This window comes from Pseudoalteromonas rubra (assembly GCF_001482385.1).
Lineage (GTDB): Bacteria > Pseudomonadota > Gammaproteobacteria > Enterobacterales > Alteromonadaceae > Pseudoalteromonas > Pseudoalteromonas ardens.
In genome coordinates, this window is record NZ_CP013611.1 from 1786675 (window position 1) to 1844345 (window position 57671).

Annotated in this window: 45 protein-coding genes (1 of these 45 running past the window's edge); 24 read left to right on the top strand and 21 right to left on the bottom strand. The window is 48.1% G+C overall.

Going from position 1 to position 57671, the window contains the following annotated elements:
- The 4 genes in view from AT705_RS07890 to AT705_RS07905 are tightly spaced (at most 33 nt apart) and all read right to left on the bottom strand, a layout consistent with a single transcriptional unit that may run on beyond the window.
- Nucleotides 1–3979 carry the 5' portion of a calcium-binding protein gene (locus tag AT705_RS07890; protein ID WP_058796166.1) on the bottom strand. Its footprint begins 2783 nt before the window's first position, so the window shows 3979 of its 6762 coding nt (coding positions 1–3979); its start codon is at nucleotides 3977–3979; its stop codon lies beyond the left edge, outside the window.
- 29 nt (nucleotides 3980–4008) lie between these two features.
- Nucleotides 4009–5058, bottom strand: a complete 1050-nt coding sequence (locus AT705_RS07895; RefSeq protein WP_058796167.1) for a lysozyme inhibitor LprI family protein — start codon at nucleotides 5056–5058, stop codon at nucleotides 4009–4011.
- Between the two features lie 33 nt (nucleotides 5059–5091).
- Nucleotides 5092–6405, bottom strand: coding sequence for an HlyD family type I secretion periplasmic adaptor subunit (locus tag AT705_RS07900; RefSeq protein WP_082668941.1), 1314 nt, complete (start codon nucleotides 6403–6405; stop codon nucleotides 5092–5094).
- Nucleotides 6402–8600, bottom strand: coding sequence for a type I secretion system permease/ATPase (locus AT705_RS07905; protein WP_058796168.1), 2199 nt, complete (start codon nucleotides 8598–8600; stop codon nucleotides 6402–6404). The genes AT705_RS07900 and AT705_RS07905 overlap by 4 nt, the downstream gene beginning before the upstream one ends.
- Nucleotides 8601–8871: 271 nt before the next feature.
- On the opposite strand from AT705_RS07905, the gene AT705_RS07910 reads away from it, so the two are divergent.
- From AT705_RS07910 to AT705_RS07920, 3 genes are all read left to right on the top strand, one after another.
- Complete coding sequence (locus AT705_RS07910; RefSeq protein WP_058796169.1) at nucleotides 8872–10464, top strand: ABC-F family ATPase; 1593 nt, start codon at nucleotides 8872–8874, stop codon at nucleotides 10462–10464.
- A gap of 264 nt (nucleotides 10465–10728) precedes the next feature.
- The gene (locus tag AT705_RS07915; protein ID WP_237113798.1) at nucleotides 10729–12387 is read left to right on the top strand and encodes an SUMF1/EgtB/PvdO family nonheme iron enzyme; all 1659 of its coding nucleotides are present in this window, start codon (nucleotides 10729–10731) and stop codon (nucleotides 12385–12387) included.
- Between the two features lie 205 nt (nucleotides 12388–12592).
- Nucleotides 12593–13087, top strand: coding sequence for a hypothetical protein (locus AT705_RS07920; RefSeq protein ID WP_157576704.1), 495 nt, complete (start codon nucleotides 12593–12595; stop codon nucleotides 13085–13087).
- A 95-nt stretch (nucleotides 13088–13182) separates the two neighbouring features.
- Here AT705_RS07920 and AT705_RS07925 read toward each other — a convergent pair whose 3' ends face one another.
- On the bottom strand, nucleotides 13183–14718 hold the full coding sequence (locus tag AT705_RS07925) for a hypothetical protein (RefSeq protein WP_058796171.1): 1536 nt from the start codon (nucleotides 14716–14718) through the stop codon (nucleotides 13183–13185).
- Between the two features lie 385 nt (nucleotides 14719–15103).
- Here AT705_RS07925 and AT705_RS07930 point away from each other — a divergent pair, with 385 nt between their 5' ends.
- On the top strand, nucleotides 15104–16372 hold the full coding sequence (locus tag AT705_RS07930) for a sterol desaturase family protein (protein ID WP_049864432.1): 1269 nt from the start codon (nucleotides 15104–15106) through the stop codon (nucleotides 16370–16372).
- A 44-nt stretch (nucleotides 16373–16416) separates the two neighbouring features.
- Nucleotides 16417–17160 (top strand): DUF1295 domain-containing protein, encoded by a 744-nt coding sequence (locus AT705_RS07935; RefSeq protein ID WP_058796172.1) that lies wholly within the window; start codon nucleotides 16417–16419, stop codon nucleotides 17158–17160.
- A gap of 59 nt (nucleotides 17161–17219) precedes the next feature.
- Here the strand turns inward: AT705_RS07935 and AT705_RS07940 are convergent, their stop codons facing one another.
- The 6 genes from AT705_RS07940 to AT705_RS07970 all read right to left on the bottom strand — a co-directional run bounded on the left by AT705_RS07940 (nucleotide 17220) and on the right by AT705_RS07970 (nucleotide 25723).
- Nucleotides 17220–19064 (bottom strand): winged helix-turn-helix domain-containing protein, encoded by a 1845-nt coding sequence (locus AT705_RS07940; protein ID WP_058796173.1) that lies wholly within the window; start codon nucleotides 19062–19064, stop codon nucleotides 17220–17222.
- 62 nt (nucleotides 19065–19126) lie between these two features.
- Nucleotides 19127–19504 (bottom strand): MmcQ/YjbR family DNA-binding protein, encoded by a 378-nt coding sequence (locus AT705_RS07945; protein WP_058796174.1) that lies wholly within the window; start codon nucleotides 19502–19504, stop codon nucleotides 19127–19129.
- Between the two features lie 62 nt (nucleotides 19505–19566).
- The gene (locus AT705_RS07950; RefSeq protein ID WP_237113799.1) at nucleotides 19567–20214 is read right to left on the bottom strand and encodes a GNAT family N-acetyltransferase; all 648 of its coding nucleotides are present in this window, start codon (nucleotides 20212–20214) and stop codon (nucleotides 19567–19569) included.
- Between the two features lie 482 nt (nucleotides 20215–20696).
- Entirely contained in the window at nucleotides 20697–21152 is a 456-nt protein-coding gene (locus AT705_RS07960) for a GNAT family N-acetyltransferase (RefSeq protein WP_058796177.1), read from the bottom strand.
- Nucleotides 21153–21374: 222 nt separating this feature from the next.
- Nucleotides 21375–24674 carry a VPS10 domain-containing protein gene (locus AT705_RS07965; RefSeq protein WP_058796178.1) on the bottom strand — a complete coding sequence of 1100 codons (3300 nt, stop codon included), beginning with the start codon at nucleotides 24672–24674 and terminating at the stop codon, nucleotides 21375–21377.
- Between the two features lie 407 nt (nucleotides 24675–25081).
- Nucleotides 25082–25723: a LysE family translocator gene (locus tag AT705_RS07970; RefSeq protein WP_058796179.1), complete on the bottom strand. Its 642-nt coding sequence runs from the start codon at nucleotides 25721–25723 to the stop codon at nucleotides 25082–25084.
- Between the two features lie 209 nt (nucleotides 25724–25932).
- On the opposite strand from AT705_RS07970, the gene AT705_RS07975 reads away from it, so the two are divergent.
- Nucleotides 25933–28257, top strand: a complete 2325-nt coding sequence (locus AT705_RS07975) for a TonB-dependent receptor (protein WP_058796180.1) — start codon at nucleotides 25933–25935, stop codon at nucleotides 28255–28257.
- 49 nt (nucleotides 28258–28306) lie between these two features.
- Here AT705_RS07975 and AT705_RS07980 read toward each other — a convergent pair whose 3' ends face one another.
- On the bottom strand, nucleotides 28307–28660 hold the full coding sequence (locus AT705_RS07980; protein WP_058796181.1) for a GFA family protein: 354 nt from the start codon (nucleotides 28658–28660) through the stop codon (nucleotides 28307–28309).
- Nucleotides 28661–28797: 137 nt separating this feature from the next.
- Here AT705_RS07980 and AT705_RS07985 point away from each other — a divergent pair, with 137 nt between their 5' ends.
- From AT705_RS07985 to AT705_RS08005, 5 genes are all read left to right on the top strand, one after another.
- Nucleotides 28798–29415 carry a response regulator gene (locus tag AT705_RS07985; protein WP_058796182.1) on the top strand — a complete coding sequence of 206 codons (618 nt, stop codon included), beginning with the start codon at nucleotides 28798–28800 and terminating at the stop codon, nucleotides 29413–29415.
- A 370-nt stretch (nucleotides 29416–29785) separates the two neighbouring features.
- The gene (locus AT705_RS07990) at nucleotides 29786–31876 is read left to right on the top strand and encodes a dockerin type I domain-containing protein (RefSeq protein WP_058796183.1); all 2091 of its coding nucleotides are present in this window, start codon (nucleotides 29786–29788) and stop codon (nucleotides 31874–31876) included.
- A 60-nt stretch (nucleotides 31877–31936) separates the two neighbouring features.
- Complete coding sequence (locus AT705_RS07995) at nucleotides 31937–32596, top strand: cohesin domain-containing protein (protein WP_058796184.1); 660 nt, start codon at nucleotides 31937–31939, stop codon at nucleotides 32594–32596.
- 281 nt (nucleotides 32597–32877) lie between these two features.
- Entirely contained in the window at nucleotides 32878–34977 is a 2100-nt protein-coding gene (locus AT705_RS08000; protein WP_058796185.1) for a hypothetical protein, read from the top strand.
- A 56-nt stretch (nucleotides 34978–35033) separates the two neighbouring features.
- On the top strand, nucleotides 35034–35678 hold the full coding sequence (locus AT705_RS08005) for a cohesin domain-containing protein (protein ID WP_157576706.1): 645 nt from the start codon (nucleotides 35034–35036) through the stop codon (nucleotides 35676–35678).
- A 28-nt stretch (nucleotides 35679–35706) separates the two neighbouring features.
- On the opposite strand, the gene AT705_RS24850 is transcribed toward AT705_RS08005, so the two are convergent.
- From AT705_RS24850 to ctlX, 3 genes are all read right to left on the bottom strand, one after another.
- Nucleotides 35707–35958, bottom strand: a complete 252-nt coding sequence (locus AT705_RS24850) for a TIGR03643 family protein (RefSeq protein ID WP_082668943.1) — start codon at nucleotides 35956–35958, stop codon at nucleotides 35707–35709.
- Nucleotides 35959–36485: 527 nt separating this feature from the next.
- On the bottom strand, nucleotides 36486–37946 hold the full coding sequence (locus AT705_RS08010; protein WP_058796187.1) for an alanine/glycine:cation symporter family protein: 1461 nt from the start codon (nucleotides 37944–37946) through the stop codon (nucleotides 36486–36488).
- 42 nt (nucleotides 37947–37988) lie between these two features.
- On the bottom strand, nucleotides 37989–38903 hold the full coding sequence (gene ctlX / locus AT705_RS08015; protein WP_058796188.1) for a citrulline utilization hydrolase CtlX: 915 nt from the start codon (nucleotides 38901–38903) through the stop codon (nucleotides 37989–37991).
- Between the two features lie 238 nt (nucleotides 38904–39141).
- On the opposite strand from ctlX, the gene AT705_RS08020 reads away from it, so the two are divergent.
- A complete protein-coding gene (locus AT705_RS08020) occupies nucleotides 39142–40833 on the top strand; it encodes a molecular chaperone HscC (protein WP_058796189.1) in 1692 nt (563 codons plus the stop codon).
- On the top strand, nucleotides 40826–41578 hold the full coding sequence (locus AT705_RS08025; protein WP_058796190.1) for a J domain-containing protein: 753 nt from the start codon (nucleotides 40826–40828) through the stop codon (nucleotides 41576–41578). The genes AT705_RS08020 and AT705_RS08025 overlap by 8 nt, the downstream gene beginning before the upstream one ends.
- Here AT705_RS08025 and AT705_RS08030 read toward each other — a convergent pair.
- On the bottom strand, nucleotides 41575–42531 hold the full coding sequence (locus tag AT705_RS08030) for a bile acid:sodium symporter family protein (RefSeq protein ID WP_058796191.1): 957 nt from the start codon (nucleotides 42529–42531) through the stop codon (nucleotides 41575–41577). The two genes, AT705_RS08025 and AT705_RS08030, sit on opposite strands and share 4 nt — an antisense overlap.
- Before the next feature lie 142 nt (nucleotides 42532–42673).
- On the opposite strand from AT705_RS08030, the gene AT705_RS08035 reads away from it, so the two are divergent.
- The 3 genes from AT705_RS08035 to AT705_RS08045 all read left to right on the top strand — a co-directional run bounded on the left by AT705_RS08035 (nucleotide 42674) and on the right by AT705_RS08045 (nucleotide 46904).
- A complete protein-coding gene (locus tag AT705_RS08035; protein ID WP_058796192.1) occupies nucleotides 42674–43666 on the top strand; it encodes a winged helix-turn-helix domain-containing protein in 993 nt (330 codons plus the stop codon).
- A gap of 118 nt (nucleotides 43667–43784) precedes the next feature.
- Nucleotides 43785–44540, top strand: a complete 756-nt coding sequence (locus AT705_RS08040; protein ID WP_058796193.1) for a DsbC family protein — start codon at nucleotides 43785–43787, stop codon at nucleotides 44538–44540.
- A gap of 132 nt (nucleotides 44541–44672) precedes the next feature.
- Nucleotides 44673–46904, top strand: a complete 2232-nt coding sequence (locus tag AT705_RS08045; RefSeq protein ID WP_058796194.1) for a tetratricopeptide repeat protein — start codon at nucleotides 44673–44675, stop codon at nucleotides 46902–46904.
- Here AT705_RS08045 and AT705_RS08050 read toward each other — a convergent pair.
- Entirely contained in the window at nucleotides 46901–47221 is a 321-nt protein-coding gene (locus AT705_RS08050) for an antibiotic biosynthesis monooxygenase family protein (RefSeq protein WP_058796195.1), read from the bottom strand. The genes AT705_RS08045 and AT705_RS08050 overlap by 4 nt on opposite strands.
- On the bottom strand, nucleotides 47218–47550 hold the full coding sequence (locus tag AT705_RS08055; RefSeq protein ID WP_082668945.1) for an NIPSNAP family protein: 333 nt from the start codon (nucleotides 47548–47550) through the stop codon (nucleotides 47218–47220). The genes AT705_RS08050 and AT705_RS08055 overlap by 4 nt, the downstream gene beginning before the upstream one ends.
- A gap of 80 nt (nucleotides 47551–47630) precedes the next feature.
- Between AT705_RS08055 and AT705_RS08060 the strand changes: the two genes are divergently transcribed.
- On the top strand, nucleotides 47631–48332 hold the full coding sequence (locus AT705_RS08060; RefSeq protein ID WP_058796196.1) for an ArsR/SmtB family transcription factor: 702 nt from the start codon (nucleotides 47631–47633) through the stop codon (nucleotides 48330–48332).
- On the opposite strand, the gene AT705_RS08065 is transcribed toward AT705_RS08060, so the two are convergent.
- Together AT705_RS08065 and AT705_RS08070 are read right to left on the bottom strand one after the other, a co-directional pair.
- On the bottom strand, nucleotides 48310–48684 hold the full coding sequence (locus AT705_RS08065; RefSeq protein WP_058796197.1) for a PH domain-containing protein: 375 nt from the start codon (nucleotides 48682–48684) through the stop codon (nucleotides 48310–48312). The two genes, AT705_RS08060 and AT705_RS08065, sit on opposite strands and share 23 nt — an antisense overlap.
- 80 nt (nucleotides 48685–48764) lie before the next feature.
- The gene (locus AT705_RS08070) at nucleotides 48765–48947 is read right to left on the bottom strand and encodes an alternative ribosome-rescue factor A (protein WP_058796198.1); all 183 of its coding nucleotides are present in this window, start codon (nucleotides 48945–48947) and stop codon (nucleotides 48765–48767) included.
- 200 nt (nucleotides 48948–49147) lie between these two features.
- Between AT705_RS08070 and AT705_RS08075 the strand changes: the two genes are divergently transcribed.
- The 7 genes from AT705_RS08075 to AT705_RS08105 all read left to right on the top strand — a co-directional run bounded on the left by AT705_RS08075 (nucleotide 49148) and on the right by AT705_RS08105 (nucleotide 56729).
- The gene (locus AT705_RS08075) at nucleotides 49148–50134 is read left to right on the top strand and encodes an alpha/beta fold hydrolase (protein ID WP_058796199.1); all 987 of its coding nucleotides are present in this window, start codon (nucleotides 49148–49150) and stop codon (nucleotides 50132–50134) included.
- Nucleotides 50135–50216: 82 nt separating this feature from the next.
- Complete coding sequence (locus AT705_RS08080) at nucleotides 50217–51254, top strand: NAD(P)H-dependent flavin oxidoreductase (RefSeq protein WP_058796200.1); 1038 nt, start codon at nucleotides 50217–50219, stop codon at nucleotides 51252–51254.
- Nucleotides 51255–51380: 126 nt separating this feature from the next.
- On the top strand, nucleotides 51381–52193 hold the full coding sequence (locus AT705_RS08085; protein ID WP_058796201.1) for an ABC transporter permease: 813 nt from the start codon (nucleotides 51381–51383) through the stop codon (nucleotides 52191–52193).
- Between the two features lie 505 nt (nucleotides 52194–52698).
- Nucleotides 52699–52998 carry a DUF3088 family protein gene (locus AT705_RS08090; protein WP_058796202.1) on the top strand — a complete coding sequence of 100 codons (300 nt, stop codon included), beginning with the start codon at nucleotides 52699–52701 and terminating at the stop codon, nucleotides 52996–52998.
- A 120-nt stretch (nucleotides 52999–53118) separates the two neighbouring features.
- Complete coding sequence (locus tag AT705_RS08095; RefSeq protein WP_058796203.1) at nucleotides 53119–53607, top strand: DUF523 domain-containing protein; 489 nt, start codon at nucleotides 53119–53121, stop codon at nucleotides 53605–53607.
- A gap of 296 nt (nucleotides 53608–53903) precedes the next feature.
- The gene (locus tag AT705_RS08100) at nucleotides 53904–54545 is read left to right on the top strand and encodes a dioxygenase family protein (RefSeq protein ID WP_058796204.1); all 642 of its coding nucleotides are present in this window, start codon (nucleotides 53904–53906) and stop codon (nucleotides 54543–54545) included.
- A gap of 375 nt (nucleotides 54546–54920) precedes the next feature.
- Nucleotides 54921–56729, top strand: a complete 1809-nt coding sequence (locus AT705_RS08105; RefSeq protein WP_082668946.1) for a cytochrome c peroxidase — start codon at nucleotides 54921–54923, stop codon at nucleotides 56727–56729.
- 67 nt (nucleotides 56730–56796) lie between these two features.
- Here AT705_RS08105 and AT705_RS08110 read toward each other — a convergent pair whose 3' ends face one another.
- On the bottom strand, nucleotides 56797–57453 hold the full coding sequence (locus AT705_RS08110) for a hypothetical protein (RefSeq protein WP_058796206.1): 657 nt from the start codon (nucleotides 57451–57453) through the stop codon (nucleotides 56797–56799).
- Nucleotides 57454–57671 lie beyond the last annotated feature (218 nt).

A 57671-nucleotide genomic window follows, 5' to 3' on the forward strand; every position in this document is an offset into this window, starting at 1 on the left:
ATGCCGTAGATGCTAATATTTTGGCCTTGAGCTGTTCATAGGAAATCACTTCACCATTGGCAAAATGAAATTCATCAATATGTGCACTGATGCGCATAACACCGAATTCAGTCTCTGACGCAAAGAAACTTTCGACCAGCAGTGAGTCCTGACCATGTTCAATCAACAAGGAGTCATCAACACGCTTAAACACCATGTCGCTGAGCAATATGCCGTAGCCAAATGAAATGACATTGTGTGGATCATAGCGCCAATCAGCATTGATGAGATTGCCATTCTCATCAAGGTAGGTCTCAAAGCTCTCTGATGGTGCAAGTAACTTGTCTTGTCCCCACCCTTGCTCAAAGTAGAAGACATTATCACCCAATGTGTCTTTTAATGTATCGTTACCCGTACCACCCGAGATAAAGTCGTCGCCGCTGCCACCTTCCAGATTGTCATCACCGGCACCACCAAACAAGGCATCATCGCCGGAGCCTCCGTTAAGCGTATCATTACCTTCATCACCAAACAGCTCATCATGACCATGATCACCGTGCAAGATATCCTGGCCAGTCCCACCGTATAAATCGTCATTCCCTGACTTGCCACTAAGCTGATCATCACCTGCATGACCATACAGTATGTCATGCTCATTGTAGTTACCTTCCAGCGTATCGTTCTGCGCATCACCATTTACCGTTAACAACTGCTCCTTTACCTCTGAAGCAGTCATCTCAGTGCCATCGTGAAATTCAAATACATCAATTTGCTGGTGCTGACTGGTAAGGTAGTCGCGAATGGTAATGGTCTCGCCACTGGGCGAGATTGTCAGTACGACGTCCTTATTTTGACGCGAGATATGAATCTGCTCTTTTGTGACACCCGGACCAAACACGATTTTATCGTGTGCATCTGACTTATATTGCGAGTTATCATTGATGATGATGTCATTGCCATCTCCCAGATCCCACAGGTACACATCATTACCTTCGCCCCCAGTCAGAGTATCGTTGCCCTGGCCACCACGCAGTATATCCTCACCGTTATAACCGCTTAACAAGTCATTCCCTGCTTCGCCGTTTAACTCATCGTCCCCAAAGCCTCCATTTAACGTGTCATTACCAATACCACCGAACAAGATATCATTATCGGCACCGCCAAACAGACCGTCATCCCCCGCACCTCCTGTGATAAGGTCTTCTCCGGCGCCACCATATATACGATCATCGTTTTGACCGCCCGACAGATAGTCTTTTTTACTGGTTCCATTTAATATGCTTTGCGATGATGTACGCCTTACAAAACTCAATTCGGCTAACGCTGCACGTTTGGCAGGGTCACGCACAGCAGCGACAATCTCAGCCTGCATGCGAGGATAGAAATGCTCGAAGACTTCTAAGTCCGACTTGCCATTTTCTTGTAACAGAGCAACTTCAGGAAACATTTCTGATTCACTGATCACGCTATCGGTAATGGCCAGCAATTTACCAAAGTCACTGTTTTCCAACTCTGCTCTCTTTTGCGTATCAAGCAATAGAATACGTAGTTCATCTTTAACCAGATGATATATATCAACCAGCATTGAGTGACCAGGCTCAGAATAATGATTCAGTATATCGATATATCTGAACAGATAGTCGCCATGTATTTTGCCATCTTCTATATCTGTAATAAGCTGGCTCACAGATGCTTCTAATTCCACCGTGTCGTCGTCGAGAAAACCAAGATATGGTGCCAGCGTAGAAGTCGATAGCATCTGAAAGTAAATACCTTCCAGCGTTTCGTCAAAGAGTGCTTTTCCTTCCCCCTCCAGAAAACCCAGCCGCCAAAGTGTGATTTCTTCACCCCAGAGCTTTTCGATAAACTGCACATAACCAGAATTAATACCTTGTGTTGGAGAGTCGGCGGGAATACCCGTCCACTGCCAAATTATGCTCGCCATCATGTTACGTTGCACAACCGGATCCGTTTCTTGTGCAAAGGCGCGCACCATATTTTTTAACTCGTCGCCTTCTTCAAGTAACATGGCGTATCGCAGCGACGCCATATTGCCGTAGCCGTCAGCGTCGGGTAACGCCATTATCTCAGCAGGGATTGTCTTGTCTTTACTCTGGTGAATTTCAATAGGAATGGTATTAATCGTATCTCGCTCAAACCATAAGCTCTCCGTTAATCCCTGGCTGCCATCCTCTTTAGTAAAATAGCCAGCACCACGATGGTCTACCCCATTGGGATCCACACCGCTGCCACGCGCAGTCTGTAATGACAACTCTGTTACATTCAGCTCAGCAAGGCTAAATAACTCCCCTTCATCACTGACGCCATCACTGTTTAGATCCTGCCATACTTTTAGCTCGGCAAAACGCTCGTCCTCAGCATTAATGATGCCATCACCATTACTATCAAACTCCGCCAGTGCCTCATAGCCATCTCTTGCAAGTGTACCGTCGGCCAATCGGGTTTCTGTACCAAACAGTTCACCGCCGCCGTTGACTATGCCATCCTGATTTCGATCTAAGAACAAAAAGCCATCGTCAGGTGCCAGCCAACTCACCCTTTCCGCAAAACCGCTATTGTCTAAATCAAAGTGCACGCCATTTTCAAGTGATTTGGTTTCAATGCCATCCCCATCTAAATCCAGTGCCAGTGGATCTTTGTTCACAGGCGGAGGCGGGGGAGGCGGCTTAGGCTTGCGCTTTGGTTTCGGCCTTGGTTTTGGCTTTACCACATTGCCGCTGTCGTCATCATCTCCATTGCCATTACCAGTACCACTATCAGGCTGGTAGGGGACGTAAGGTGTACCATCCGGATGAATCAGTTTACCCGTGATCACATCTCGCAGCACCAACGTCGAATAGTCCACAAACTCACCGGTGTGAGTGTCTATCAGCTCAACACCGGGAGGACGTAAATTGGTAGAGGCGTCTTTGTAACCTCCTTTAGTGATCGAGCCATCGGTATTAACCCAAAGTTGATCACTGGGGTGAATATCCTGCCCCATATAAATAAGGTAAGGTTCTAGTGGAAGGCCAGTACCGATTTTACATTCAAACCCACCGACCGGAAAATCCGCCGAGTCCAGCTCGGTTTTAAGCTGACCAACAAGATCATTAAATTTGGTGAACATGGCTGTTTTACGATCGTCCGCCAGCAGGCTATGCTCACCCTTGTTATTGACATCGACAACATTATTGAGATAGTTATTAATCTTGCCCTTTTGCTCACTGAGTAACGAATACAATTGCTTTTTTTGCGCCAGTGTCATTGATTCCAACACTTTGAACGCTTCCGCAAAACGGCGCTCCTGCAACCCATATGGCCTGCCATCGACCTTGCCATCATCGTTGAAGTCCTTGGACCTATTACTGCCAAACAGCACTTCAAAAAAAGCATTATGAATGTTGCCGCTGACAATCGCAGCTGACAGGTTTTTACCTACCATGGCCTTGGTACCGCCATTAAAGGCCAAAGATAATACTGTGGTACGCTGCGACTCACTCAGCCCATCCCAGTGGGCTTTGGCATCGGCTTGACTTATTTCCTGGCGGCTCGCCAGGGTTTTAATAATTTGCTTTTCATAATCCTGCATGGCCGTGTCGAAAATGGGCTTCATGGCCTCTTTGGCTGCAGTATCATCGCCAAACTCACTAAAACTAAAGGTATCCTTTGCTTTGGCCTTTAATTCGGGAGCGGTAATTTTATCTTTATACTTCTTTAATATGTCGTTTATTTTTTTGGTGTTGGCACTGAGCGTACTTTTGTTCCATTCTGCTTTATCAATGACCTTTTTAATTTCACCTTTAAATAAGCTATAGTTATCTTTTCCTATATTATCATTGCTATAGCCCAGTTTATCCAGCACTTGTATAAGCACATCTTCATTTCTAAGGTTGTAACCAACACCAATTGTTGGTATCCCTTTATGATCAAAGTAGATGTCTTTTTCAACACCTTCATATTTTGATATAAAATCAAAAACATTATTTTCACTAGTCAAAACACACTCCTTTCGCGATTAAATAAAAACTAGTAGTTATACCAAAAACCACACCAACTCTCTTCTGCACGCCCTTTATCAATTGATTTTATATAATCCATTTTAACATATACCTTAGCCCCCAAATCAGCGTGCTTTAATGTGGCTACGATCTCGTTTTTTGTAAAACTAAATACTTTACCTTCAAAAACAGTTAACCTGTTCTTACTTCTTTTTCCAATAGACTTTAATTCTCCATCATCACCAACGGTATAATAATCCCTATGATAACCGTGCTCTAAAGCTTTCTTAAAAACTCCATCCTGGCCTAGCTCACGCCACCTTTTTAATTTATCATCCACATCCTCTTCATAACCAAGTCCCTCACAAAATACATCCGGCCTGGAATATCTTACCAACCTCTCCTTATTTCCATCTCCATCAATATCTAAATAAGTCATTTCCATCTTTATATAACCACTTTGATATTTTTTCAGTTGCTCCTGCCAGTTGGTTTGCTCTTTATGGTTAAGCTGCGCTATTTGCTTATCCAGCTGCTTAAGTAGCTCCCCCTCAACCGATTTAAAGGGCAGCGTTTTAAATCCAGAGTCGTTCAGATTAGGGAGTTTACAGCCGCGAAAATCTTCCCTCGGCGTGCGGTTAAGCACCTTGAGGTAAGCCTGACATTCTTTATCGCCCCAGCCGTAGGTCGTCAGCCTGAAGTTGGGTAGCGGCGTGTCCTGACCATTGATCTGGGCTATCCGAGCCTGATAGGCACGGGTAAAGCAAGTGTCTGTCTTGCACTGTGCCAGCACGGATTTATCCCACTGTCGCTGCTCAGCCAAAAAGTCCTCTTTGGCGGCCATACAATCCCAATCATCTTCACGACGCAGAATTTCAGCATCCTGACAGAGCCAGGCTCGCTGGTTATGAAACGCCACATTCAACGCTTCATTGGCTGCTGTTAAAGTGGTTGACTGACATATTCGTTTATCCAGCTCAGACGTCGGTTGTTTACAATTTGCTCCCACCGCCCAGACATAGTGGGGCAGTAGCAACAAGGTACTGCTGAGTACAGCCAGTTTAGTGAAACTAGACATAATGCTTCCTTATTTTGGATTAAGTGTTGCGCCTTAACGCTCGCGGGCACCTTCGTCCAGGTGCTGTACAACGGGTGATAACAAAAATTCGATGATCCGACGCTGACCAGTTTTTACTTCCGCAGATACACTCATACCTGCGCTTAGCGGCACAACGCGGCTATCAACCAGGATAGTCTGTTGATTGATGGCTACTTTGACAGGAAAATACAGGCCGAGCTGCTCATCTTCTACCGCATCTGTAGACACGTCGAGTACTTCACCTTCGATGATCCCGTAACGGGTAAACGGAAAGCTGTCGATTTTCACCTCAACAATCTGTCCCTGATACGTAAAGCCAATGTCTTTGTTTAATAACCGTGCTTCTACTATCAGTTCATCCTCTGCCGGTACTATGGTCAGTAATTGTTGAGCTGGGGTGACTACTTCACCGAGTGTGCTCAGTGCCAGCGCCTCCACAGTGCCAGACACAGGTGCATACAGCTTATTTTGGTTTAACAAAAACTGAGATTTTGCCAGTTCTTGCTGCGCATTCACTAACTCCTGCTGTAGCTGGTTGAGCTCAGCCTGAGCTATGCGTATTAAAGTCGCTTTTAACGTTTCCTGTTCCTGCCGTGTTGCTTTTATGGTGGCCTGCAAGGTTTCTATGGTTGCCAGCTCAATATGACGCTGTTCACGATTGTGAATCGCCGTTTGTTTGATTTCCAGATACTCTTCTCGCGAAACCAGTTTGTTAACTTGTAGCCGTTCCAGCGCTTGCGCTCGTTCCTCAACCAAAGGTAGCACCTTGTCCAGCTGAGTCAGCTTCGCTCGTGCGCCGGCCAGTTCGGCTTCATACCTAAGCAATTGCGATGACAGCGAGGCCCGCTCACTATGATACTCGGCCAGTTCTGCTTCAAGCAGCGCTTGCTGTGCCGGGTTGAGTACTCCAGTGCTTGGTGGTTTAACCTGATTAAGGCGCGCAATAAGTCGCTGTTTACGGCGGATCTGCTGAGAAAAGTCCTGTGTTGACAACCTGATACGCTGAAAGTTTGACTCGGTAATTGCCGGGTCGAAAGACACCAGTAACTGGCCTTGCTCAACCCGCTGCCCTTCATGCACATGGATCCCCCGCACCACAGCAGTTTCCAGCGACTGGATCACTTTGACCTTTTGTTTGGGGATCAGCTGACCCTGTGCAATTGCCACGATATCTACCCGGCCAACACAGGCCCAGATAATCGCAATGATTAAGCAAACCAGTAAAGTCCAGACAATCGCCCGTGCTCCTTTTGGCGGCGGTGCGGCCTGGATCTCTAAAGCTGGCGCCAAAAATTCATATAACTGAGCGTCCGACTTGCGACTCATGGCGTCACCTCCGGCTCCAAAGAAGCGTACTGCACCTGTCCCTGATGCTGAATATGCGACAAGTGCGCATAGTGGCCCCCCTTTCTGAGCAGCTCAAAGTGGGTGCCCTGCTCCGCAACTTCCCCCTTGTCAATAACCAAAATACGGTCGGCATTTTGCACTGCACTCAGGCGATGGGCGATAATAAACACAGTGCGGTTGTTGGCGATACGTGCCATATTGTTGGCAATGATCTGCTCAGACTCATAGTCCAGTGCACTGGTCGCTTCGTCGAAAATGAGGATAGGCGGGTCGTTCACCAGTGCCCTGGCAATTGCCAGACGCTGTCGCTGACCACCCGAAAGCATGCCGCCTTGTTCACCTATCTGGGTATCATAAGCTTCTGGCAGTTGTAAGATAAACTCTTCAGCGCCAGCCAGCCGGGCCGCTTCGATTACCCGCTCCAATGGCATCGACGGGTCGCTCAGCGCAATATTGTCGCGCACGGAGGCATTAAACAAAAAGTTTTCCTGCAACACAACGCCAATTCGGGTTCTTAACCAGGCCGGTGGTAATAAACTGATATCAATACCGTCGATAAATACACGACCCTGGTGGGGTAAGTACAAGCGCTGGATCAATCGGGTTAATGAGCTTTTTCCAGAACCTGAGCGCCCCACAATCCCAATGACCTCGCCCGCTTTAATGGTCAGGTTTATGTTATTCAAAACAGGCGGCCTGTTCGGTGCATAACGAAACTCAACATCTTCAAATCGCACCTCGCCACGCAGTTTTGGCAGCATCATGTTATTTGAGCCTTGTGTTTCGGTGGGTGTATTCAGTACGTCCCCCAATCGAGCCAAAGATATTTTAGCTTGCTGAAAATCCTGCCATAAATTTGCAAATCGCATGATAGGCGCAGCAACACGCTGTGCAAGAATATTAAATGCAATAAACTGACCTATGGTAAGCACGCCACTGGTAACAGCAATGGCACCAAAATAGAGGATCAATAACCCGGTTACTTTTGTTACATACCCGGACAACTGACCATAAATATTATTAAGCTGAAACGCCTGAAATGAAACCCGGACGTAATTTGCCAGTTTTTCATCCCAGCGCTGCCTGAGCTGAGGTTCAACCGCCAGAGATTTGATGGTTTCGATGCCATTGACAGATTCGACCAAAAACGAATGATTTTCTGCACTACGCTGAAACTTAGCCTCCAGCCGGGTTCTCAGACTTGGTCCCAACAGCACCGCAATCACAAAGTAAAAAGGCAGACTGGCAACCACAATCCATGTCAGGCCCGGCGCGTAATAAAACATGATGGCAAAGAAGACCACAGTAAAAAACATGTCCAGTACCACGGTAAGGGCTGATCCGGTCATAAACTCCCGAATGGTATCCAGCTCTTTTATACGGGCAACGGTATCTCCAACCCGACGTGACTTGAAGTAGGCCAGCGGTAACGCCAACATATGTTGGTAAAGTTCACTACCCAGACTAACATCCACACGGTTGGTGGTATGACTGAACAAATATGAACGTAAACCAGTCAGTATTACTTCAAACGTGATCACAAATAAAAAACCGACGGCCAGTACATCGAGCGTTGTCATGCCTTTGTGTACCATGACTTTATCTATTGCGACCTGGAAAAAAATAGGCGAAGCCAATGCCAGCAATTGAATAAAGAACGAAGCCAGCAGCACGTCTGTAAAATACACTTTATATCTGGCCAGCGCGGGTAAAAACCATTTGAAGCCAAACTGAACCTGGCTTCCACCTTGCCTGGAACGTGGTGTCAGCATCAGCATTCGGGGCTTAAATTCAGCAATAAACTGAGCGTGTGAGAACTCTTTTGGTGGCTGTTGCAGGTCACTGTGCTGCACTAAAACCCCTACAGGGGTGATTTTAGCGATAACAACAAACTGGCCATCCAGGGTTTCAGCCATGGCCGGAAGCAAGTCATCATTAATTTTTTCTAATTTAACAACTTTAAACTTGGCTTTATATCCAACTGAACGCGCCGCCCTCAGGATCTGAATATCAGAAAACTCATCACCAGCACCTTCATTGACCACAAACTCATGACGGATATCGTTTATATTTATGGACTTTCTATGAAATTTACCGATTAATGACAAGCATAGAATGGCATTATCGAAACGCGTTTGCGCCGACCTTCTTTCATTATTATTATTAACTTTCAAAGTTAAATTTCCTTTTCCCAAAAAGGGACGTTCCTTTTTCGCAGACTTTATCAATCAACTTTTTCAACTTCAATAAAAAAGTACCAGATTATGACTTAAACATAAGTTGTTGAAAGAACTTGTATATTAATCATCCCGCAGTGTGACTTTTTCTTCTCACCGAACCTGGTTTGCAGTGCCCATGCAGCAAAGTTTAAAGCTTCAATATCCTTCCCCCTCAAACGCGATTTAATGCTAAAATCGCGGCAATTGAATCTAATGAGCACCCCTTATGCTGTCTTGTAACAACATCACCATGCAGTTTGGCGCTAAGCCGCTGTTTGAAAATATCTCGGTCAAATTTGGCGACGGTAACCGCTATGGTCTGATCGGCGCCAATGGCTGTGGTAAATCAACCTTTATGAAGATCCTCAGCAAAGAGCTTGAAGCCAGCGCAGGTAACGTGTCCTATGATCCTAATGAGCGCATTGCCAAGCTGAACCAGGATCAGTTTGCCTACGAGGAATTCTCGGTAGTCGATACCGTTATCATGGGTCATAAAGAGCTGTGGGAAATAAAACAGGAACGCGACCGCATCTACTCACTACCAGAGATGAGTGAAGAAGACGGCATGAAAGTGGCCGATCTGGAAACTCAGTTTGCTGAAATGGATGGGTATGCGGCTGAAGCCAAAGCGGGTGAGCTACTGTTAGGCGTTGGTATTCCGACTGAGCAACATTACGGACCTATGTCAGAAGTAGCACCGGGCTGGAAGCTGCGAGTGCTGCTGGCACAAGTACTGTTTGCCGAGCCGGACATCATGCTGCTTGACGAACCAACCAACAACCTCGACATTTATACCATCAAGTGGCTGGAAGATGTGCTGAACCAGCGCGACTGCACCATGATCATCATCTCGCACGACCGCCACTTCCTGAATTCGGTGTGTACGCACATGGCCGATATCGACTACGGCGAGCTACGTATTTACCCGGGTAACTACGACGAGTACATGCTTGCGGCCACTCAGGCGCGGGAACGTCTGCTGGCTGACAACGCTAAGAAAAAAGCCCAGATCACTGAACTTCAACAGTTTGTATCACGCTTCTCGGCAAACGCTTCAAAAGCAAAGCAGGCCACGTCTCGTGCCAAACAGATTGATAAGATCCAGCTGGAAGAAGTGAAAGCCTCAAGTCGTCAGAATCCGTTTATTCGCTTCGAACAGTCCAAACAGCTGTTCCGTAATGCACTGGAGCTGGAAACCCTGTCACAAGGCTTTGAAGATGTGCTGTTTAGTGGTCTCAATGGCTTAGTTGAAGTGGGCGAAAAAGTCGCGATCATTGGTGAAAACGGCGTGGGTAAAACCACCCTGCTCAATACCCTGGCTGGCCGTATGGCGCCTAAGTCGGGTGAGTATAAATGGTCGGAGAATGCCAACATTGGGTACTATGCTCAGGATCACGCGGACGAATTCGAAAAAGATCTGGACCTGTTTCAGTGGATGGAGCAATGGCAGCAGGAAGGTGACGACGAGCAGGTGGTTCGCGGTTTCCTCGGCCGTATGCTGTTCTCGCAGAACGACATCAAGAAGTCAGTGAAAGTGATTTCCGGGGGTGAGCAGGGCCGAATGTTGTTTGGCAAACTGATGATGCACAAGCCAAACATTCTGCTGATGGATGAACCAACTAACCACATGGACATGGAATCTATCGAATCACTGAATATGGCACTGGAGCAATACGAAGGAACCTTGTTCTTCGTATCACACGACCGCCAGTTCGTTTCCTCTTTGGCAACTCGTATCTGGGAGATCAAAGGCGGTCAGATCATTGACTTCCAGGGTACATACGACGAATACCTGGCTAAGCAGGCCGCTGAGCAATAAAGGCGATTTTCTGGCCGCGCCCTGCGGCCAGACTCCCCACACAAATCACTTTTCAGTTGCACTCCTGCCATTTCCACCCCACTTTCCATGTCGTTTTTGCCTTGTGTATTAAATAAAAATAAGTATAAAAATCAGAATTTTGAGATTACCCTTACCGCCAAATCGTTCTAGAATATTTCTATTTTCCTCACTTTGTAAAAATTCGCTAGGATTTCTCCCGTTCAGGTTAGGCAAGGTGAAGCCGTCTTTTTTACAGGAAAAATAATGATGAAAGCGACTCTTCCCTACTCTACCTGCATAGTGCTACTGGCCAGTGCACCCGCACTAGCCGGCAAACCCCTTACGCCCATTGAACCCATCATGGTGACTGTCCCGGCGGGCAGCTTTGCCATGGGCAGTACAGAAAGCGAAAACACTCAACCCGTGCGTACTGTTACTCTGCCCGAGTTCAGCCTGGGGAAGTACGAGGTCACCGTCAGAGAGTATCGACACTTTGTAGAGGCCACCGGCTTTGAAGCTCCGCAGGCGTGCTATCACCAGCTGGACAACTGGTTCATCGGCAACACGCCCGGCAGCTGGGATAATAACAGCCTGACTCATAATGAGTTTCAGCCTGCTATCTGCGTAAGCTGGGCAGGTGCAAAAGCCTATGTTGACTGGCTGGCAAAAACGACCGGGAAACCCTACCGTTTGCCCAGTGAAGCAGAATGGGAATATGCGGCACGCGGCGCTGCCACAAGCCGGTTTTATTTTGGCAATGACCCGAAACACCCTTCTGTCTGTGAGTATGAGAATACCGCCGATCTGAGTGGCGAAGATGAGCTACAACGCACCACTAACAGCTCTTATGTCAACTTCGTTGATGGCTTTGCCGATTGTGTTGATCATGCGACCTATGCCAGCGTCGTCGGCATGTACAAACCAAACCCTTATGGTCTGCATGATATGCTGAGCAATGTTGCAGAGTTTATGGGTGACTGTTATCTAGACAACTACAATAATGCCTACTCTGATGGCCGCACATTCCTGTCAGAGCAATGTGAAACGCGCGCAACGCGCGGCAGCAGCTGGCACTGGAATATCTGGCCTGTGACACAACGCGGCGGGATGCCTGAAGACTTTGCAGGCGCCGCCGAGGGCTTTCGCATTGCACTGGATGGCCAGGCCCCCAAGCCCGGCAAAACAACTCGTCAGTTCGAGCAACAGCTCGCCTTTGCGCAACAGCAGGAACAAAAACGTCGGGACCAGCAGTTTGCTTATCCCCAGCCTGTCACTAACCTGAGGCTTTCCCAAACCGATGGTACAACGATGCTCAGCTGGGATAGCAGCAAAGAGGCTGATATTTTTGGCTACCGGATTTACCGCAATTACAGCGCTGGCTCTATGTTTGAATTGATTGCTGACAACGTCATCGACACGCAGTTTATCGACGCCAATGCCTCGCCCAATGTCTACGAATATACCGTGGTAGCCGTGCGCCGCAACCTACAAAGTAACTACAGTAACCTGGTCAAAACCCGTGGTACAGCGCTTGTAGTACCGGGCCGCATCGAAGCTGAATATGCACACACCGTCACTGGCGCGAATACCGCCAGAACCTCAGACACGGAAGGAAGATTAAACCTGACCGGTGGCGGTGGCATTGCCGAAGATGCAGAGATTGATTACCAGATCACTGTCAGTCAGAGTGGTCACTATCGACTGAGTTATCGAATTGCCGGGCCACGCGATGGTAAAGGCTTTTCAGTCAAAATCAACGGGGAAACGGTTTCAAAACACACGGTCAGTGGCACCGGTGGCTATCATGACTGGCAAACACAACAAGGAGAGCGTGTTTACCTGAGTGCAGGCGAGCATACCCTGAAACTTCAGTCCCACGACACCAACTGGAAACTCAACTGGCTAGCGCTGAAACGCGACTAATCATAAAAGCAGGGGAAACAAACTTTCCCCTGCGCTTGCAACCTATTCTGTTAAAGCCAGTATTCATCCACAAATTGCAACAACACAACGAAAACGCTCCCACAAGGTTGCCCATTCATTGAAATAAACGCTACTTTTTAACATAGGTCTGAAAAAGCGTTTCTTACTTTGATTAACCAGCAGACTTTATGGAATATGACTTAATATGCTAATCAAATATTGCCTCTTACTCACCGTCTTTCTCTGTTCATCGGGCTTAGGTGCGCGCTCGCTCTGTGACAGCCCCCAGTATCATGCTTTTGATTTTTGGATAGGTGAATGGCGGGTCATGTCAAAGGGGCAGTTTGCAGGCAACAGTAAAATCACCAAAATACTTAACGGCTGTGTCATTTTAGAGGAATATCAGGCAGTCTCCGGGTATAAAGGTAAGAGTTTGAATATTTTCGATAAACAGCAACAACACTGGCATCAAAGCTGGACCGACAATGCCGGTTTGCTGCTGCAACTCAATGGCAACCGCTACAACCACGGCATGGTGTTGCAAGGCCCGGGGCTGGACAGTGAAGGCAAGCCTGTTTTACACCGGATCACCTGGCAACCCAAAAAGAATAACACGGTACACCAGCACTGGCAGTCCTCAGGCAATGAGGGCAAGTCCTGGGAAACGCTATTTTATGGTATCTACCATAAAATTCAGTGAAGGGTAACCAGGCTCGCGCTCAGCAGGGCGTTGTGATAACCATGCTGTAGGTAAAAGGGCACACACTTACCTGTGCCCGTTTACATGAACCACGATTACTGCGGTGGAATTGCGGGCCAGTATCCCAGTACAAAATTATCCATTTCCCCTTTAATACTGACGCTGCCATAGCTACGAACCCGAACAATCATGCGAGATAACGGTCGCGAAGAGTCGACCGGGTAAACCTCATTCAGTTGAAAACTGCCCACCCCCAGCATACGCTCTGCACAATGGCTGTCATGTGCACCGGTCCTGTAATAGGCATCTGTACACACTCTGACGGGCGTGTCTTTTTGCGCTTCCATCAGCTGTACAGCCAACTGGGTATAGACTTTATCTGCATAGAATTCAGCGCCCCAGCCAAAGTAGTGTGTAAAGCCAGCCTGGCGCCACGGGCTCATCTCAAACCCCAGACTTTGCTCACCACTGATGACCTGTAGAGCCTGATTGATCAGAGAAACGTCTTGCGGCGAACGGGTTGTAAATCCACCCGTATCCGTTTCAAACCCCGACGTCGAGATCGTCACCAGACCATCCGGCAAGCTGGTACCCAAAAGCAGTGTCAAACTATTTAAGGACACCGCCCCGTCCGCGGTAATACGCAGCTCAGTAGAAGTAATATCTGTGGTCAGGCCATCACTACCCAGGTCAACAACAATCGGTACCACAGCAGTACTATTTGGTGCGATGTAATAACTGGGCGCAAAGGCAGCACTGTGATCGACGTCGCGAAACTGTTTTTGATAACTGGCACTGCCATAAAGCTGCGCATTTACCGGCTGCGAACCTGAATTAGTAATGCTAGCCTGATAGATCATATACTCCGGGTGGGTATGAGAGAAGTCAGGCGCAGCAAGGTGAAAGCGCGTACCGTAACTACCGGATGCTGTCTGGTTTAAACGCAAACTTGCCACCCCATTAGCATGCGTCAAAGTAGGAGCATCACTAAAAAAGGCGTCAACCTGTGCCTCGGTGAGCCCCGAGAAGTCTTGTCCTTGCGAGAAAAGATCCACTTCTGCATTGCTTTGATGGCTGCCCTCTTCGAGTGTTATTTCTAGATTATCCAGGTAGACGGTTTCATTGGGTAAAGCGTAGCTGTCAAGAAACCAGGTAACTTTGTGAATGGCTTTGCCCGCTGGCAAGGTCACCTGGCAGTCATGGGAATAAATACTGTCCTGATAGGTGGGTACTTCATCATTACGTGAAACATAAGACTCATACACATTACCATCGGCATATTCTATCTCAAACACACACTGCGCAATGGTGTAAGGGCTGCGGCTTGCGCTATCGGATAGTGGCATCGCAATATCAAACGATGCACTCAACCGACTCACCTGCGGCAGCGTTCGCATGATCAGCGCCTCAGTACCAACCCGATAGTGGCCTTCGCTGGTCATCGCCAGACTCTTTGCGCCGCTGATGGGTAACAGTGAAGTTGCTTCAAACTGGCTCAATGCGCCGTCTGCCACAAACAGACCGACATAGCCATCATCAAAATTCTGACTGACAAGGGCTGTTGTGTCAGAGGCCTGAACCGCTGCGGCAGACACCATCATACCAAGCAGGGGGAATACATATTTAGTCATTGTTTTCATTTCCTTTTTTATATCCCGCACACCTTATCGGCCCGCACTGAAAAACATTGAGCAAATACTCCATTTTTATTCCTGATTAAAAAATAGCATGGGATCTTTATTCCACATCCATTTTCTATTCACATTTAAAAAACACAATGTTAACCAAAGAATCTATTAGGTATGCTTCTGTATCCCTTGTATTTAAAGGGGATAGGTGAAATGACAAGGAGCAGAAAATAAAGTTAGTGAAATTAAGGATAAATCAATGTTAATATGAATTTACAAAATTATTTTATTCCATATGTCGATGCTTGTGACATACGCAGCTTAAAAAGACAGCAGACCTGTTGGCTGCTGCCCTCAACTAATGAAGACAACACACTAAGGGATTAACATGGATCTCAACTTTACCGAAGAAGTAATGTATACCCTGCCCTTTTATCTGGGCCCGCTATTTATTCTGGCAACCATCAATTTTTTGCGAAAACAAAAAAACTATCGCCTTAATGACACCCTGACCAATGCCACCATTGCACTGGGCAATCTGGGCTTGTCGTTTATCTTTTTACTCGCCGTGGTTGCTCTGTACACCCTGGTCTACAACGAGTACAGACTGGTCGACCTGGATCAGAGCAACCCACTGATTTATTTACTCGCATTCCTGGTTTATGACTTTTTGTATTACTGGAACCACCGCTTTCATCATATGATCGGGCTATTCTGGGCCGACCATCTGGTACACCATACGGCGGAGAATTTTAATTTTGGGGTATCCATCCGGATCAGCTATTTCACTGAGCTGACCATGTGGATGACCTTTATCCCCATGGCATTTATGGGTATTTCACTGGAAGTATTCCTGGCCGCCAGCTATACCCAAATTATCTGGGCATTTTGTATTCACACCAAGTACCTGAAAAAAACCCCTCGCGCAGACAAAATTTTTAATACCCCCTCTTTGCACCGCGTCCATCATGCGCGTAACCGTCAATATATAGACAAGAACTATGGGGGTATCTTAATCATCTGGGATCGTTTGTTTGGCACCTATCAGCGAGAGTTAGAGAGTGACCCGGTGGTATACGGCGTGCGCGAATCTTACCCCAGCTTTAGTCCACTAGTGATCAACTCCTATTACCTCAAAACCATCTGGCAAAAAATTAAATGCTCACGCTCGGTGTTTGAGGTGCTTTGCTCTATTTTTGCGCCACCGGCCTGGCTCCCTAAAAACGCCAATAAAGCCGATTTCTACTCGCTCACCGCCAAAGTAAAGTCCAAAGACTTTAAGCCAAAAGACCCTTACATCTGTAAACGCACCAAGTGGACTGCTTTCGTACGCTTTAGCAGTATTGTGGTGCTGTTTACCTATCTGATGAGTTATTTTGGCGAGCTCCCCACATTGCCTTTAGTGAGCCTGTCCCTGCTGTTTTTCTGGCTCTGTCACTTTAACGGCTTAGTGTTCGATGGCGCCAAGCTAGGCCTGCCTATGGAGGCCGTCACGCAAGTGTTATATGGCCTCATTTTGTACTGGGCCATCGAGACCGATCAAGCGGCCTGGATCACCTTAGGGACTGCCACGCTGGCACTGATATCTCTGTGTAATTACGTCATCTATCGCACCCGTCCAACTGCGCCAGTGGAACTCAGCGCAGAGCTCCAGTAGATGATATCGACTAAAGCTAAGTTAATATGATTGAAGGAAAAAATATGGAAACAATAAATCATAACTCGGACAGTCAAAGTGCCGGTGGAGGCGTCAATCGCGAGCATGGCCGCACCATAGCGCAAAGGTGGACCTTTGTCGGCCTGCACTTTGGCTTAGTGCTTTTCTGCGCCTGGCTGGCAGTAGCTGACGGCTGGACCCTGATTGGCCAACTGTTTGGCCAACAATGGACGCTGGTTGATAACGACAGGGCACTGCTTATGCTGGCCTGTGTGTTTGTCTACTGGCTACGCCATGCCATTACAGTGCTTTACCTGCTACAACGCAGAATTGACTGGGGAGAAGCTTTGGGTTTGCTGTGCTTTATGGCTTTTTTCGAAATAGGCCTGTTACTGGTCGGCGGTGGCGCATTCAGAAACGAGGTGATCCCTTTTGGGACTCTGGACATAGTAGCGCTGGTTCTGCTAATCGTTGGCTCGTATCTGAACAGTGGCTCTGAGATCCAACGAAAGTGGTGGAAACAAGACCCGGCAAACAAAGGCCGGTGCTACACAGAAGGTCTGTTTAAGCATTCAATGCACATCAACTACTTTGGGGATGTCGTGCTGTTCACGGGCTGGTGCTTACTGAGTTATAACTACTGGACGCTGTTGCTGCCCTTCTTTATGGCGTATTCGTTTATCAGTTTCCATATTCCGGCACTCGATGGCTACTTGTCTGAGCGTTATGGAGAGAAGTTCGACCAATACGCAGCCAAAACCAAAAAGCTGATCCCCTTCGTCTACTAACCTTGTCTGTCAGGCTCAGCGGCCCTCATCGCCTCTGAGTCTGACGTGTCATACCCTACCTATCTACCCGCAGCCATCAAATTGAGTGCCAGCAACTGTGCTTCATTCTGCATTCGCCAATCTGACGTTGCATGCTCACTGATATACTGTGCATAGAAGTCGCTATTCACGCCTGACTCAACTGGCATCTGACATAACAGCAACGCCACGTCGAGACCAATTCGGCGCTCTCCTGACAACTGAGCCAGCTCAAAGGCACGCAACGCCAGGGGCAAAAGTTCAGCCTGAGTTTGCACGGCTGCCGCGTACATGACTGACAAATAAGCATTTTCTGCATTATCCTGACGCACACTGGTGATCAGTGATTCGGCCTCCTCAAAACGCGCTTCACGCAAATAATAACGAACCAGCGATTTACGGCTGGACTGAGCCACCCAATGATTCGGTGTCAGTGCCGTATATTCCAGCACGCGCCGATAGTGTGGTTCTTTGTCAGCTGGTTTGTCTGCAAAAATAGCATAGTGGAAAGGCACTTTAGCAAAGTGGTAAACCGGCAGCTCATAGTCCCGCATTTTCTCCTCTGCCAGTCTTAAATAATGATACTTGTCATCATCCTGCTGATTTTTACTCGCCATTATCGACAAGTAAGTCAGCGCATCTAACTCTCTGGCAATGTCCTGTGTCTGTCGGGCCAGCTGTGCGGAATGAAGCAAGCTCGCTTTAACCTGCCCATAATCTCGCTGCAAATGATACAACCAGGAACGGCTGTGCCAGACGTCTGACTGAGCTCTCAGATCCTGACTAACCTCCAGCGCCTGCAATGCCATATCTAGTCTTATCAGACTGAGGTCGACCAGGTTTTTGCGTAACAAAATCTCCCCCTGATATGCCAGAGCACGCCCCTCTTGCTGAGTGTTAGTCTGCGCTTTGGCCAGCACGGCCAGTTTTTCAGCCATCGCCATCGCCTTCTCTAATTCGTGTACATCCAGATACGCATTGACCAATGCCCCCAGTAGGATCAGATCTTCAGGTGTCCGCTGATGAGCCTGCGTCAGCATGGCCAGCTTAAGGTCAGGTGAGTGGGCATGCTGCAACAAAGATGCAACGACCGGCTGACTGAGATGCTGATAGAGCTTCTGCTGCACGGCTTGTGAGGTTGCACCATGCAGCACCCCCTGCCACTGACCTGCCGGGCCTTTGAGCCAGAAAGTCAGATACCAAAGCGCATCAACCTGACGCACACTGGCTGTGAGGATCACCGGATGCTGCACTGCCACCTCAGGATACACCAATTCCTGCGATGTTCTGAAATTCGCCGCAGAAAGCGTAGTCAGGGACGTAAAATTCAGCTGTGTGGTGTCTTGTAGTTGCCACTGTTCAGGTTCCGAGCCTTCAAATGGCAAATAAGTTATTGAAAAGCTTTCCGATTGCGCTTCATCGCGCTGCAGCACAAAAACAAACGCCAGCAACACCAATAAGGAAATAAGTGATACCCCCAGCCAGTTGCTGACTCTGTGGCGTGCTGAAACGTCAGTGTCAACGGGTGTCACGGTTATGGGCGCATGAACAGTGTCCGAAGTGATGAGAGGGCGTGTTATCGGGGCGGCGTTCACGCCTGTTACCTGGCGCTGCCACTGGTAACCTCGCTTAGCAAAGGTTTTGATGGCATCATTACCAAATAAAGCACGTAAATGACTGATATTCTGAAACACAGCCTGTTCAGAGACGACTTTGTCTTGCCAGACCTGGTCCAAAATTTCCTCTTTACTCAGTACTCTGTGGGTATTTGCCAGTAACAGAGCCAGTAATTTTGCTTCATTATGACGAATAGCAAGTGCGGTGCCTGCACGAAGCAAGATCAAATCAATACTATCGAACTCAAAGTCATCGAACTGGTAGCGCATAGTGTTATGTAATTGTTATTGTCCTATTCAGTAACAAGCATAACCCAATTATGATTAAAACACTAAAGGTGCAACAACACAGCTTCTCGCTGTTTTTTGGTCATCTTCTGCACCACCAACAGAAACGAATTATCAATCATCCGCTCTATTTCTCCACGAGGTACAGAGCCGTCCAGGATCACCGTGTTCCAAAGTCGCTTATTCATATGATAACCGGGGATCACAGCCTCAAAAATATCCCGCAATGCCTGCGCCTCATCCGGATCACACTTCAGATTCAGCCACCAATGACGCGTTTCACCTTCGTTATATCTGCCCGGTGACAAGGTGGCGAACATTTTGTCTTTCACTTTAAACACATCTACATCGGGTCCAAAGGGTTGCCCGACGCTAGAAAAGGGTTTATTGAGCAGGTAAGTATGGGCTTGTGTATGGTCCATGTTTTAGTCCTTTAAAAATATCTAAACACACCATACACGTTCAAACACCGCCTGCCAATCCGCTAAATGACTGACTCACGCTCTCCATATGTTGTGAAAATATGCTTGTAGAAATGCGCTTTGTGAGCCATCAATAACGCAGCACGTTTATGAGGAAAATCAAACTCGAATTGTTTGTCGTAGCCGAGCTCTGCCATGCGGGTCATCAGTCGCGCATTGTCAGCTCTGGGTTCCAGCACAATACGCTGAGTCTGTGGCTGACTCTGATAGATTAAATGGCTGAGGCTGGTCATCCAGCCGCGAAAGTTCTCAGGGCCACGGCAACTTTGCTCACCCACTAGCAAATGTATCCCGCGATCATACACTGACGCCTCATAATAGTGTGCCAGCTTGTCTTCTGCCGCCCAGTATACTTCCAGATAAGCAAAAGGCTGCTGATCCAGATAGCCTATCAAAGGCAAAGTGTGGGCATCGGCTAGTTTGTCACTCAAGTACTGCCATTGTTTTTCTTCACTCCAGGCTTGTTGCCAGAAGTGCGCAACCCTGGGGTCGTTCATCCAGCGGCACAAACGTGGCAAATCATCTAGGCAGATTAATTTAATTGAAAAACGCTTGTCCAAAAAAGTGTTGTGGTGATAGGCCAGTTCAGCCCCCATTTGGCACGCTCCGATATGCACATTTTGCTTTGTCCAAAACTCACTCAAAGTCATATACTCATCATTAAAGTTACACTACATTACAAAAATATGACGATTGTAATGAGAAGTAATTTACCCAAATAGGTACATAATAATGCATAGCTGGAGAAATTAAATAACCAGTTTACCTGGTGTGGGAACTTCGACAGTTTTAAGCTAGAAATGTACGCAACTAAGCCCAAAACAGATGCCAGAGGGTACTCTATAAAACATTAACATCAGACCTTTTGCACCAATTTAGGTTAAATACAAATGCGGACTGATATCAAACTTCGTTTGCTTTTTATAAATAATTATAAAAAGCTCGTCAGTACTGACCACAATTCCCAGGGGTTGTCCAGCTCAAGCCTGGTGGGCTCTATACTGAAGGTATTGATAAATAATAAGGTCAGTTTGGCAGGTAACACATATGAAACGAACGCAGCACAAACAACTTTTATCACGCGCATAATTTGCGACACATCCATTCCACATAACAACAACACTGCAGGTTTTTACTTTGCCTGAACCGGGCACTTTATAACAAACCCATTTTCTACATCCGATTTAAATCCCACCTTTTCATACAACTTGTGCGCGCTGGTTCTTGTTGCGCCAGACAACAACATCACCTTGTAACAATGCTGTTCCCAGGCAAACGACAACGCCTTTTCGAGCACCCGCTCACTGAGCCCCTGGCGACGAAACGACTCTGCGGTAATGACATGTTCAATAATGCCAAATGGGCGACACCCATTGGTGAGTGTCGGAACAACGCCCAACTGACAGGTTGATGCAAGCTGCCCGTCTACCTCAGCAACCACAATGCTGACGCCCGGGTTATTTAGCATCCCGGCCCAGGTCGATTCAAGCACCAGCTCGCTCATATCGGGATCATGTCCACGTAACTCTTTATACAGCTTCACGACGGCGGATAAATCTTGCGGTGTTGCTACTCGAATGTTGGTCATCTTTGCACCTCGTCCTTAATTTCAGTAAGCATGTTTTTAGGCCTGCATTTGAAAACGCAAGACTCTGATTTCTTGTACTGAGTGACTGTTCCGTCATTACATCACTCACTATAGTGATGATTAATTTACCCTACGCGAGCTGAATATATACAGCAGTATTCAGCCATCGGATAAAAAGAAAGGGCTCTGTTGAGCCCTTTTCAGTTCACTGAGGATAACAGATTAAATCTGCGGCAATGACTGACCTGGGACCCAGGGTGCCCCTTTGGCTTGCAGTTGCTGCTCAAACGCAGGAATGGTCTCGTTCAGAATGGTCTGCAGTTCATTGCGGATCGCTCTGAGTTCTTCCGTTGCCAGATCCACGCTGGTACGAATAGCCGGGGTCGGGCCATACGTCGAGAAGCTGGTGCCGATCAGAGCGTGGAACAGGCGGTCACCTACTGTAGCCGTGTTATTCGAGGCACCCACCTGGTTTTTAGCGGGATTACCGTTCAGGCGGCTATCCAGCGCCAGTAACTGGTTGCGGATGGTGGCAAACTGGCCGTCAAACTCACCCAACTCCACGGACGTGCGATCCAGTGACTGTTCAAGCATATCCAGACGCTTCACGGCTCTACCCAATGCCTGACCTGTGGCACTGGCCACGCGCTGCACATTAGCCAGCTCTTTCCAGAACGCCGCCACTTTTTCGCCATCAATAGCTTTCAGCGCATTACGCTGGTGTAACTGCACCACTTTAAAGGTTTGCGGCGCCTCTAATTGGGTGATCTGGCCATCGACCTCTTTGCTCATGGTAACGCTGTACGTGCCCGGTGTCACCAGTGAGCCTTGTGGGTTAGGCGAGAAATAATTGCCCTGTACGCCTATGGCCTGATGCGCTGGCCAGCGCAGATCCCAGTTAACCCGGTGCAGACCTTTTTTGGCCTTACCTTGTACCTTGCGGATCACATTACCCTGCTCATCGCGAATAGTGAACCAGATAGCAGGCTGCTGTTGACGCACCTCAGCTTCGAGTTTATCCCATGCTGGGACACCCACCGACTTATCATCTTCTTGCAGCGCTTTTTCTGTTGCCTGGCGCTGTGCCTTGAGGCTCTTGATGTCGTCTTTCAGGTAGTAGGTAAAAGTGGCCCCAAAATCCGGATTCGGCGCACGGTATTTGTTACCACCCTGAGTGCCCACTTCACCCCCACCAAGCGGGCTGCGCTCGATATACCATAGCGCATCACGGGTTGGGAATAGCAAAGACCCCTGCTCCAGCTTGTCTTCTGACAGGTTACGCAGCGCCCGATAGTCATCCAGAACAAAGAAACCCCGGCCAAAGCTGGCCCCCACCAGATCATTTTCACGACGCTGGATAGCCAAGTCGCGGAACGAAATCGTAGGCACATTACCCGTCAGCTCGACCCAACGCTTACCGCCATCCACTGTAAAGAACAAACCAAATTCAGTCCCAGCGAACAACAGATCCGGGTCGACATGGTCTTGTACTACACGCCAAACCAGATGTTTGTCGGGTAAATTGCTTGCAATAGACTTCCAGGACTTACCACGGTTGGTACTTTTCAGTAAGTAAGGCTTATAATCGCCGAACTTGTGGTTATCAAGCGAAATATATACAGTATCAGGATCGAATAAGTCCGCTTTGATGTCATTAATAAATGCTGTATCTGGCACCCTAGGTAATCGTTTGACATCCACTTTACGCCAGGACTTCCCTCCATTTTCAGAGATCTGAATATGGCCATCGTCGGTACCGGCATACAGCAAACCTTCCACCAGGGGAGATTCAGACAAGGATGTAATGGTGCTGTATTGTGACATCGCAAACATATCCCAGGCACCATCCCAGCCCTGCTTACCACCCATGATAGGCTGATGAATGCGCTCTCGATTCTTAGTCAGGTCACCCGAGATGGGTGTCCAGCTGTCACCCCGATCTTCCGACTGCCACACCCTGTGTGAGGCAAAGTATAATCGTGACGGTTTGTGTGGGCTGACCAGAATGGGGGCATCCCAGTTAAAGCGTTCAGGCTTTTCACCCTTACCAGGCTGAGGCTTAATATAAACTATCTCGCCTGTGGTGCGGTCGTAGCGAGTCAGGTTGCCCTGCTGCCATTGCGCATACACAATATCCGGGTTACCCGGCTCAGTGGCAGGCTGATGACCATCACCAAACAACACCACTTTCCAGTCGGTATTGAGAATACCGTGACTGTTTAGAGTACGAGAGGGGCCACCCTGAGTATTGTTATCCTGTGTCCCACCGTAAATGTTATAAAACGGCTTATGGTCATCCAGTGCCAACTTGTAATACTGAGTGACAGGCAAATTTTCGTGGTAGCGCCAGTGCACACCACTGTCGAAGCTTTCATATAAACCACCGTCAGAACCCACCATCATGTAGTTCTTATCACCAGCGATAAATTCCATGGCATGGTTATCGCCATGTTTATCTTTTTCTTCCATCCGTTTAAAAGATTTGCCACCGTCTTTGGACTCATGCAAACGTACACCAGCCAGGTAGATATGATCAAAATGGTGAGGGCTGGCGTAGAGTTCCTGATAGTAATGTGGTCCGGTACCACCAGCAACAGCATCGGCCCCTTTAACCCAGGAGGCACCCCGATCAGCCGAACGGTACACGGCACCTGTGCGACGGTTCAATTCAATGGCAGCGTACACAACATCCGGGTCTATCGGCGAGACTTCAAGGCCGATTTTGCCCATTTCCCCTTGCGGTAACCCTTGCGCCAACTTGTGCCAGGTTTTGCCGCCATCGGTAGATTTATGTAACCCGGAACCCGGCCCCCCACCATAATACGCAGCTACGGTACGATGGCGTTGCCAGGTAGCAGCATACAATACGTTGGGATCACGTGGGTCAATAGCGACATCGGTCACACCGGTCCAGTCATTGTCACCCAGCACTTTGTTCCAGGTTTTTCCGCCATCGGTGGTTTTGTACAAACCACGCTGACCACCTTTGCTCCACAGTGGACCCTGTGCAGCCACCCACACTGTGTTTGAGTCTGCTGGGTGTACAATGATCTCCGAAATATGCCCGGAGTTTTTCAGCCCCATATTGGTCCAGTTTGCGCCACCATCATGACTGACATAGATTCCATCACCAAAGCTGACGTGGCGACCACCAACGTTTTCACCCGTGCCTACCCAAACGGTATTGCTGTTATTTGGGTCCAACACCACAGCACCGATTGAATAAACGGGCTGATCATCAAAAATGGGTTGCCAGGTCACACCCGCATTATTCGTTTTCCATACTCCGCCGGAACCAACCCCAACATACCAGACACTGGTATCTTTGGGGTCAATGGCGATATCAGCGATACGGCCTGACATAAAGCCAGGACCAATATTTCTCAGCTCTAACCCTTTAAAAGTGGCAGCAGAGAGTACCCCTTCGTCCCCTTTGGCAGCCAGCCCAGGTAAGCTACAGAGCGCAGTGGCTGCACCGAACAATGCAATACGCATAGTGCGGCCAAGTTTTAGTTGATGCATACATTTTCCCTATTTTTATTTTTGGATTACCCAGAGTGTTACAACATCACACCTTGAGAAACTCATTAACCGTATGTTACTTCCTTGATTGGTGCAATAAGTGTGCGTTGGCGCTCAAATAAAACGCGATAAAAGCCAGAGGTGAGCAACCTAAAGGTCAGTTCCATACAAAAAATGGCATTTAGAGGTATGATTTATCTAGAAAAGCAGTCTTAAAGGGAGCGTGCTGGTTATGTCGGACAAAGTCTGTCTAACCCGCTTCTTACTGCCCCTCTCAGGTTCGATATCGCCTAGCGTGAACAATTTTGTGAATTACTGTTAATTAGTGCGGGCAGTGGTTCAAGGCAGTGCCTGAATGATTAAACACCACATACCCGAAAAATGCAGGTATTAAGCAGAGTTGCGCTTTACACTCCAGCTGGCTGCTTTTGCTTCATCAGGGCCACAGCCAGGCCAGAGGCGATAAATGTCGCGCCAGCTCCCACATTCAGGCCCAACACAAAACGAGGCTTCTGTTGTAACCACGCCGATAGATGAGATGAGAAAACCCCCATCAGCGCAAACCCTACTGCTGTCAGCAAAGCAAACCAGATACCATAGCCAAGCATTTGAGCCGTGACTGAGCCCAACTCAGGATTCACAAACTGCGGCACAAACGCCAGCACAAAAATACCCGGCTTGGGGTTCAGCGCGGCAGATAGAAAGCCCGTGGAAAAAATTCGTAGTAATGGCTGAGCCGGCGCATCGTGCAGCGAAAACAACTGACGGGTCCTGAGCACCTTTACGCCCAGCCAGATAAGGTAAGCCGCTCCAACCAGCTTGACCGCATAAAAGGCAATCTCCGAGGTTTGGATCAGCAAAGTCAGACCAAAAGTTGCAGCCAGAACATGAAATAATATCCCGGCACCTGACGATAGCCCGGACACAATGGCTGCCAGCCGCCCCTGGCTCAAACCGCGTGCTATCGCCAGCAAATTATCAAGCCCGGGCGAGATCACCAGTAGCAGGCATGCCAGGCTGTAGGTCAGGAAAACATCAAGCGGAAACATACAGGCTCCTTATTGTGGGTGCTTACTGAGCCTATATCTTATCGGGACATCGCGTCAACCGATTACATATCAACCAGAGAAAGAAAAAGAAACTATTTAGGTCCGCAGACACAAATGATAGTTGATATCATTTGTATTTTTAGAATAATCCAGTATCATTCCTTGAAAAAATTATTTAACTACCTCTAAACTCTCTGGAAACTCTACGCATGAAATTGAATATACTGGCTAAATCTGTCGGTTTAGCACTTATTTCTACCGCTACCACCTTCACTGCTATTGCGGATGAAGAAAAAGAAATGGATGTAATCGTAGTACAAGGTCAGAAGATTGATCGCACACTTCAAGATACACCAAGCAGCGTTGCTGTGGTTACTCGCAAAGACATCGAAAGCAACAATATCCAGAACATTAATGATGCATTTTCAATGATGCCAAACGTAGCAGGTGACTTTAATGAGAGTTTCAGCATTCGTGGTATCAATGCATTTTCAGTATCAGGGGGTGGTAACAGTTATTTGACCAGTATGTATCTAGATGGCGCACCACTACCATACAGAATGGTGAAAAGTGGCGGTCTATCTGTGTGGGACCTTGCTCAGGTAGAGGTATTCCGGGGTCCTCAGTCAACGCTTCAAGGGCGTAACGCATTGGCTGGTGCCATTATGATCCGTTCACAGGATCCAACCTACGAGCCATCAGCTAAATTCAAGGCAACTGTCGGTCAGCACGGACAACAAGAGTACGCATTTGCAGGCGGTATGGGCCTTGTCGATGACATGCTGGCGTTTAGAATCAGTTACGAAGATAAACAAACGGATGGAGACATCGACAATATCACCCGTGGCGATACATCCAACTTTGAGGAAAGCCAGACCTTACGCACTAAAGTATTGTTTGAACCTAACGACGATGTCGATGTGCTACTCACATACACCAATAACGAAAATCGTTACGGCCCTCAGTGGAGCCTGTATGATTTTGGTAACTCCCCATTTGATCGCACAGTCGATTTCAACTCACACATCTGGGAAGAAACCAAAACTGACATCTACAACCTGGAAGTTACCTGGGATTTGAATGCAACAACATCGCTGCATTCGATCACAACTTACAACGAATCTGATTATCGCTACAACTGGGATGGCGATATGCAGCCTACTCAGATAGTAAAGGATAACAAGGACCACAGAATTGATGAAACTTTTAGCCAAGAGCTAAGACTAACCTATCAATCTGATGACATTCAGGCTGCATTCGGCTTGTACACATCTCAGGTTGATGTAGAAGACCAGGCTCAAGGTGAGCGCTTTTTGACTATCCAGCAAGCCGTCGGTGTGCCGGACTTAGCAACAGCCGTCACTGGCTTATTGATGCAACAAGGACTCCCGGTGGAGACCGCAATGCAAACAGCTGGCATGATTGTTCCTCTTTACCCGAACATCGACCCTATCATTCTTGGACTGGGTTATGGGCTTAATCAAAAAGTCAAAACTGCGGCATTTTATAGTGACGTAACCTGGTCGGTTACTGAACAAATCGATATTCTGGCGGGCCTACGTTACGATACTGAAGAACAAACAAACAGCGCGAATAACAATTATACAATAAACAACTCAATGCCAGATCCAGCGCAAGTGCCTGCACAACTTGCGCCGATTATTACGGGGATCAACGCATATTTGCATAGCTTTGCAGAATCTGCATCGGGTGTGGAGCCAGAAACTACTGAAGACTTCAGTGCCTGGTTGCCTAAGTTAGGTGCGACTTATCATTTTAATCAAGATATGTCGACCAGCTTCATTTATCAAAAAGGTTATCGTTCAGGCGGCGTTGGATTCAATATTGCCCGCTCTCGTATCTTCAGCTACGACCCAGAATACACCAACAACTACGAACTATCATTCCGCTCAGTTTGGCTAGATGGCAAACTGGTCGTCAATGCCAATGCATTTATGCTGAAATGGCAAGACCAGCAAGTGAAGAAAGAACTTTCAGACGCATTATATGACGAAGAAACCGTCAATGCCGCGGAGTCTGAAGTTAAAGGCATAGAAGTTGAGGCCTTTTACTATCCAAGTGATAATTGGTCAGTCACAGCAGGTGTTGGACTGGCAGAGACCAAATTCACGGATTTTGGTGCTCAAACTGGCCGCCCTTTTGCTGACGCGCCTGAGTGGACAGCTAATCTTGCAACCAATTATGCCTTTGACAATGGCATCTATGTTAACCTAAACGCAAAATATACCGATGATAGTCTGGCTTATATGGACCCCGCTCGTTCATTAGGCCCTGTTAAATATGCACTCAACAATGACCCAAGGCACGATCAACGTACCATTGTGAACACACAGCTGGGCTATAAATGGGATAACTACACAGTGCGCCTTGACGTCAGAAACCTCTTTGATAAAGATTACATCAGTAACTACTTCAAAGAAGCTGACAACGAGGGTAACCCATATACTAGTTATGGCCAGCAGTACCTTGGTAAATCTCGTCAGGTGTCATTAACGCTTCAGATGGATTTCTAAGCGTTTACGAACACCCATATTTAAAAAGCCGCCATCGGGCGGCTTTTTATTACAACAGATTTTTGCCATCAAATTCACTAATCGAAAGCAAACGTGGGTCCAGTCCATCTACACAACCTAAGTTTACTCGATAAGCGCCCGGCTCGTATGTCGTGTCATGAAATGGGTAGATCCCACACACCTTGCAAAAGTAATGATTCACATCACAATCGCCCCAATGGTAAGTACTTAACTGTGCTTTACCTGATAACAGTGAAAACGCTTCTGATGAGAAGCTTTGCTTCGACATAATGGCGTTTTTTCTGATACACACAGAGCAATTGCATTGTAGTGCCTCTGTGATCTGCTCACTTTCAAACTCAAATCGCACCGCTTTACAGTGGCAGCTTCCTATATATTTCATTGTTCTTCCTTATATAATCCATTTACACTGTATATAAACACAGCCAAAAGGAAAAGGGAAAATTGTTCTGTGTGTTACAATCAACATAAAAAACTTTGAATTCCCTTAGCTATCAAAAAGTTAAAACATGGATGTTTATGAAAATCATTGTTGCCGATGACCACCATATTGTCAGGCAGGGACTGCTTGCTCTTATTCAAAAAGCACAAATTGGCACCATCATCGCCGATACCGATTCAGGCGAACAAGCATGGTCTCTGATCCGCTTACATGAACCAGATATCGCAATTTTGGATATCACCATAGGCGACATAAGCGGGTTGAGTATCTGCCGCCGCATACAGGCACATGAACTGAAAACACGGGTGATCTTCCTTACCGAGCATAAAGATATCAAAGTCATCGACTATGCCCTGGAGGCAGGGGCATCGGGTTACTTGCTCAAAAACGATACCTTTGCCACTTTGGTTGATGCTATGCAGGCCGTATACCTGGGTAAGGGTTACATCAGCCCCGCCAACAAAAAACAGCTACATCATTACCGCACCAACAAGTCTGATTTTGAGATCACATTCAGAGAAAAAGAAATAATCCGCCACATTGCTCAAGGGCAAACCAATAAAGAGATTGGCGAAGCCCTGTGTATTTCGGCCAAAACAGTGGATGCACATCGTACCCGGGTTATGAAAAAGCTTGGGTTCAATAAAGCAGCCCAGTTAGTGCGCTTCGCGCTCAAAGAAGGCATTTGCTTCTGATCTATTCTGCCAATTTAGGTACCTTAATAAGGTAAATACCCTATACCCTTTTTGTCATCGTGACTCTAAGATAAGCTCGCGCAAACAAAATGTTGAAGGATCCTCAACGATTTCAAAATAATTAAGGACAACAAAATGACTATATGATGACGGCTCACCTTCACCACGACGGTACCATCCCCCAGCAGGATGCGAACTTTGACAAGCAAAGACGACTAAGCCTGGGGGTGCAAACACCCTCCCATAATTTAAGAGGACCTGGCACTTTTACCAACACAACTCTGGGTTAGATGCGCTAGAGATGTTGGTAACTTGTTCAGGCATTTAATAATGTAAATCCAATAATACCCGTATATTCAAGGACTAGACAATGAAACTAATCTCCGAAATTATCGGTGCAAATCAATTCGCCCAAACCACACTGGCCAGTTCAGGTAAGCGCCTGTCACGTATCGCGTTGGCAATCGCTCTGTGCAGCTTACCTACACTAAGTCACGCAATTTCGCCACTCAAAGTAGGTAGCGAATTTTTAGTCAATACACATACTTCAGAGCGCCAAAACTCCCCTTCAGCAGGCCGCCTCAATGACGGACATTTCTTGATCGCATGGGAAAGTCAAAAACAGGACGGCAGTGATAGTGGTATTTATGCACAACGTTACGATGCGTCGGGCAGCCCTCTAGGGTCTGAATTTCGCGTCAATAGTATGACCAGCGGATTCCAAATGCGGCCTCAGGTTGCGACGCTTCATGATGGGAGCTTTGTAGTCGCTTGGGAAACAAACGGAGCCGATGGAACAGGGATCGCTGCGCAACACTTCAATGCTGATGGCACCCGTGCCGGCGGAGAAATAACACTGTATAAAAACGCTACTCGAATAGTTAGCAAAATGTCCATTTCCACTCTGGCGAGCGGAGGATATCTCATCGGGTGGGTTGAACATTCCTTGAATTATTCAAGTTCAGAGGCATTTGTTCGCGCCTTTAATAACCGTGGCGTAGTGCAAACACCTCAACTCATAAGGAAGTCGGGAGCATATCTACCCAGCATTGTAGAAACCAGTGACAATGGATTTTTTATGATTGCATCGTCCAAAAGCGACGTTCGTCTTATAGGTCAACGATATGATGCCAACGGCAACATCAAAGACTCGGAATTTTATATCAGTACAACAAGTGATTTTAAAGACTTCGATTACTCGCTAAGCCGACTAAGCAACGGCGAATTCGTCGCAGTTTGGACCAGCTTAGGTCGCGATGGTGAAAATAGTGGCGTATATGCAAGGCATTTTGATACTAATGGTATTGCAAAAGGGCCTGATTTCTTGGTCAATACAGTTACGCGAGGCCAACAAATGAGGCCTACTGTCGCAGCACTTGATAACGGTGGCTACCTGGTTAGCTGGCATGAAGACAGAACCCAGCATGGCATTTCCGTACAAGCATTTAACAACGATGGTAGCCGCAATGGAGAAGTCTTTTTAGCCAACACTAGCACTGATAAGATACCGTTTGAACCTACTATCAGCATCCTCAGTGAGAGAGATTTTATCATTGGTTGGACGAGCCAGGCGGCCTCAAAAGACACCAACATTTATGCACAACGATTCCAGCTTGAAGCCGCTCAGGCTAATACAATGACAATCACGCTGCCGCAAACCACAGTGTTAGAAGGTGACGTGGTCACGCTGCCCCTGCAAGTATCTGGTGCTGACATTTACGGCCTGGATGCCGTGGTGAGCCTGAGTGATACCACCAAAGCCCGCATTTCTGGCGGGGAATATGGCGAGTTTCTGCCTTCGGATGAACGTTTATCCGTGCCCATGGGTATCAGTGACAATCAATGGGATGGTGCACTGGCGCTGATGGCCCCGGCCACCGCCAAATCGGGCGAAGGTAACTTTGCCACTGTCACCCTGATTGCCGAGCAAGCCGGGTCGGTGAACCTCACCTTGCAAGCACAAATGACCGACCAGCAAGGCAACTACCTGCTCCAGGATAATACCGACTATACATTGACCATCCAAGAATCCGTGACTTTGACCGGCAATGTTGCCGACTTAGGCATTGCTGGTGACTTTATATACGTCACCCTCACTATCAACGGACAGCGTGTCACCATTAATCCCGATGGCAGCTTTTCCGTGCGCGTCGGCCTGGGCGAGGTCACTATGTCTCTGAGTGCACCGGGCCACCTTACGGCCGAGAAACAAGTCACGCTGGCTGCGGGTCAGGCTGATATCGACTTTGGTCAGATTAACCTCGTCGGCGGTGACAGTAATGGCGATAACCTCATCGACATTGCTGACCTGACTCAGTTACTGGGTGCCTACCGCTCTGTCGATGGCCAACAAAACGGTTATGTGATGGCCGCTGACTTTAACCGTGACGGTGCCATTAACCTGCAGGATTTGACCCTGCTGGGTGCCAACTTTGGTAAACAAGGACCACAAAGCTGGTAACAAAAACGACAGGGGAGGGTCTTACACTAACCCCTGTCTTGAATTTCAAGGAACCAAAAAATGAAATATATGCTGTACATTGCCACATTACTGGCAAGCCTTAGCACGTTTGCAGAGCAAGGGCGAATTTACCTCGAAACTCCTAACCCGCAAATAAAGACCGGCAGTGAATTTTATGTCGATGTGATGGTGGCAGAGCTGCCTGATGTGTACGGCACGCAGCTTACCCTGAACTATGACAGTCAATCCATCACCTTCATAGATCAGGACACCAAAACCAGAGGGGCTCAGCTAGAGCATGGTAATTTTCTTAACACCAGAAATCTGTATGTATTGCGAAATCAAGCGAATACGCAACACGGAACAATACAATATATTGTGAGCCAGGTTGCACCGGTAAAAAGCGCATCCGGAGATGGCCGCCTCGCCAGACTATATTTTACGGCACCAGATAACGCAGCCATAAATACTATCTCAATTGAAGTTGCTGAGTTTGGCACTCGTAATGGAGAAAAATACACGTACAAAGCAAACACGCCTCTGAGCTTACAGTTCGATAGTGGCTATCAAGTTCAGGCTAGCCCGGGTATTAGCATAAAGACCTGGATAATAAGCTTGGCCATTGTACTGTCATTGATTGCGCTAACAGTATTCTTCCTGAGGTCACGGGCATTAAAATTAAAGATGAAAAACATCACTGCAAGCCAGGCACTCCAGTAAAATCACATGCCCCCGCACGGGGGCTAGCTCAAATCGTAATATTCACGTTTCCAGGCCCGCATTTATTCAGTTTCTTGACGTATCCGCACGAAAAACTAACTTAATGTACGCGTTAAAATCGTATCACACAGTATGCAAGACTGAACTATCACCATTTGCACCTACCCAATTAAAAGGCACTACTCCCTTTTCATTAAATTTATGATCAATTATCCTAGCCGGGTGCATACGAACTTGACCCAAAAAACGGGACAAACATAATAATGTAAGGAAATAGTACTATGACACTTTTAAATACCCGCTCAAATACGACTCCCCCCACTAAATCAATCAAAAAGTTTGCCCGCAATGCAGTCATGCTCAGCTTACTGGGCCTGCCGTTACTCAGTAACGCGCAAGCACCTGTACAAGTTGGAGACCCATTTGTTGTCAACAATTGGAAGGATCAAACACAATACTTCCATGAGACCGCCGTACTGAAAGACGGCAGTTATGTCGCGATTTGGACAGGCAAAGACCCAATGTTTGGACAGGACCCGGTGTTCGCTCAACGCTTTAATGCAGATGGCACACTGGCTGGCGGAGAAACTTATTTGAGTTACTCACCCACGCATCGCCACAACTCTGCTGCTATCAGCCCACTCAATGACGGCGGCTATGCGACCGCCTGGTCGCGTTATAAAGACAATTCAACTGATTTAGTTGTCCGCACCTTTGATGCGGACGGCACCCCCAGGATCGACGAATTAGTGATAAAATCTGTCCAGAGGGACTTACTTAGCAGTCCGACAGTCACCACACTTAGTAACGGCGAATTTGTTGTAGCCTGGTCCCACTCCAATCCGATCGCTGCCGATGGTGATATCTATGCACAACGCTTTCTCGCCAATGGTACACCAGCCAGTGACCCACTTATCGTCACAAGTACCGTTGAGCATAACCAACAACATGTCTCGCTGACCGCATTAAGCGATGGCAAATTTATGGCCTCCTGGCATGGTAAAGGAATTGGCGATGACCACGGTGTTTATATTCGTACATTCGCAGCGGATGGCACACCACTCACTGATGAAACCTTGGTCAATGAAAACAGCTATGGTCAGCAGCAAAACGCTGCAATCGATACGCTGCCAGATGGTAGCGTTGTCGTGACCTGGGTAAGCTTAACAGCTGACAGCACAGACATTATGGTCAAACGTATGAATGCTAATGGTACTCCGGCTGGACAACAAACTTTGGTAGATCAATCGACAGTTAACCTGTTCACCATCCCTTCTGTAGCTGCTCTGAGCGATGGCCGCTATGTGCTGTCCTGGCAGGGAGAAGACGACATTGCCAGCCCCGCTTATCTATATACCCGAGCGTATAACGCCAATGACACCGCAACCGGTGACAAAGTGACAATATCGAGTTTGCACTATGCTGGTGTACAAAATCAGGTAACCGCACTATCTGATCAAGACTATATTATCCACTGGTCAGATGAAAATGTATTTACTAGCATGGACGTATTCGGCCAGCACATGACACTAAATGGTGGGCCTGCAACTGCACTGACACTGGAATTACCGCAAACCACAGTCCTTGAGGGGGATACAATTACCCTGCCACTCACTGTATCAGGCAGCGATATCTATGGCATTGATGCGTCAGTCCGTGTCAGTGCGATGTTCGATATGGCCCGTATCACCGGCGGTGAATATGGCGAGTTTTTACCATCTGATGAACGCCTGTCAGTACCCATGGGGATCAGTGACAAACAGTGGGACGGTGCATTGGCTTTAATGGCCCCCGCCACAGCGAAATCAGGTGAAGGTCAGTTTGCCTCTGTCCAGTTACTTGCAGAGCAAGCTGGTATGATTAACCTGGTCGTCAATGCAAAAATGACTGACCAAGAGTCTAACTATTTACTGAACAATGAAGTCTCTTATTCACTGGCCATCGAAGAGTCGGTGACGCTAACAGGCAACGTTGCAAGCCTTGGTGTCACCGGTGATTACAGCAATATCGTACTACGCATCAATGGTCAGCTCGTCACCACTAATCCAGATGGTAGCTTCTCAGTGCGTTCCCCGCTGGGCAACGTAACACTGTCACTTGAGGCACCCGGATACCTGAGTGCAGAAAAGCAACTCAACTTCTCCGCGGGTCAGGAAGATATCGACTTTGGACAGATTGAACTCGTCGGCGGAGACAGCAACGGTGATAACCTCATTGATATTGCTGACTTGACGCAGCTACTGGGTGCTTATCGTACTAAAAAGTCAGACAACAACGGCTACGTCTCTGATGCAGACTTCAACGGAGACAATGAAATCAACATCCAGGACTTGACCTTAATGGGTGCCAACTTTGGCAAACAAGGGCCGCAAAGCTGGTAATACTCTTAAAAAGACCATAGCAATGCTATGGTCTTTGATGCTTATTGGGACAAAAAATGATAAAGAGTTTGATGTTAAGCACCTCATTGCTGCTGAGTTTTGCCTCTTTGGCAACTGAAGGCAAGGTATTTCTTGAAACCTCCAATACACAAATCAAGACAGCCAGCGAGTTCTATATTGATGTGATGGTCAAAGACCTGCCTGCAGTATATGGCGTTCAGCTGTCAGTCACCTATGATCCACAGACGCTAACGCTCATTGACCAAGATCCTAAAGCCACTGGAGCACAGCTTGAGCATGGCGATTTTCTGGATACCAAGCGATTGTATACTTTGCGCAACCAGGCAACCCCTAAATCGAGAGAAGTACAGTATATCGTCAGCCAGGTGGCCCCCGCTGAAAGTGCGTCAGGAGATGGCCGACCGGCCAGGCTTTATTTTTCAGCGCCGGAGGGTGCAACTACCACAGATATTTCAATCAAGCGTGTCGAATTTGGCACCCGAAATGGTGAAAAGTACCTATATCACGCACATAAGCTACTCAACCTAAGTTTCAATGCACGGTACCAGGAACAAGAAAAGCCCAGCTCTGGCACGCCAGCCTGGCTACTGATGCTATTGGCTTTGCTGTCTGTCAGCATCATTGCGATGCTTTTCTGGCGCAAGATGAATTCACGAGGAAGAACTGAGCAGAGCGCGTAAACAACACCGCTGAAAATACGTTATACACTCATCTGTGCTTGTATTGCGTCGGACAATACCCTCTCGATACAGTGGCTGGTCGTAGCTTACTGTGCTTGGTTACTCGTGCACTGACACGCTGACGCCATAACCGAAAACTGGCAGGCTTTAGGTTATGGCGCATTAACCGGACAAGTGCTGATTCACTTAATCCAAATTGGTGTTCAATTGCTTCAAACGGCGTTCTGTCCTCCCAGGCCATCTCGATGACTCGGGATAGGTCATGGCTACTTAATTGCATTGTTTTTTCCTAGTGTATTATCTCCTGTTGTCTCGCTTGAGTAATACGTACTACAGAGCACCGCGGTTTAATTAAGCCCGCTTTTTTGCAACGGTCTGGATTAAGATTCTGGTTCTTTTGCACCGCGGCCAATCAATGTAAGCACTCACCATCAATCAATTTCATATTACCAAAGTAACTTAGGCATGGGCTCTTTTCACCTTGCGTAAAGGCCGCGAAGCTTTGCTTCGGTCTTGAACAAGCGAAGAATGGTCACACGTCCATGTGGGGGGCTTCCGGCTCGACATCCATGTCTCGCGTTCACAAAAAAAGAGATACTTAATCTCTGGTACGAGCGGGCACACGTCCGTGTAGAGGGCTTCCGGCTCGACGTCCATGTCTCGCGTTCGCAAAAGAAGATCTGGTACGAGTGGACACACGTCCGTGTGGAGGGCTTCCGGCTCGACGTCCATGTCTCGCGTTCGCAAAAAAAGAGATACTTAATCTCTGGTACGAGCGGGGACACTTCCATGTGAAGGGCTTCCGGCTCACCCGTCCATGGGTGAGCGTTCAGCAAGCTGCGAAGCTTTGCTTCGGTCTTGCTGAACCCAAACATCTTCGTGGAGGGTGCCTTGATAGCTGACTTTGGTCGGGTCGAAGTGGATTTTTTCGGTCGATTTTTTCTGGCTTTGGTAGTCTTTCGTCAAATTCATGATGGTTGGCGTGAGCTGCACAATGGCGTAGATGTTCACCAGTGTCATCAAACCCAATGCCATGTCTGCAAGGCTCCAGACTTGCTGTAAAGTGGCACTGGCGCCCCACAACACCATCGCCAAATATACGGCAGTGTAACCCAGCCGCCCGGCTTTATTATCGAGTTTGAATAAGTGTAAATTGCTCTCCGCGTAGGCGTAATTGGCCACGACAGAGGTAAAAGCGAATAAGGTAATGGCGGCAGCAATCAGGTAATCACCTATTTCACCAAAGTGTGCTTGCATCGCATTTTGAGTCAGGCTGATACCTGCCATTTCTCCACTAACAGATACACCAGACAATAACACCACCACAGCGGTACAGCTACATAACACCAGGGTATCAATAAAGACCCCCAACATTTGCACATAGCCTTGCGCAACCGGGTGATTGGGCACAGGCGTTGCCCCAGCTGCGGCATGAGGCACACTACCAGCTCCCGCTTCGTTGGAATACAGCCCTCGCTGAATACCATTTTTAATCGCAGCGCCCAAAGCGCCAGCCCCCGCTTCGGTCAGACCAAATGCCGACTGAAAAATATCCAGCAACATGGCAGGCACCTGAGCAATATTGATGAGCAAAATGAGTAAAGCCGTTGCAACAAACGCCAGGCCCATAAAGGGCACAATCAACTCAGCGAAACGGGCAATGCTGCGCAGGCCGCCATAGACAATCGAGCCAGCCAGTACTGCAATCACCAACCCAGTGTATAAAGGATTAATAGAAAATGTTTTATTGAGCGCTTCAGCAATGGTATTGGCTTGCATGGCGCTAAAACTAAAGCCATAACCCAGGAATAAACACAGGGCGAATACCACTGCCAGCTTAGGTTTTCCAAGCCCGGCCCGAATATAATAGGCAGGACCACCACGAAACTCTCGATGCTCATCGCGGACTTTATAAAGCTGGCCCAGCACACTCTCCGCAAATCCGGTCGCCATGCCAAGCAGGGCTATAACCCACATCCAGAATACCGCGCCGCTGCCACCCAGAGAAATGGCCATCGCAACCCCGGCCAGATTACCAGTGCCGACCCGGGCAGACAGGCCGGTACACAAGGCAGCAAAGGAACTGATCCCAGAGCTGTCACCACTCATGCTGCCCTTCATCACACTGAACATATGGCCAAAGTGGCGAAACTGGACCCACTTCAATTTCCAAGTAAACCAACATCCGGCGATCAGTAACAGATAAATGAGTATCTGGCCCTGCCCCCACAGAAGATTATTAATTGGGTCAACGATAAATGCCATCATACTCACCTGCCTGTTGTTATTGTTTTGTAGTGCTTATTTGTTCTAACGCCGGGATAAATGCACACCGGCCAGCATGCAACGTACCGAGCCTCCGGCCAGTTCAATGGCAGACACGTCCAGCGGTAATAAGGTAACGCATGATTCGAGCACCGCAATTTGCTCGGCTGTCAGCGCATCATACGCGGTTTGTGACAGCGCCAGTATGCGCCCGTTGTCTCCGCTTAACTCCAGCGCATTGCCACAAAACGCATTGATCTGCGCCTCACTCAACTCTATCAGCTTTTTGCCGACAAGCTGCAACCTGTGTTTAATTTCTGCACGCCGTTCAGGCTCAACTATCATCTCAAAGCCGCCCAGTGCGTAGTCGCTTCCCACGCACAACAGCACGTTAGTATGATAGACAGGCACTCCCTCTTCACTGAGCGCATCAAACACCATAGGCTCAAAGTTGAAATGACTACAAAAGCGTTCCAGCACATGCGAATCGGTGCGTTTTGAGCGCGCCGTATAAGCAACCCGTTCAATGTGATCCAGCACCATGGCACCGGTGCCTTCCAGAAACAAACCGTCATATTCCAGGCCAGAATAATCAATCACATCCTGCACCCGGTATTCGCGCTTCAATAGCTCAATAATGTCTGTGCGTCGCTCACGACGACGGTTTTTGGCATACATGGGATAAATGGCGATTTGCCCTCCCGCATGGGTTGAAAACCAGTTATTGGGAAACACTGAATCAGGCGTATCAGTACCCAAATCTTCAAACAAGTGCACCCGCACACCCGCTTGTTCGAGCTGTTCAGCCACCCGAGATACCTGCTCGTAAGCCAGCTGGCTGATACCACCGTCAAACTGCTGAGCCTGAGATTGAAAACTGTTATCGGCCCGGGTTTCTTCATTGGGCGAAAAGCAATGTGGCCGGATCATCACAACGGCACTGGGGGCTTGTGGGAACATAACTAAATACCTCTGATACTAAAAATGTACGCCGCTTTTATCCACGAAAAAGCAGGCCAATGGCTTAAACACACCTGCAAAACAAACCAGGTGCATCAGCTAGACGTATGAACAACGGAATACTTTTTCACCAATTAACGTCCATAAAGAAAACAGCCGCAAAAACTATAGCAGTGATTTACTCCCTTACCCAAAGCACATACACTAGGCGCTGGCTTTACGAATTCAGGAAGTAGTTATGATCACGGTAGGTATCGACTTAGGCACAACCAATAGTGCTGTCAGCTATTGGGATGGTGAAAAAAGTGTATTAATTCCCAACTCTCTGGGTGACTACCTGACCCCATCGGTGGTCGGGGTGGACAATAGCGGCGAGATATTGGTGGGTAAAGCGGCCAAAGAGCGGCTGATCTCACACCCACTAAAAACCACGGCATTATTCAAACGCTATATGGGCACACAGCGCACAGTGACGCTTGGAAAGCAGCATTATACCGCCGCTGAGTTATCATCACTGGTGCTTAAATCACTGAAAGCCGATGCCGAAGCCCAATTATCGCAACCAGTTACACAAGCAGTGATCAGTGTGCCAGCGTACTTCAATGACTATCAGCGTAAAGCCACTAAGCTGGCCGCAGAGCTGGCCGGGCTGGAAGTACTGAGACTGATCAATGAACCCACAGCCGCGGCACTGGCATACGGTTTACAATCACAAGAAGATGACACCCATTATCTGATCCTGGATTTAGGTGGCGGTACCTTCGATGTCACCATTCTCGAATACTTCGATCGCGTCATGGAAGTCAAGGCGTCGGCCGGTGACAATCATCTGGGCGGCGAAGACTTTACCGGTTTACTGATCTCGGACTTTTTGCGACAGCATCAGTTAGAGCCACAACAACTGAATGAACACCAACAACAAAACCTGACCCGACATATCGACGAGTGTAAGTGCGGTTTAAGTGGCGAAAAGCAAACCCAGTTTGACATAGAACTGTCTAACCAGACCTTGCGCTATGAATTAACCGAAGAAAAAATGCGCGAGATCTGCCAGCCTCTACTCAATCGCTTGCTGACCCCTATTGAACGCGCGTTTAACGATGCCGGACTGTCACCCTCAGACATAGATCATATTGTCATGGTAGGCGGTGCATCGCGTATGAATATCTATAAACAATGTCTGATCAAAGCACTAAAATGCTTCCCCACAACTCAACTCGACCCGGATCTGGTCGTCGCCCTCGGTGCAGGTATACAAGCCGGCCTGGTTGATAAAGATGAAGCACTGGATGATGTGGTACTGACCGACGTATCCGCCTTTAGCCTGGGCACGGGTACCCACAATGAGCACGATCATGATGGCAAAGTGGGTAACTACTTTACTCCCATTATTGAACGCAATACGGTATTACCATGCAGCAAAGAAAATACTTTTTTCCCTGTCCATAAATCCCAGGAACACCTGTTGATCACAGTCTATCAGGGGGAAAGCCGGTATGTTAAAAACAACATCAAACTCGGCGAAATTGATGTGCCGCTGCCCAAGGCAGATAACATCGAGGACAAACTAGTCAGGGTACGCTTTACGTACGATGTAAGCGGCCTGCTGGAAGTAGATATTACCGTAGAGCAGACTCAGCAAACCATTAGCCAGACCTTTGAACAATCTTCCTCTGTGTTGTCAGACAAAGAAAAAGCCCAGCTGAAAGAAAAAATGCAAAAGCTCAAAGTCCATCCGCGAGATCAGCAGCGCAACCGCCTGCTAATGGCTAAACTGGAACGTATCTATGAACAAAGCCGCGCTCAGTACCGTGAACAAATTGCTGAGCTGATCGCATTCTGGGAAGCCGCGTTAAGCGCTCAGGATAACCAACGCATTGATCAGGCTTATGAGGAAATTACTCAGTTTTTAAAAGAGTTAGGTGAATAAAGTGACAGAAAACCCCTGGGAAATACTGGGTGTCGACCCTAGTGCAGACAAAAAAGCCATAAAACGCGCCTATACAAGTAAGCTCAAGCTGTGTAAACCCGATGAAGATCCGGAAGGGTTTCAGCGGCTGCGTGCCGCCTATGACGCAGCACTGGTACATCTGGAAGCACAGCCTCAGCAGCGAGTGAAATTAAGCGCAACAGATGAACAACCATCAGCACATGCAGAACCCGAAACCGTCACGCCGGAGATTTTACCAGACACAACCCCGGCGGCTCAGTTTGAACCACCCCAGGCACAATCCAGCTCGCCGCCTCAGCTCGATTCAGAGATGCAGGAGTTTGACACTGAGTTAACAGAGTTGCTGGACAATTCGTATCGCCGCAATCAACAAGGGGCCTGGCAGTTGCTCATTGAGCACCCAGCCTGTGTCAATGTACAAAGCCGCCGGGCCGCGTCGCACCGAATATTCCACAGCGTGCTGAACTATCAAAAATCAGAACGCGCAGAAGTCACCCCGCTGGACATAGAAGTATTGGTATTTCTGAGCCTGCATTTTGACTGGGCGGAAGATCAGGAACTGGAGCAACAGGTGGGTCATCCCGACTTTTACAATATGACCCATAAAGAGATGCCAGAACCAGAGATCCGCATTGAACCGGTGGGTGATACCAGCAACACTGCCAACCTGTTTATTGGCCTGACCATACTCTGTGCCCTTGGCCTGATCATGATTTCTATCTAAGCGTCTGGTACCTCTGCGCTCTGTTTAACTGACTGAGGTAACAGGCCGTGACTATGTCTGCGCCACCAGGTGGCCAACACAGAGCCACTGACATTGTGCCAGATCGAAAACAAAGTACCCGCCAGTGCACTGGCGGGGGCAAAAAACTTCATCGCCAGCGCAACTGCCAGTCCGGAGTTTTGTAGCCCCACTTCCAGTGCAATCGTACGACAGCTCGTTTCAGGTAAACCCAGCTGCTTCGCTACCAAGTATCCGAGCGACAAACCCGTCGTATTATGCAACACCACCGCCAGCGCGACTATCGGCCCTATGGTTGGTAAGGTTGCCGCATTTAATGCCACCACAATCGCGATGATCAACACAATTGCAGCCACGGAGAATAGCGGTAACAGCGGTGCAAGCCGCTGAATAGATGCGCTAAAAAAATAATTGAGAAGCACACCTGTCAGCACAGGGAACAACACAATTTTGAGTAAATTCAGCATCATACCTGCCAGTGGAATATCAACCACCTGACCTGCCAGTAACTCAACCAACAGCGGAGTCAACACCACACCCACAAGGGTGCTCATGGCCGTCATCGAAATAGACAGGGCCACATCACCTTTGGCCAGAAAACACATCACATTGCTGGCTGTCCCGCCTGCGACACAGCCAACCAGTACCATGCCTAAAGTCAGATCGGCATCAAACTGAAACAACATCGCGATCAGTAACGCCACCAGTGGCATTACGCTAAACTGCAACACCAGACCTATCAGCACCGCTTTAGGCTGACTCAGTACATGACGAAAGTCTGCCGGTGTCAGGGTTAATCCCATCGTTAGCATAATAAACGCAAGTAATGGAATGATGGTGGCTTTTAAAGCGACAAAAGGTTCAGGTGTATAAAATGCAAAGACACTGAGCAAAATCGCCCAGAGTGGAAACAGTTGGATGATAAAACGCAGCATATAAGGCACTCAGTATGGCAATCAAGATGACTCAGTTATACCGTAGTTAATCTGGAAAACAAATCCTGCCTCTGTGGCTCGTTTTTTATCACCTATATGATAAGGTTAGGTCCTGTATCGTGGATTTATGCGAAGGACTGACATGGCCGAGTACCGCTTTTTATCTTATCGTTTTGATTGCCAGACTCATACACTAAAACAAGGCAAACAACTTCTGGAACTGCGCCCCAAAGCTGCCAAAGTGCTGAGTTATTTGCTGCAACATGCCAATACCGTGGTCTCCAAACAGGAGATAATCGAAGCCGTGTGGGGCCATCCTCATGTGCAGGAACATCGCCTGTTTCAACTGATCAGTGAACTTAGAAAGCTGGCCCCCGAACAAGACCTGATCCGCACCTACCCTAATCAGGGCTACAGCTGGCAGGTAAAAACCAAAGTGGTTTTGCCGCCGTCGCGTCAGCGGATCGCCCTGGCAGCATCATTGCTCCTGTCTGTTGGCGTCGCCAGCGGCGCTTATCTGAACAATCAGCCTGCATCTTCCAGCACACCGGCGCTGCTGCCAGCTTTGTCGGCATACCACAAAGCCATTGTGGCCTTTGAGCACCAAAATTACCCGCAGGCGCAGCAGTGGCTGACTTTCAGTTTACAAGAAAACCCTGAGTCCATTGAGGCGCAATTGCTGCTGGCCGAAACCTTATTACAAATGAATGAAACAGCGCAGGCGCAGCACTATGCCAGTCAGGTGGTTCAGCACACCCCAGTGAATAGCTATTATTTTTCACAAGCGTCAGATCTGCTCAGTCGGCTCTCAATCAGTCAGGCGCGCTTCTCCGAGGCGCTAAACTTTGCCATTCAGGGACAGCAGGCCATAGATCAGCAAGCAATTTGCAGCGCGGTGGTCATGCGACAGCGCATCGCAGATTTGATCGTCGCGCAACCGGAATCATTACAGTCTGCAACACTGCACAGTGCCACAGCACAACTCGCTCACGGATCTGCACCCACCAACACAGCGCAACACATCGACTCACAGCAGTCCGAGCTGTGCAAGCAGCTCACCCAACCCGGGCCAACTTCGATGCGACTTTGTACACCGTCCAATGGCGCTCATACAAGTCGAGAGAGACTTGCTTAACCAATTGATTTAATTACTTTGATAGAAATTTATAGGTCATTTTAAGGCGAATTTAAAAGCCATTATCAGCCAGCTTAGTTATAACCGGGGCATCTTTTTTGTCAGCTGGATATTTACTATGACCTTGTCTACTTCAGTTTCAACTTTGCTGCTTGGCACAGCATTACTGAGTGCCTCTCCTTTGGCCGCAGAGCCAAACACCCCAACGACTGCCAAAGCAAGCTCCCCACAACAACAAGCCAAAAATAAATTGCGCGCGCTGGTTGGGACAAACATCGATTTTGACCTGCACCCCTACTCAGATGACTTCTTTCGCCTCACACTCGGTAATGAGCACCTGTTGTTGTCAAAAGATGGTAATTACCTGTTCAGTGGTCGTGTTATTGATGTGCGCAATCGGGTTGATCACATCGCTAAGATACAGCAAATTGCCAATCAACAAAAAATGGCTGATATACCTTATGAGCAATTATTAACCTATCCGGCACAGGATGAAAAATACCGCATCACAGTGTTCACCGACATCGATTGCCCTTACTGCCGTAAATTTCATAAGGAACTGCCCGCGCTTAATCAACAGGGCGTCACAGTCCATTATGTGATGATACCCAGAGGCCGAGCAGGCAGCCCCGCCTATCAAAAAACGGCGGCAACGCTCTGCGCTGAGCGACCTAATCAGGCTATGGATGCCGCAATGCGCAGCACCCCCGCGCCAGCAGAAAACACAGAGTGTGGACACTCACTGGATATTCAGGTTTCACTGGCACAACAATTTGGGTTTCAGTCGACACCTACTATCCTGCTGCCCAATGGGGAAGCGGTCCCGGGTTACTTACCAGCCAGAGATCTGGTGGCGCGGCTGGCGCAGCGCTAACCTCGGATCTGCCACTCTGAAAGGCAGTGTAATTGGCATTCCGACACAAACGGGTTATTATTCAATCATTCATAATGGCCCTTGCCAGATCCAATTGGCGCGAGAAATACGGGTAGTACGATCGGAAGTTCGATGTTAATGATGCGCTTACAGAGCCTGTTCAGGCCAGGATTCCAAGGCTTTATTCGCTACACCCTGCTGGCGTTGCTATTGTGCTCCTCAGTGGCTCAGGCGTTTTCCATCACAGAAGCAAAGCGCCAGCTAGACAACGCGCAAGACCTCAGAAGCAGCTCGCCTCAGTCTGCGATCAGGTTACTGGCCCAACTCGCAGATGAGCCGGATCTGAAGTCGTATCCGCAAGAGTATTACGAAACGTTAATGGCGCTGGCTCACACCCTGATCAGTCAGGGCGACTACGATAAAGCGCAACAGCGCAGTGAGCAACTACAGCACTTCGCCATCGCGCAAAGCAATCCCTATCACCATGCCTATTCCTTTTTATTATTGGGGTTTATCGCGGACAACCAAAGTCGCTTTGATCAGGCGCAGGCCTATTACAACGATGCACTCGACACCGCGATTGATGCCAATGATAACGAAATGATTGCACAATCCTATGAACGCATTTCTGCGGTACTGCGGCGCCAGGACAAGTACATCGAAGCCCTGAAGGTGGCTCAGAAATCCATCAATGTACTCAGCATTCTGGGAGAAACAGAAGTCTACGCCAGAGCGCTGGTTAACCTGGGGATTATTCAGACCGCACTGGGGGATCATGAGAGTGCGCTGGAAACCTTCACCCGCTCTTTTGAGCTCAGCAGGGAGCTGAGTTTTGACAAAGGTATCGCCGACTCCATTTATGAATCTGGCGTGGTGTATCAGCGCATGGAAAACTACCCGGCCGCGCTGAAACACTTTAAGATGGCACATGAACTCGATGAAAAATCGGGTAACCTGATGGACATAGGCAACAGTGCTATGCGCAGCGGGTTTATGGCACTCGAGACCGGCGACCTGACAGAAGCAGAATACTTCGCAACCAAGTCACAAAAGTTCTATACACAGATTGACTCGAAAAGTGGCCTGACTCGCAGTTACAACCTGCAAGCCCGGATAGCACTCAAATCGGAGCAAACAGCACTGGCAACAGAGTATGTGGAACAATCGCTAGAAATTGCCAATAACTATAACCTGACAGGCTATTTAGTTGCTTCTCAGCTGACTCAGGCACACATTGCGGCGGCCTCACAAGATCACGAGACAACACTTGAACGGGCGCATCAAGCCCTCGCCACTGCAACGCTGATTAATGACAAAGACGGCCAAATCAAATCCTATCAACTGCTGGCAGACACTTACCAGGCTATTAAGGATCCGCAAAATGCCCTCGACGCGCACCTGAAATTTACCCAGCTCAGAGATGACCTGGGCAACAGTCAACACAACCTGACACTGGCCGCTTTGCAAAGCCGGGTTGAATTTATTCGCAAACAACAAGAAATCGAAACCCTCAATCTCGACCGGGCACTAAAGGACACCCAGCTCAGAGAGCGTGAGTGGCAACTCAAGGCATGGTGGTTCGGCACAGCCGGGGTTTTTATGCTGGTGCTCGCAATTGGTTATCGGCAAGTCAAAAAACGCAAACTGGCTGCCGAGCGCGCGGCTCTGCTGCAAGAAGTGGTCGACAAGAAAAATGCGATGCTGGCAGATGTCTCTCATGAGATCCGCACCCCGCTCACGGCACTGCAACTGCAGGTTGAAGCGTTACAATTTAATATCGCCCAGGACGTTGATGCCTCCTACAATACGATCAATCGTAAATTGTCTGATATTAACCGCCTGATCTCTGATATTCACCAGCTGGCCATGGCCGATTCACAGAGCCTGTATCTCAACCTGGTGCAATGTAATCTCACCGAAGTCATGACACTCTGGGAGCAGGAGTTTGCTCAGTTCTCGCACGGAAAAGGCTTTGACTGGGAAGCAAACATTCAGCTAACCGGTGCAGTGGCCGTGAGTTGGGACATGGATCGCATTAAGCAGGTACTCACAAACTTGATCGCCAACAGCACCTTGTATACTGATAAACCGGGTAAACAGCGGCTCAAGGTCTGGCAACAACATAAAAAAATACACATTACCCTGGAAGACACTGCACCGGGCGTGATTGATGAACATCTGAGCGAGATATTCGAGCGATTGTTCAGGGTAGAAAAGTCCAGGAGCCGACGTACCGGCGGCTCAGGTCTGGGCCTGGCCATCTGTAAAAGCCTGATAGAAGCACATCACGGTAAAATAGTGGCCCAGCATAGTGAGCTGGGCGGATTGAAAATCGTGATAGTGCTTCCGACAGAGGTTAACTAAGGCGCTTGCTCCCGGTTCTGACTGCCATAATCGCGCATCACCCCGGCGACACGAATACGGTAGTGCTGAAACATCTGCTGTCTACCCTGTTGCTGTGCCGCTCTGTGCTCTTCTTGCATTCGCCACTGCAGCACAGCAGCTTCATCCCGCCAGAATGACAGTGAGAGCAGTAACTCAGGGTCATTCAGACTTTGATACCGCTCAATTGATATAAATCCGTCGATGTTTTGCAGTCTGGGCTTCAGATCTGCCGCGATGTCCAAATAGGCCTGTCGCTTGGTCTGGTGAGGCGTTACCTCAAAGATAACGGCAATCACAATGCCTTCACTCCCTGCAGATAAGTTTGCTCTATACAAGATAAGAAGCTGCGCTTTTCTTGCAAAATAAAGCCCGCTTCTAAGGCAAAGTGAAAATTGGCCCGCCCTTGTTGATCCGCTTTCAGGCGCACGCGGTACGCCTCATATTCAGCCAGGCTGGTAAAGCTGATCAGGCCATAAGCGACAAAATTAGTGCCCTCATGGGGCGCAAAATAGCCAATCAGTTCACCACCACACCTCGGGATGACCTCACCCCAATTTCGGGCGTATTGCTCAAACAAGTCCAGCTTACCCGGGTCAATCCGATACTCAATAAAACACGTGATCATAATGCATTGTCTCCTCTTGCGTTTTTCGGCACTATATCGATCACTCACTATCCATGCTTCGGCCTATATCGAACTATCTAATGCACGATCCCGACATCACAGTAATTGCCAGCTTGATTGGTGAACCTACCAGGGCACGTATGCTCCTGGCCTTAATGTCGGGTAAAGCCCTGACAGCAACAGAGTTGGCACTTGAAGCAGACATCACTGCTCAGACGGCAAGCAGCCATCTGTCAAAGTTGCTGGACAGTTCACTCATTACGGTCAGAAAACAAGGCAGACACAAATACTTTCAACTTAAAAGTCAAGCTGTTGCGGAATTAATTGAGCAGCTACTCACACTCAGTAGCAGCACGACACTGAAAACCAACACCGGGCCAGACGACCCTTACCTTCGACAAGCACGGGTGTGTTATGACCATATTGCGGGAGAACTGGGCGTTCAGCTCTATGATGCGCTGGTCGCGGCGAACTACCTAGAAGATAAACAAGCACAGACTTTGCTGACTCCCCGAGGCACTGCATTTTTTGAGCAGCTGGGCGTCTGTTTTAGCACCTTTAGAGAGAAAAAGCGCCCGCTCTGTAAATCATGTCTGGATTGGAGTGAAAGACGCAATCACCTGGCTGGTAGCCTGGGAAACTGGATCCTGAATGATGCACTTGAACGAGGCTGGTTGCAAAGAGTACCCGACTCACGGGCACTCATTTTCAGAGGTGAAGCGCACAGGAGGCACTTTGCTAAAACCTATGGTTTAAAGCTCACAGACAATACTGAGAAATAATTTTATAGACCTGATTAATGTTGTCGCCGGCTTTAAATTCTTTGGTCAGCGGCTCAGGCTCAGAACCTATCCAGATTTTTAGTTCAGCATCCAAATCAAAATGACCAGCCGACTCTTTACTGAACTTAGTGATTTTTCCGTAGGGAATGCTGAGCATTTCCACTTTAGAGCCGGTAACACCTTGCTTATCTACCAGGATAAGCCGTTTGTTAGTAAACACAAACATATCCCGAATGACTTTATAAGCCTGCTCAACGCTTTCCCCGTCAATCAGGGTATCGTTTAACAGCTTGTCCAGCTCATCGCTGTCTACTTCACTGGCGTTACCCAATAATCCACTTAATAGTCCCATCTGATTGCTCCTTTTATTTAATCAGCCACAAGCTTAGTAACATAACACCTGTTTGTCGAAAGCCTTATCTTATTGCTCGCCTACGCTGCCATAAGATAAGGCTCTCGGCCTTGATGCTTGTCTTTTCGACGATAGCTGCCTTTGCCTTTTTTATTTTTTTCAACTTTGCATTTGAACAATGGGCTGGTTACCAATGCTTTCAAGGCATTGTCTTTAATGTCGCCACGCTGATGGTCGTGGGACTGGCTGCGTTTACTTACCATACTTTGTGTGCTCCTGATTATAAGATGAAATATTAGCCAGTTGTGGCCGCGCTGATTATTGATGTATTTATACCGCTATGCAAGTATATTTTAATAGCAACTCGTAAAAAATTTTTGCTTCCTTTGCGCTGCAAATCAAGATTGTAACTCTCTATGAGCTATACTTTTTTCTTCAACGTTGAGTGACTCTGTTAAACCCTATGCGTAGCATAAAAACCTCAAACGGTCTCACCCTGAGCTATCAGGACTGTGGTAACCGACATGCGCCAGCCATTATCCTGATCATGGGGCTGGGTGCACAAATGACCGTATGGCCCGATGAGCTGTATTTTGGTCTGGTCGACAGAGGATTCAGAGTGATCCGCTTTGATAATCGCGATACCGGGCTATCGAGTCACCTGGACGAACAAGGTTCCCCCAATCTGTTCAAAACCTGGTTACGTCGTAAGGTACCCTTTGGCAAACAGGCGCCGTACTCGCTGGAGGATATGGCCGATGATGTACTGGCGCTGATGAAGGCCTTAAAAATTAAGAAGGCGCATCTGGTCGGCGCATCTATGGGCGGCATGATTGCGCAGATCCTGGCGGCCAAACAACGCAAAAAGGTACTCAGCCTGACTTCGATTATGTCTAGCGCTAACAACCAGTTAATCTCAGGGAAAAGCCTGGGGGTATTATTGAAACTGGCTCGCCTGACACCGCGTAATAACAGCCGTCAGGCCGCGATTTCCTATAATGTCAGACTTAACCAACTGATTGGAAGTCCGGCCTACCCGCGAGACGAACAAACTCTGCGTGAACAGGCGACCTTACACATCAGCCGAGCCCATAACCCGGCCGGCTTTAAACGCCAGCTTGCTGCCATTACCGCCAGCGGTGACAGGCGCCACTTGCTCACCCGGATTAAAGCGCCCACTTTGGTGATCCACGGCACCCATGATCCCATTTTCCCACTGACAGCCGGTCAGCAAACCGCCGCCGAGATCCGCAAGGCAAGACTCAAAATAGTAGAAGGCCTGGGCCATGACTTTCCGCCTATGCTGATGGGTAAAATGGCAAAGTGGATTGCCAAGCATGTGAAAAAAGCCGAACTCAAACGACTAAAAAAGAAGCGAAAGAAAAAAGCAGCGACTGAGCAAGTCGGACAACCATCAACACAAACGAATAAGCCCGACCCGTCAAATTAAGCCCGGCGTGAAATATTCGCTTTTCTTATATGCCACTTTCCCGGTATGCTTACAACACATCAGACCAGTCCAGATCATCAACATGAAAACACGCATTACCGACTTACTCGGCATAGAAAAACCCATTGTTTTACCCGGCATGAGCTGGATTTCGGTTCCTGAACTTGTGGCGGCTGTGTGCAACGCTGGTGGACTGGGGATTTTGGCCACCGGACCACTGACACAAGAACAAACACGCCAGGCCATCGCCAAAATTCGCACCCTGACCGATAAACCCTTTGGCGTTGGAGTCACCTTGCTGATGCCCGGCGCAAAAGAAAATGCCAAGGTCGCTTTGGCTGAGCAGGTGCCGGTGATTAACTTTTCGCTGGGTAAAGGCGACTGGATAGTGGAAGGCGTTAAACGTTACGGCGGTAAAACCATTGCCACCGTGGTCACCGAAAAGCATGCGCTGGCCGCTCAAAAAAGTGGCGCTGATGCCCTGCTGGTCACCGGGCATGAAGCCGCCGCACACGGCGGTGAGGTAACGTCACTGTGCTTAGTGCCTAACATTGTTGAGCTGGTCGACATTCCCGTTATCGCTGCAGGTGGTTTTTCCGATGGCAAAGGCTTACTAGCAGCACTGGCTTTGGGGGCCGAGGCCGTTGCCATGGGCTCTCGCCTCGCTACCAGCACCCAAAGCCCGGTCCATCAGACTGTCAAACAAGCGGTGGTCGACAAAAAAGTGGCGGACACCATTTACTCAAAAAACTTCGATGGCCTGTATGCGCGGGTAATGAAAACCCCGATGGCAGAAAAAGTCACCCGCCGCCCAATGAACCCCATAGTGGCAATCTTTAAATCCTTTAAAGCCTCAAAAATGGTCGATATGCCGCTGTGGAAATTACTACTGGGCTTACTGGCCCAGTTTGACAAAATCCGCATGCTGACTCTGTTTGGTGCCGCCACAGAAAAATTAGAGGCCGCAACGCTAGCAGGCGACCTGGAAAACGGCGTACAGTTTATTGGCCAGTCTCAGGGGATGATCAGAGATATCGAACCTGTTGAAGTACTGATGGAACGCATTATGGTTGAAGCAGAAGCCGAACATACCCGGATCAACAAACTCATGGTGCAATGACCCTAAGCTCATATTCGCTCACGCTAAACAGCAATGCATGTTAACCAAGTGATGGGGTGCTCTTAAAGGGGGGTCTGTGTAATAATTAACTGTAATTAAAACACTTAACCTTATCCAGACACCCAGATGCAACAGGTAATCGACATCCAGTGGTGGCAGCTGGGCTTATTCAGCCTGACCTTGCTGCTTCCCTTTACCATCAACGCGCTGTACCAGCTCAAGATTGGCCAGGAAGCGGTTGTCGGGCTGATCCGCATGGTCGTGCAGTTATTACTGGTCGGCCTGTATCTGGAGTACCTGTTTACCCTCAACAACTTGTGGGTAAACCTGGCCTGGTTGCTGGTCATGCTGCTGATCGGCAGTAGCGCAATTATCAGCAAAGCCCGACTCCCCAGACGGCCGTTATTTCTGGCCGTCTTTACAGGTTTATGTGCAGGACTGTTACCTTTACTGGGCTTCATTACGATAGTGGTTGTCCAGCCAACCCCGTATTACCATGCTCAGTACCTGATCCCGCTGGCAGGCATGCTGCTGGGCAACAGCCTCAATGCCAATATCGTTTGCCTGCAACACTTCTTCGACGCCTTTAAAACCCGCTGGTCGGAGTATGAAGCCGCGCTCTCACTGGGCGCCCCGGTTCGCGCAGCCACCCAGCCCTTTGTACAAAACGCCCTGCAAAAAGCACTGGCACCCATCCTGGCCACCATGGCTACTACCGGACTGGTTTCATTACCCGGCATGATGACCGGTCAGATCCTTGGCGGCGCCAGCCCCATGGTCGCCATCAAATATCAGGTGATGATCATAATAGCCGTCTGGGTCATGATGAGTGTATCTATCACGATGTGTTTATTTATCGCCGTACGCAATGTGATCAGTCCACACGGCAGACTACATTCTGAATGCCTGGGACTGAAAGCAAACAAACATAGAACATAATTAGACCCATAAACGATAAACCCGCCTTCAGTGGGCCTGTCACTTCGGTTTCTGCGAAGCGCCTTGAGCTTAGGATTGGTTTCTGGAACAATTTCGCACTTCTATATCCACGTAATTTATTTTGAGCCTTGCAGATTTATGTGTCTGTTTAACGCTGCGTACTTAGCACTAACAAAAACAGGCTCAATGTATCCAGAATTCATTCACTCAAAGGAAAAATTATGAATCTTTAAAAAAATTTCTGTCTCTCTCGTTTTCCTGATCAGTTTTCCTGCCTTTGCTATCCAAACCCACAGGGGAGCTCAGGCTAGATAAAAGGTCTGAAGACTTGGCTTGTGCGGCTTCTGTTGTGATGCTAACTACTATATGTCACCTCTCTCGATACGCCGTTTCACTATAAGAATAAATAAAAAGGTCTCGGTGTTTATTAAAAGCCTGTTTTAGCATATCTTTCAGCATTTTAGGATTGGCTAACAAATCAGTTATGTGAGTGTGGCCGCAACCCATGAAACCAAAATTATTTGTTCTGAAAATGCCGTTCGAAGATGGCCCCGGGAAAATGTGGATTTGTTCACATTGCGCATTAATAGAAGGGGCGTTGTCGGTCAATCCGCACTGGCAAGAAGCTGTCGATGTTCGTCGCATCGATTTCCCAAAACCCCGCAGTGAAGTTGTTGCGCTTTTAGGTGAAGACAAGCAGTGGCTGCCTGTTCTCGTTATAAATCAGTACAATACGATTACTGATCCGGTGGAGATAATTAATTACTTGGCAGCAGAATTTGGCGGTGCCAGCGTACACCCCTAATTCAGAGATAATTACCTAAAGGCTGGTCCGGTTAATTGTGGTTATTCGTCATACTGTATATAAGACTTATTAAACAATATCGACTTGCCCAATCTTTGCTTGTTTAGAAAGGAGTTACTGTTGGAAAAAGTGCTGGTTAGTTCCTGCTTGCTTGGTAACAAAGTTCGCTACAATGCCAGCTGTTTGTCGATCTCCGACACCGATTTACAGTGGCTTCAATCAAATATGAAACTGGTTACGCTTTGCCCTGAAGTATCGGCAGGGTTACCCACACCCAGGGCGCCGGCTGAAATCATTGCAGGACAAGGTCTGGATGTACTCAACGGCTCTGCCAGGGTAATTGAGAAGGATGGGACTGATGTCACAGTCCCCTTTATTAGAGGCGCACAAAACGCGCTGACACTATGCCAGCAACAGCAAATAAAATATGCGGTACTGGCACAGGGGAGCCCTTCTTGCGGCAGTGCAAAGATTTACGATGGAACATTTAGTGGTGTCAAAGTCGATGGTTCAGGCGTAACTGCGGCGTTACTGACCAGCAACGGCGTGAGGGTTTTCAGCCAGCATACGATAGCCCGGCTGCGTGATTTACTGCAAACACATGGCTAGGCCACAGATATCGGCTTTGTGTTAAATATAAGCACATCATACATTCACCCATCAGATTCTTACCCGTGCTCATACTATGCAACGCCATGCATCACAGATGCAGGAACAAAGGCAGAGCCTAAATTAGGGCATGCTCTAACGATCAAACTAAAAATAAAACAAAGTATTACATATAGTTAAGGAGAACTCGCCACTAGAATAAACCTATTTAACTAGAAAATAGCTTTTTTATAAGACACCTGAATGGCCTACGCTCTATGTTAATTGACCTATAACAGTACAAACTCAGGTGTTTTATGTCGCACAATTCCAGACGTCACTTTATAAAAAATCTTGCAGCAGGCACACTGGCAGGTGCTTTTACAAGCTCAGCACAGGCAAAAATGATATTGACTCCCAGAGAAATGGAGGGCCCGTACTATCCCATAACTGTGCAAAAAGACAAAGATGCCGACCTGACCAGAGTTGCCGGAAAAACGGGTGTGGCTCAGGGCACGCATATTGAAATAGCGGGGCAAGTGTTTGATCAGAATATGACTCCTGTCGAAGGTGTCACGCTAGATTTGTGGCAAGCCAATGCCTTTGGTAAATATCATCATCCCCACGATACCAGCGAAGCCCCTGTCGATGAGCACTTTCAGGCGTGGGCCATAATCCAAAGTGGTAAACAAGGGCGATTTCGCTTCAAAACCGTCTTTCCCGGCGCCTACCCGCTCAATGCCCATAGTCAGCGCACGCCACACATTCACCTGAAAGCGACAAAACTGGGTTACGACTCCTTACTGACTCAGCTGTACTTTCCGGATCATCCTTTAAATCAACAAGATGGTCTATTTAAACGAAAAAGCGTGCAGGAACAAGCGCTGATGACAGTCAGGCAAACTGAACAAGAGAATCACTACTTATACAACCTGATACTGCACAAAATTCCGCTTTAAACACCTTATGAATAATTGACCAATCCCATGTTAATGGATAAGTCCGTATCGCCTGTCGGCTTATCCTCCAGTCTTACTTCTCCTCCAAAAGCCAGCTAATGACCTGATCTAGTTAAACTTCAAATCACAATTTTTGAATAAATGCTCTAGTAAAAATTGACAAAAAACAGAAAAAAGGATGACTAAAAATAAAAAACATACACATTTCTTCCTTATTTCATTCCTACACTAATGTTGGAATGGCAATTTTTTATTCCACACAATAATGCTCTTTCTGACTGAATGTGAGGAAGGCGATACACACTCTCAATTACGTTATATGTACAGCCATACCGGAGCGCTACTCAAGCTGGCTGGCTGTTAAGGAACCTATCCATGAAATCAAGACAATTTTGGCGATGGTTAATGCCCTTGTACTTATACTCAGCACTGGCACAAGCGGACACCAACACACTGCCCACGCCACAGCAGTTAACCGCAAAAGTGCATAGCAGCAATCAGGTTGCACTAAGCTGGCAAGCCCCCGAAGACACCAGCAATATTAAAGGCTATCGTATTTATCGTGATGACAAACGTATTGCGCGCACCACACTGACCTTTTATCAGGATAACAGTGCAATGGCAGGGACTGAATACAGCTACTTTGTTCAGGCTTTTGCCAAAGGAAAAGACAAAAACAAGCTCATCAGCGATCCTTCAAACACCGAAACAGTGACCACCCTGTCGACCGACAGCAATGATGGCATGCGTAATGGCTCAGTGATCAATATTGGCATTGCTCGTCTGGTCGATTTGTGTGGCACCAATGATCTCAACGCCGTCCCCGATGACCAGCTGGACACCTGTATGGACAAAGTCATTGCGCACTATGAGCTGCAGCAGGGACTGGAAGATATACAGGCGTATGTTGCACGCTATCGTCGCCAGGAAGATCCGCAATTAATTGCCCTAGGCAAAAGGCTGTTTTTCAGTAAAGCACTGAGTCAGGACTACGATACCTCCTGCGCTTCATGCCATCATCCGGTGCAAGGCTGTGGCAGTGATGGTTTGTCCTTATCCATTGGCGTCAATGCCGAAAACCCGGATGTGATGGGACTGGGACGTACCGATGGTAGTATGATCCCTTCTGTTGGGCGCAGTTCGCCTCAAATCTGTAACACCGCCTTATGGGTCAACAGCATGTTCTGGGACCAACGCGTTAAATTGCGCCAGAGCAACCGGGAAAGCGAAGTTGGCCTGGTATCAACCGCGCCGATTATGACACCTGAAGATGAGGTTACCCGACTGATGAACAGTCAGGTTGCAAATACCGACCCATTGCGTCTGCTGATGGCACAGGCACATTTCCCGATCACAGCCGCCGCTGAAATGGGCGATCCAAGCAGTTTTGAATCGCCACAAGTCTACCGTGAATTTATCGCCTCTCGCTTATCTGATGAATGGATAAGCCATTTTTCAGCAGCCTATGGTGACGAACAAATTGACTTCTTACGCATCGCCAGAGCCCTTGCCGCCTATCAGGCATCGTTCCTGTTTATCGATAACCCTTTCTTCAACTACATAGATGGCGATCTGGCCCGCCTGAACAATACAGAGAAACGCGGCGCCTTACTGTTTTACACCTCCGCAGGCTGCGCAAACTGCCACGATGGCGTGATGTTTACACCTGAAAAAACCCGTGGTCCACTGTACCCACAAATTGGCCCTGACGCTGTGGCAGATGGCAATGCTAAAAATCAGTTCCGTATGCCCAGCCTGCTGAACGTCGGGATCACAGCTCCATATGGTGACAAAGGTGTCTTCCAGACACTGGAACGCGTTATTGAGCACTACAATGATGTAACTGGCTCTCTGGAAAGCTTCTATCACAATGTAGAAACCTGTCAGCTACCTCAATTTCAACACCTGACGACGGAACAATGCCGCCAGATTGTTGGTGGCGGCGAAGACTTTGTACTGACACTGAATGCTCAGAATCGGGCCATCTCCGACCGTAGCGACGAAGCAATCATCAAACATTTCACCAGTGATGAAATTCATTATCTGGCGACTTTCCTGCGCTCACTGACCGATCCCAATGCGGTGGCTGGTAGCAATGCCATAGAGGTACTCATTCCACCCCGGGATGGTGGGCCTGATGGACATCAATTTGATGCCATAGATAAAAACGGTAACTCACTTTAACCCCCAACCAAAAGGGCTGCATATTGCAGCCCTTTTATAAAACCACATTGATTCGCTCTACTAATCACTACATATAACTCTCTGCATCATAGAAAAGCTGCTTCAGCGTACCGCAATTAATAAACTTGTAAGTTAACTCACCTTCGCTGGGCACCCGCTTGGAAGCCCGGAACTTTTGCAGACAGGCACCCGTTAAATCAACGAAGATCAGATGATTGAAACTAGGCTTTTGCTGGATCTTGTGCACATATATCCGCTCCGTTTTATTGATTTCTATGGCGTCATATTCGTGCCATTGAGACGCAGGTTCCAGTTTACTGAGCTTGCGGGCAAACAGTTTATCACTCAGTACCAGTTGTCGCTCGGGATACACCAAACGACCTCCACGCGCATAATGACCCTCGTATACATCAGCCATAATCGTTACTTCTTCGCCGCGCTCAAGTCGCTGTAAGTTAAACGGCTCAGGCTTAATGGTGATGAGTTTTGAGTCACGAACCAGGCTAAGAAAAGCCACATCCGGATTTTCCAAACGATATACCACATGTATGTCGTTGGGTAAGCTGTAGGATGGAAAGTTCGTGGCGTAAATACGGGAGCCTCTGTTCATCAATACCATCCCATGCTCCCCCTTATAAGCGGGATTAAGCGGTGGTGCTTGTTTTTCATCGGCTAAAGCAATGGCAGTAAATAAGAAGGTCGCTATTAACAGAATCACGTGCATTGTCAGTGTCCTTGTGGTGTTTTCACTCAGTATAGCAAGCAATCACAAACACACTCGGGACTTAACCGCCATAACCCCCATGCAGTTTGGACTGTTTTGCATATTGCACAAAACAGCCTGTGCAAAAAACCAATTCCAATAGCCTGGAGCAAGTAAAGTGGCACATAAAAAAGCCGCTCAGACTAAGTCTGAACGGCACATGCTCAACGTTGCCAAAA

What these genes read in the sequence shown, in the direction of transcription:
- AT705_RS07895 (WP_058796167.1), bottom strand. Translation starts at nt 5,058, where the DNA reads ATGTCTAGTTTCACTAAACTGGCTGTACTCAGCAGTACCTTGTTGCTA.
- AT705_RS07900 (WP_082668941.1), bottom strand. Translation starts at nt 6,405, where the DNA reads ATGAGTCGCAAGTCGGACGCTCAGTTATATGAATTTTTGGCGCCAGCT.
- AT705_RS07910 (WP_058796169.1), top strand. Translation starts at nt 8,872, where the DNA reads ATGCTGTCTTGTAACAACATCACCATGCAGTTTGGCGCTAAGCCGCTG.
- AT705_RS07915 (WP_237113798.1), top strand. Translation starts at nt 10,729, where the DNA reads ATGATGAAAGCGACTCTTCCCTACTCTACCTGCATAGTGCTACTGGCC.
- AT705_RS07920 (WP_157576704.1), top strand. Translation starts at nt 12,593, where the DNA reads ATGCTAATCAAATATTGCCTCTTACTCACCGTCTTTCTCTGTTCATCG.
- AT705_RS07925 (WP_058796171.1), bottom strand. Translation starts at nt 14,718, where the DNA reads ATGACTAAATATGTATTCCCCCTGCTTGGTATGATGGTGTCTGCCGCA.
- AT705_RS07930 (WP_049864432.1), top strand. Translation starts at nt 15,104, where the DNA reads ATGGATCTCAACTTTACCGAAGAAGTAATGTATACCCTGCCCTTTTAT.
- AT705_RS07935 (WP_058796172.1), top strand. Translation starts at nt 16,417, where the DNA reads ATGGAAACAATAAATCATAACTCGGACAGTCAAAGTGCCGGTGGAGGC.
- AT705_RS07940 (WP_058796173.1), bottom strand. Translation starts at nt 19,064, where the DNA reads ATGCGCTACCAGTTCGATGACTTTGAGTTCGATAGTATTGATTTGATC.
- AT705_RS07945 (WP_058796174.1), bottom strand. Translation starts at nt 19,504, where the DNA reads ATGGACCATACACAAGCCCATACTTACCTGCTCAATAAACCCTTTTCT.
- AT705_RS07950 (WP_237113799.1), bottom strand. Translation starts at nt 20,214, where the DNA reads ATGACTTTGAGTGAGTTTTGGACAAAGCAAAATGTGCATATCGGAGCG.
- AT705_RS07960 (WP_058796177.1), bottom strand. Translation starts at nt 21,152, where the DNA reads ATGACCAACATTCGAGTAGCAACACCGCAAGATTTATCCGCCGTCGTG.
- AT705_RS07965 (WP_058796178.1), bottom strand. Translation starts at nt 24,674, where the DNA reads ATGCATCAACTAAAACTTGGCCGCACTATGCGTATTGCATTGTTCGGT.
- AT705_RS07970 (WP_058796179.1), bottom strand. Translation starts at nt 25,723, where the DNA reads ATGTTTCCGCTTGATGTTTTCCTGACCTACAGCCTGGCATGCCTGCTA.
- AT705_RS07975 (WP_058796180.1), top strand. Translation starts at nt 25,933, where the DNA reads ATGAAATTGAATATACTGGCTAAATCTGTCGGTTTAGCACTTATTTCT.
- AT705_RS07980 (WP_058796181.1), bottom strand. Translation starts at nt 28,660, where the DNA reads ATGAAATATATAGGAAGCTGCCACTGTAAAGCGGTGCGATTTGAGTTT.
- AT705_RS07985 (WP_058796182.1), top strand. Translation starts at nt 28,798, where the DNA reads ATGAAAATCATTGTTGCCGATGACCACCATATTGTCAGGCAGGGACTG.
- AT705_RS07990 (WP_058796183.1), top strand. Translation starts at nt 29,786, where the DNA reads ATGAAACTAATCTCCGAAATTATCGGTGCAAATCAATTCGCCCAAACC.
- AT705_RS07995 (WP_058796184.1), top strand. Translation starts at nt 31,937, where the DNA reads ATGAAATATATGCTGTACATTGCCACATTACTGGCAAGCCTTAGCACG.
- AT705_RS08000 (WP_058796185.1), top strand. Translation starts at nt 32,878, where the DNA reads ATGACACTTTTAAATACCCGCTCAAATACGACTCCCCCCACTAAATCA.
- AT705_RS08005 (WP_157576706.1), top strand. Translation starts at nt 35,034, where the DNA reads ATGATAAAGAGTTTGATGTTAAGCACCTCATTGCTGCTGAGTTTTGCC.
- AT705_RS24850 (WP_082668943.1), bottom strand. Translation starts at nt 35,958, where the DNA reads ATGCAATTAAGTAGCCATGACCTATCCCGAGTCATCGAGATGGCCTGG.
- AT705_RS08010 (WP_058796187.1), bottom strand. Translation starts at nt 37,946, where the DNA reads ATGATGGCATTTATCGTTGACCCAATTAATAATCTTCTGTGGGGGCAG.
- ctlX (WP_058796188.1), bottom strand. Translation starts at nt 38,903, where the DNA reads ATGTTCCCACAAGCCCCCAGTGCCGTTGTGATGATCCGGCCACATTGC.
- AT705_RS08020 (WP_058796189.1), top strand. Translation starts at nt 39,142, where the DNA reads ATGATCACGGTAGGTATCGACTTAGGCACAACCAATAGTGCTGTCAGC.
- AT705_RS08030 (WP_058796191.1), bottom strand. Translation starts at nt 42,531, where the DNA reads ATGCTGCGTTTTATCATCCAACTGTTTCCACTCTGGGCGATTTTGCTC.
- AT705_RS08035 (WP_058796192.1), top strand. Translation starts at nt 42,674, where the DNA reads ATGGCCGAGTACCGCTTTTTATCTTATCGTTTTGATTGCCAGACTCAT.
- AT705_RS08040 (WP_058796193.1), top strand. Translation starts at nt 43,785, where the DNA reads ATGACCTTGTCTACTTCAGTTTCAACTTTGCTGCTTGGCACAGCATTA.
- AT705_RS08045 (WP_058796194.1), top strand. Translation starts at nt 44,673, where the DNA reads ATGTTAATGATGCGCTTACAGAGCCTGTTCAGGCCAGGATTCCAAGGC.
- AT705_RS08055 (WP_082668945.1), bottom strand. Translation starts at nt 47,550, where the DNA reads ATGATCACGTGTTTTATTGAGTATCGGATTGACCCGGGTAAGCTGGAC.
- AT705_RS08060 (WP_058796196.1), top strand. Translation starts at nt 47,631, where the DNA reads ATGCACGATCCCGACATCACAGTAATTGCCAGCTTGATTGGTGAACCT.
- AT705_RS08065 (WP_058796197.1), bottom strand. Translation starts at nt 48,684, where the DNA reads ATGGGACTATTAAGTGGATTATTGGGTAACGCCAGTGAAGTAGACAGC.
- AT705_RS08070 (WP_058796198.1), bottom strand. Translation starts at nt 48,947, where the DNA reads ATGGTAAGTAAACGCAGCCAGTCCCACGACCATCAGCGTGGCGACATT.
- AT705_RS08075 (WP_058796199.1), top strand. Translation starts at nt 49,148, where the DNA reads ATGCGTAGCATAAAAACCTCAAACGGTCTCACCCTGAGCTATCAGGAC.
- AT705_RS08080 (WP_058796200.1), top strand. Translation starts at nt 50,217, where the DNA reads ATGAAAACACGCATTACCGACTTACTCGGCATAGAAAAACCCATTGTT.
- AT705_RS08085 (WP_058796201.1), top strand. Translation starts at nt 51,381, where the DNA reads ATGCAACAGGTAATCGACATCCAGTGGTGGCAGCTGGGCTTATTCAGC.
- AT705_RS08090 (WP_058796202.1), top strand. Translation starts at nt 52,699, where the DNA reads ATGAAACCAAAATTATTTGTTCTGAAAATGCCGTTCGAAGATGGCCCC.
- AT705_RS08100 (WP_058796204.1), top strand. Translation starts at nt 53,904, where the DNA reads ATGTCGCACAATTCCAGACGTCACTTTATAAAAAATCTTGCAGCAGGC.
- AT705_RS08105 (WP_082668946.1), top strand. Translation starts at nt 54,921, where the DNA reads ATGAAATCAAGACAATTTTGGCGATGGTTAATGCCCTTGTACTTATAC.
- AT705_RS08110 (WP_058796206.1), bottom strand. Translation starts at nt 57,453, where the DNA reads ATGCACGTGATTCTGTTAATAGCGACCTTCTTATTTACTGCCATTGCT.